Below are 57671 nucleotides of genomic sequence, written 5' to 3' on the forward strand. Positions count from 1 at the left end.
GTGGAAGTGCAGTAATGCATGGAGCTGACCAATACTAATCGGTCGAGGGCTTATCCTATATTTAAAACGCAAATTCAATTCGGATTCAGTTTTCAGGCATCAAGCCTGTAACCAATAAGCTGCATGTCCTTTCTGAGGGCTGATATTTTCTCGCAGCGATTTCGAGAAGCGGAAGCTTCGAAAAATCATGTTTGGTGGCGATAGCGGAGGGGTTCCACGCGTACCCATCCCGAACACGACCGTTAAGCCCTCCAGCGCCGATGGTACTTGGACCGAAGGGTCCTGGGAGAGTAGGACGTTGCCAAGCAGATGAAGCCATTGTTGATAATATCAGCAGTGGCTTTTTTCTTTTTTTATTGTGTAAGTGTTTAAGGCTAGTAATAACATTAGAATAGGTTACTGTGGAATGACATTTTTGTTACCGACGCCGCGGTAGATACAAGTATAATAGAAAAGTGCTAATAGTTAGCAGATATTTAATACGAAGGAACTACTCATAAATTCTAACTTTGAATTTTCTTGTGTCTTTAGATGCATTGTAGAGGTAGGGAGGATTTAAGGCATGAAACATTTAAAAATATTTAAGTTAATAATGATTTCTTGTATTTTAACTTTAATACTGGCAAGTTGCGGGGCCAAGGAACCTAAGTGGGATACTTTTGAGGGTGCACTGAATGAGAAAAGCTTCCCTGTCCCCCATGAGGCCAACTCACCAGACCAGACTACTACTAACGTTGCTATGGATTATGTACGTTATTCTTTACCTGGATTAAAGGAGAAGAATGGTATTCCGGATCCTTATATGGAGGCTATTAAAGCCTGGGGATGGACAGAACAAGAAGATGATGATAGTGATTCTTCAGGTGTTTTTCTGAAGGAAGGGTTAACGGTTCATTTAACAGTGCATGATGATTATTTTGTAGTGATGATCCCCAAAGAAAAGAAGACCTCCATTAAAGGTCTTAAGACAAAATAAAGAATCGCCATCCTTTAGGGATGGCGGTTTATTTTTTAATACATGTAAATTGCATGAGCTATACTACTGAACTTTATTGAGAGTAATAGGATACATCGGTCGGATTGAATTTCAACATGCCTCCCTGACCCTGTCGATTCAGTCTGAATAGAGTATAAAGGCGAGGCAGCAGGAGCCATAAGTGGCAAGTGATCAGTGATACTGTAAATGCCGGTGGTGACCAAAAAATAAAGAGTGCTGCGATACAAAGGCCGATATAGAAGTTATGTAGCTGTACTTTACGGAATATACGATAACTAATGTGTTGATCAGGCATAAACCCCAGCCAAGGCAGTTTAAATGAGACAGACCATCTTTTTGAAATGGGATGTCCTGAGATTAAAAGAACTGAGCGTGAAATAACATATTGGACCCAGAAGGCTACAGGCGCTGCTATGATTATGTAGAGAATGCTCCACCAGGAAAGAAATACGGTTTCGAGCACAAGGACTAATAGGGGAAGCGTAATATAAATAGGCAGTAGGCGTGCCGTTAGATTGATTTTTTTAATTAGTTTATATTGATAGAATGTAGCTGCACCTTTGGTAGTGGGTTCCATAGATAATAGTCTAACCTCCTCGTGAATTCGTATGTTCTTAATATCGGCGATTGGCTGTAATTTATTAAACTGGGGCGGAAATTCACCGATATAACGGCAACGGAATATATATAATGCACGATACGAAGGATATGAAAAAACTATGAAAAGGTTTAAAATGATAGAAGGTGTATCATACTGTTCTTAAAAGAGTCAAGGTGGGATGGTTATGGAACAGCAAACCGGGCAAGCTTGTATTATTTGTGGACAGGTGAAAGAGGAAGGTATTGTGATTGTCTCGCATTTTATTTGTGAGGAATGTGAGGCTGAGATGATACGTACCGAGGCTGAGGATGCCAAGTACCGTTTTTTTATCGGCCGCATGAAGAAGATTGGATTGCAAAAGAACGCTTAAGTAGAGTAACTCTGTTAAATGATGCGGTTAAGAGAGCGGTCTGGATGAAAGATACGATGGCTGCATTAGTGATATTCAATATACGGCTTCCTCGTTCTTCAGGCGGGAGGAGCCATTTTGTTGTCCATGGGGCTGCTTTTGCACTGAAGCATAGGCGTTTATCAATATTTACGTTAAAATAGAAGGAACCCTATGGGAAGGAATTTAATATGAATAAACTACAACGTTGTAGGGCGCCTATATACGAAATGCTGGAACAATATAGAATTATGGGTAATAGATCATATCATGTGCCAGGTCATAAAAATGGAGAGGCATATGATGGCGTTGAAGGCGCTGGCTTTTTAGATGAGGTAATGAAGTATGATGTTACGGAAATTTCCGGAACGGATGATCTTCATCATCCTGAGGGAGTTATCAAGGAAGCGCAAGAGTTGGCAGCAGATTGCTTTGGAGCAGAGGAAAGCTTTTTTCTGGTTGGTGGGAGTACAACCGGCAATCTGGCTCTTATTCTAACCGCTTGTCCCGAGCCTGGAATGATTATGATTCTTCAACGAAATGTGCATAAGTCAATCATTCATGGACTGATGTTGGCGGGAGTGCGTGCTGTTTTTCTGGAGCCGCTGATTGACCCTCTTAGCGGCTTAGCAGTGGCGCCGGCGGCAGAAGCTGTTAAGGCTGCACTTGCAGCCTATCCTGAAGCCGCAGCAGTACTTGTTACCATGCCGAATTATTACGGCATGGGCAGTGATCTTGCGCCCCTCGCGCGTATTTGTCACGACAGCGGTGTGCCGCTGCTTGTGGATGAGGCGCACGGGGCGCATTATGGGCAGCACCCGGCGCTGCCAGCCGGGGCGCTTGCTTGTGGCGCGGACGGTGTTGTGCAGTCCACGCACAAGATGCTCACAGCGATGACCATGGGCGCTATGCTGCATGTTCAAGGGCCGCGGCTCGACCGCGCCCTGCTCCGGCAGCGGCTCGCCATGGTGCAGAGCTCCAGTCCATCATATCCTATGATGGCGTCGCTGGATCTTGCCCGGCGGCTGCTGCACAGCCGGGGCAAGGATGCCTTCACGGCGGGGCTGGCCGCCGTGAACGTCCTGCGGCGCGGGCTCGCGCAGCTGCCGCGCTACGGGATGGTGCAGCCGGCAGAGCCGCTGCACCCGAATACGCCGCCTGATTCTATGGCGGCGTACGTGACACAGGACCCCTTCAAAGTCGTCATTTATGACGCCACCGGGGTCCTGAGCGGCTTCGAGCTGCAGCGCAGGCTCGAGACAAAGGGCTGCGTGCCGGAGATGAGCGATGACCGGCACGTAGTGCTGCTCTTCAGCCTTGGATCGAAGGCTGAAGATGCAGATCAATTGCTGCAGGCGTTGCGGGAAATAGATTCGGTGGAATCTTCCGAATCACCGCACACTCTTGGCATACTAGAATCTCGAAATATTTCCACGTGGAACAATTTCGATTCTTTACAAATCTCACAACCCGTTTCCTTCTCATTGAAGCCGGTGTCAGCGAATGAGATTGAAAGCATTGATCTTGGACATTGCGTGGGTAGAGTAGCAGCGGAGATGGTTATTCCATATCCGCCGGGCATTCCGATCTTATATCCGGGTGAAGTGATCACAGATCAGATCCAAAGAAGACTGGCTGGTTTAGCCAAAGGAGGCGCCAAATTTCAGGCTTGTACTGATCCGGTCTTGCAGCGCATTGAGGTATACAACATTCAGAAGGGCGGAGAAGCATAAGTGGGAAAAGAAGGTTTCTTCATAACATTAGAAGGGGGCGACGGTTCCGGAAAAACAACGGTACTAGGTAGAGTAGCAGCCTATTTACAGAACCGGTCCATGCCTTATCGAATTACACGCGAGCCGGGTGGTGTTGAGATTGCTGAGAAGATTCGCTCCATTATTCTAGATCCTGCCCATACAGCTATGGATACGCGTACAGAGGCATTGCTATACGCTGCATCAAGAAGCCAACATCTAGCCGAAGTCGTTGAGCCAGCTCTTAGAGAAGGGCTTACTGTTCTCTGCGATCGCTTTGTAGACAGCAGCCTTGTTTATCAAGGACATGCGAGAGGACTCGGAATAGAAGAGGTATGGAGTATTAATCGTTTTGCGATCGGGGACCGTATGCCGGATTTAACTTTTTATCTGGATGTAGACCCAGAGATAGGGTTGTCACGGATTGCCGCGAATCAAGAACGGGAAGTAAATCGTCTGGATCTGGAGAGTCTTTCATTTCATCAGAAGGTTCGTGAAGGCTATCAATTATTAGTTGATACAAATCCGGGCAGAATAGTAGTTCTGGATGCTAATCGTCCTATTCATATGGTAGAACAAGATATCGTGAGAACTCTTGAAGAGAGAGTATTAAAGGGTTTTTAGGGTGTTTTGTCTAATATAATAAGAGAAGTGACAGATAACTTGGCGTGTGTTTATGAAGTAAGGGTTACTACGAGTAACTTTAAGTAGTAATACACGATAAAAGTATTGGGAGGGAATGCGAAGATGAAGTTGATCATTGCAATTATCCAGGATAAAGACAGTAACCGGTTGTCCAGTGAGCTAGTCAAAGCCAATTTCCGTGCTACTAAACTTGCAAGTACAGGAGGCTTCTTACGGGCAGGGAATACGACATTTATGATCGGGGTAGAAGACAGTCAGATTGAATCCGTATTGACCGTAATCCGTAACAGCTGTAAAGTGCGTGAGCAGTTAGTCACTCCGGTAACGCCGATGAGTGGAACAACGGATTCGTATTTGCCACTTCCTGTTGAGGTACAAGTGGGTGGAGCTACTGTATTCGTACTTCCTGTAGATCGTTTTGAACATTATTAAGTATAATATAGATTAGCAAGCCATTTACAAAAAGGGCGGTAGATAACCTTTGAAGATCAATCCGGGGTATAGGCCCTTGAAGAGTGAGATGATAAATGCAGAAGGGGCTAACAAACCCGTTCAGCAAAAAACGTTCTCTGATGTTTTTCAGCAGCAAAGTGAACAGAAAACCAAAGATGAACTAAATCGCCAGATCAAAGAAATACAGTCACAAGGGGATCGTTTATCTAAGTCCATGACGATTCGCGAGCTTACCATTTACCGGATGATGATCAAAAGGTTTTTGGAAGAAACGGCTCGAAGAGGCGTTACTCTGAAAGAAACACGCGGATGGGATCGACGTGGCCGTGGCAAGCGTTACAAGCTCCTTGAGGAAATTGATTCGGCTTTGCTATCTATGGCAGATGATTTGCTGAATAGTGAGCAAGGCCGGATAGATCTTTTGGGACGCGTTGGAGAAATTCGCGGGTTGTTAATCAACCTTTCTTTTTAAAATATAAGAAAGTATAAGTTTCACACTATACTTTATCCTTATATTTCTCGATTAAACGCTTACCGTTCTTATAAGGACGCCGAAGGCGTTTATGCTTGAAAGTTTTGGGAGGAAATTATGCCTTTTCATGATATAGTAGGCCAGGAGAACGCCAAGCGGCTACTCCAAAATGCCTTGCGCAAAGAAGCTGTGAGTCATGCTTATTTATTTACAGGGCCGGCAGGCAGTGGACAAATGAAAACGGCGCTGATGTTTGCCCAAGCTATATTTTGTACCCAGAGCAAGGACGATGCTTGTGGGGAATGCCTGGAGTGCCGTAAAGTAGAGCACGGAAACCACCCTGATTTGTCACTGCTGCAGCCAGATGGAGCAAGTATTAAAATAGATCAAATCCGTGAGCTGCAGCGCGTCTTTTCCTATCGTTCAGAGGGTGTGAATCCGAAAGTTTATATCATAGATGGAGCAGACAAAATGACGGTACAAGCTGCTAATAGTCTGCTGAAATTTCTGGAGGAACCACCAGCTCCGGCTGTTGGAATCTTAATTTCTGATAATAGCCGTTCCTTATTGCCAACGATTCAGTCGCGGACCCAACGGATTCCATTTAGTCCGTTAAATCCGGATATTATGCTCCAAGCTCTGGCAAGTGAGGGCGTTCCCATACCCTTAGCTCGATGTGCAGTATCACTTAGTTCAGGACTTGATGGTTGCAGGAAACTTTTGGAACAGAATTGGTTTGCAGAAATGAGAAATGTAATGTTACAATTAGCTAAGGAGTCCTTAGGCAAGGGCAGCTCCGCTGTAGCAACTGCTGGGCAGAAGCTGTTCAAGACCGGACTCGCTGAACATTTGGATATCTTCTTCAGCATGTTCCATCTGTGGTTTAAAGATATGCTTTACTTCCTGTACCGTAAGCATGAGAGTATCGTTTTCATAGATCAGTTAGACTTTATTTCCAGGCATGCCCGTGAGCGGAGTGCGGAACAATGGGTGGCTTATATGGGATTTGCTGCAGAGAGCACTAAGAAGCTGCGATCCAATGCCAATGCCCAGTTGTGTCTGGAGCAGTTTTTAATCCGACTGGAAAGTTAAAGGATTAGTTATGATATATCCTCCGGATGTCGCTTTACCTGGAAATATCGTTTTAACAGACGAGGAAGGACAAGCATGGATCATCAGGGAGCGGACATGCCCATAGGTTCCTTTTACCGGCAAACAAGGGGGTTAATTTTTGTACAGCGTAGTAGGTGTCCGTTTTAAAAAAGCGGGTAAAATATATTATTTCGATCCACTTGATTTTCCGATTGAACGGGATCAATATGTTATTGTGGAGACAGCACGTGGGGTTGAATATGGTAAAGTTGTTGTAGGCAAAAAAGAGGTGGAAGAATCCGACGTAGTTTTGCCCCTCAAAAAAGTGATGCGTATTGCCGGAGAAACCGATGGACGCGTTGTTGAAGAGAACAAAGCGGCCGCTAAAGAGGCTTTTACCACCTGTTTAAATAAAATACGCGACCATGGTCTCAAAATGAAGCTCGTCGATGTAGAGTTTACTTTTGACCGTAATAAGATTATATTTTACTTTACGGCCGAAGGACGGGTCGACTTTAGAGAATTGGTTAAGGATCTAGCAAGTATCTTCCGGACTCGCATTGAGCTACGGCAAATTGGGGTGCGTGACGAGGCTAAAATGCTAGGTGGACTTGGACCTTGTGGACGAGTGCTTTGTTGTTCATCTTGGTTAGGGGATTTTGAACCCGTATCCATTAAAATGGCCAAGGATCAGAACCTGTCACTTAATCCGACGAAGATTTCAGGACTTTGTGGACGTCTGATGTGTTGTTTGAAATTTGAGCATGACAATTATGAGAGTGTAAAGGAAGAAATGCCAGCGGTCGGCAAGATTGTCGTGACCTCATTGGGTGATGGCAAAGTAGTAGGACTTAATGCCGGAAGCCGTACGGTTCATGTACAGTTGTTTGAAGTGGGCAAAGTTAAGGAACTTCCAATGGATGATGTTGTCGTCAAGTAAACCATTATAAGGTTACTTTCGGGGTGGAAACTTGGAGAAGAAAAATATATTTGCACACATGCAGGATATGGAAGCACAGATGGAAACGATGCGCGCCAATCTTGGAGAATGGAAACAGACGGTAAAAGAACTGATGGAAGCTAATCAGAGGTTAACTCTGGAGAATGAACAGCTTCGCAAAATTTTAAAGCGGGATGCACCTTTGGATCCTACCGTAGATTCTGCGGAGGCGGAAGCTCTTTTAGCTGCCGGAGAGGGAACAGAAGAGGTTGTCGGGGAAGGTTATGACAACTTGGCCCGGCTTTACCATGAAGGCTTTCACATCTGTAATGTTTATTTTGGACATTTACGCACGGAAGGTGATTGTCTGTTCTGTCTTTCTTTTCTTAATAAATGAGGATATCCAGCCGTAGGAGATTGATCCTACGGTTTTTTTGAATTTTAGCTGAATGAAGATAGTTTTGTTTCGATGATTATTCACAGATGTCTATGCTCAACAAAACAAAGCGTATGCTTACGAAGCAAGTTTTGTCTCGATGATTTATTCAATGAAGCTTAGCTCAACAAAACTTTTAGGAGATTATTACATGACGAATTCTTTTAACGATATATCTGTTCCTTTGTTACCGACGGAGCGGGTGGATGATTTACTAACGCATGACTTGCGAATTATTCAAAGTGACGAAGTATTTAGCTTTTCTATGGATGCTGTACTGCTTGCTCGTTTCGCCAGCGTTCCGCCACGTGGTAGAGTCCTGGATCTTTGTACCGGAAATGGTGTAATACCTATTTTGATGACGACCCGAACAAAAGCTTCTATAGAAGGGATTGAAATTCAGCCCCGTTTAGCGGATATGGCTCGGCGTAGCGTGGCTCTAAATGGGCTACAGGACCAGGTTGTGATCCATGAAGGCGATTTACGTGAGTTATATAAAGTTGCAGGGCATGGCGTATATGATGCGATAACAGTGAATCCTCCTTATATGCCGCTTAACGGCAGTGACCTCAAGCTGAACACTCATCAGGCTATGGCTCGTCATGAAATTGGATGTACACTGGAGGAGGTCATTCAAGCCTGTGTGAGACTGGTTCGCACCGGAGGAAAGGTAAGTATGGTTCACAAGCCACAACGCTTGGTGGATATTATTAGTCTTATGAGGAAATATAGGCTCGAGCCTAAGATTATTCGCTTTGTACATCCACGTGCGCATCTGGAGGCTAATATGGTATTAATCGAAGCGATTCGTGATGGCAAGCCGGAGGCTCGTTTACATCCACCACTCATTGTATATAATGAGGACAATCAATACTGTCCAGAAATTATGGACATCTACTATGGTGCTAAAGAGGGTAAATCATGACGATATCATGCCAAAGCAGTTTTCAAAACAATAACAATACACATAAGCAGGAGTCAACAGGTTCACTCTTTCTGGTAGCAACACCGATTGGTAATTTAGAGGATATGACCTATCGTGCTGTTCGCACATTGCAGGAATGCGATATTATAGCAGCTGAGGATACAAGACAGACTCGGAAATTGTTGAGTCATTTTGAAATTACACCTTCTATGCTGTTCAGTTATCATGAGCATAATAAGGCTGCCAGTGGACCTGAACTTATCCGCTATATAATAGAAGGAAAAAATTTGGCTCTCGTCAGCGATGCCGGTTTACCAGCCATTTCTGACCCTGGTGCAGACCTTGTAGCCCTTGCTATAGGTCACGGTATACCAGTCATTCCTATACCCGGAGCTAACGCAGCTTTGTCAGCATTAATTGCCTCTGGTCTGCCTACGACTACGTTCACTTTTATCGGCTTCTTACCTCGAGAACGTAAGGATATCCGTGCGGTATTAAGTCCACTTCGTTCGGCGCAAGGGACTATACTGTTCTACGAATCTCCACATCGCGTGGTCAAGACACTGGCTCATCTCCATGAAGCATTCGGCAATCGACGAATTGTACTTGCTCGTGAACTGACGAAAAGATATGAGGAGTTTTTACGTGGGACGATTGAGGAATGTACGGATTGGCTCGCTGAACATCCCCCACTTGGTGAGTATGTCATCGTCGTTGAAGGGGAGAGCAAAGAAGATGCTGAAATGGCGGAATCGGCTTGGTGGCGCCAGTTAAGTATTGAAGAACATGTTGCTCATTACGAAGCGGCAGATATGCCGCGTAAAGAAGCTATGAAAAAAGCAGCCTCTGATCGTGGTGTGTCAAAGCGGGATATTTATAATACACTTCTGGATAAAGCTGAGCAGTAAGTGTTATAGACGGACTGGTGAAAATGATCCGTTTCACGGAAACACAGGAAATATATGTGAAGATAATACAATTATATTGTTTAATGGTAAAAAGCGTTTAAGTTAACTGTAAGGCGCGAAGGTTTTACGAAGCTGACGATGATCTAGCCTGAAGGTGGTTCCCAAAAGGAAGCCCATTATAGAACATATTATGGTAAAAACTCGTTTTACTTTGTGCTCTCACCACATTTGAAATCCTCATCAGGTGTCCTGGAGGGAGTAAGTCCTTCTAGACACCCTTTGGGGCGGGAAACACAGGTGATTGCAGAAAAAAAATACCTCCCGCGGTCACGGGAGGTCAAGGAGATATGAAAAGGTTAGAATTAACAATTTGATTAGTTCTATTATATACTATTTATTTTAGTTTGTCACAGGGGTAGGGATAGTAGAAATGCATTCATGACAAACTATTTTTCCTTTGAAGTAAGTTACGTTCTCTGCGTTGCCGCAGAAAATGCAGGCAGGCTCATATTTCTTAAGCATAATGCGCTCACCATCAACGTAAATTTCAAGTGCGTCTTTTTCACCAATGCCAAGAGTACGGCGCAATTCAATGGGAATAACTACCCGTCCAAGTTCGTCTACTTTTCTTACAATTCCTGTTGATTTCATCATAACAATCGTTACTCCTCTCAATGTTCCAAAAACGTCATTATTCGACATTGTTCACTGTTTTATGATATTCATAATACCAACGATTCCCAAAACAGTCAACCTTTTTTCATCTGTCAATTAAGAACTTTTTCACAAAAACTTTGAATTCCCTATAACATTCACGAATTCTAAAATTGTCGATTTACCAAGACTGAAAATGTCACCATTCGACAAAGTACGACATAATTACTTATTATATACTTATATTGGTTAAAATCATATTAAATTTAAAAAAGGAGTTGATCTCATGAAGCAGCCGCTCACAGAGGAAAAGGTTTTCAAAGATCCGGTTCACAATTACATCCATGTGCAGGATACAATTATTTGGCGACTAATAAATACAAAGGAATTTCAGCGTTTGCGCCGAATTCGCCAGTTGGGTACCTCGTATCTCACTTTTCATGGCGCAGAGCATAGTCGGTTTTCTCATTCCCTAGGGGTGTACGAAATTACACGTAGAATTATTTCACAATTTGAACGAAGCGGGTATAAGGATTGGATTCCTGAAGAAAGTCTGCTCACCTTGTGTGCGGCGTTGCTGCATGATCTGGGGCATGGTCCATTTTCTCATTCCATAGAAGAAGCTTTTGAAATGAATCATGAGGATTGGACTTGTCGCATTATTCTGGAGGACACAGAGATTACTGAGATCTTGCGTGATGTGGAGGAGGATTTTCCTCGTAAAGTAGCTTCTGTAATCGCTAAAACTTATGAGCACGAGATTGTTGTGAATCTGGTTTCAAGTCCACTAGATGCTGATCGTATGGATTATTTGCTGCGTGATGCGTACTATACAGGTGTAAACTATGGAACGATCGACATTGATCGGATATTAAGAATGCTACGTCCTTATAATGGTCGGGTTGTTGTAAAAGAATCGGGAATGCATGCCATTGAAGATTATTTAATGTCGCGTTATCAAATGTACTGGCAAGTATATTTTCATCCGGTGACACGTAGCTCTGAGATTATTTTGCGACAAATTTTCCGTAGAGCTAAGGAGCTTTTCCAAGAGGGGTACAATTTTAGTTTTATGATTAACCCACTGGAGGATTTGTTCCGTGGTGAGGTGACAGTGAAGCAATATTTAATGCTAGATGAAGCACTGGTACAGACGGCTTTTATGCAGTGGACACTTGAACAAGATGAGCTATTAAGCGACTTGTGTACCCGATTTATTCATCGTAAACTGTATAAATATGTTGAGATGGAGAATCTCGATTCAGATATGATTACTGAAATCCGCAGCAGCTTTGCGGCAGCGGGACTTCACCCAGAGTATGACTTGGAGATTGATTTTCCGACAGATCTGCCCTATGATGTGTTCCGTCCGGGAGAAGCTTTCGACAATAAGCAAATTTTGCTGCTTGATCGGCATGATCAATTGCGGGAAATTTCAGAGGTGTCGGATATTGTACGCTCTATTAGTGGCATTCACCGTGGCAGACATCATCTATATTTCCCTCAGGATAAGTTGAGAGAAGCGCTTACGCGATTGCCTTCTTCTATAGCAGAGATTTTTGCAAAATAATACAAAAAAATATAGGTTTTTTGACAAGAAGAAACGAAGTTTTCGTCTTTTAAAGACCATAACCGTTTCTCGTAGAAATATAAGGCATAACGAGTCGTGAAACTTATACTGTCTTATATTTAAAAAAGAATAAGGAGTGAGAGTTAAAATGTATCTGTTTGACACACATACGCATCTGGATGCCCCTCAATTCGACGAGGATCGCGAAGAAGTTATCGCTCGTGCTGTAGAGGCAGGAGTTAGTAAGATGATTAATATCGGATTTAACCGGGAGACAATTCCCTCAACGATGAAGCTGGCGGAATCTTATGATTATATTTATGCGGCAGTGGGGTGGCATCCCCAGGATGCGATTGATATGAAAGAAGGAGATCTCGATTGGATCGCTTCTTTATGCAGTCATAAAAAAGTAGTGGCTATCGGGGAAATTGGACTGGATTATTACTGGGATACTTCTCCCAAGGATGTGCAACATGAGGTTTTTCGCAAGCAAATTGGACTAGCCCGTGAACTGAATATGCCGATTTGTATTCATGACCGTGATGCACATGAAGATGTTGTACGGATTTTACGGGAGGAAAAGGCAAATGAGGTTGGAGGCGTGATGCACTCATTCTCAGGAAGCTGGGAAACAGCTAAAATGTGCTTGAATCTTGGTTTTCATTTATCCTTTGGAGGACCCATAACGTTCAAAAATGCAAGAGTGCCAAAAGAAGTGCTTGCACAGACCCCACTAGACCGATTATTGATCGAAACGGATGCTCCATATTTGACTCCACACCCCTTCCGCGGGAAACGAAATGAGAGCGCTCATGTGAAGCTGGTAGCAGAGGCAGCAGCTGAAATTAAAGGGTTAACATGGGAAGAATTGGCTAAAATAACGTATGCGAACGCACTGGAACGATTTGGGATTGAGTGAAAACGGGAGCAAAACAGGCGAAAAATAGAGAATCGCCGATATATTAAACTTTTTTAATATAAAAACGGCTGAATATTACAATATTTTAACCATATTTTTGCGTAAACGTGGTTGAATCGTCCTTTACAACATGCATCAAAACAGGATATCATCTTTTCAGTGATGTGAGCTGTGTTATAGTGACAGCCATTGATTCATGGATCGTCTCGCTGAGTCTCCGTATGGAGAACGGGGGAACCAATATTGTATCTGCCGCATGCCTGTATTTTAAATACGGCTTAGACGTGCCGCGGGACAGTATTCGATTTCTTCACGTGGTCTTTGGGGTGAATTTAAGGGCAACCGCCATGAGCGGGTGACCTGAAATAGGGCGTCTCTCTTTCGTCCGAACCCGACAGCTAACCCCGTAAGCGCAAGTAAGAGAGGCAACCTCGTGCACAAGCATTCTCTATTCTGACATTGGAGAAGCCACGAAAGAGTCCTCAGTTGAACTCTTTTTAGGCTTTTTTATTTTTGAATAAATAGAATGTTGCCCACATACTGTTATATAACAGGGGTGGGAGTAGCTGTGCCGAGCAGGCGATCCATGAGCAGGAGACGCTAAGTTATTACGTGCGTATCCTGTGACAATCTCAAATAGTTTCGTCAAAGGAATTCAGTCCTCATGATATACAATTGACGACGGGGCTATGTAAGGAGGATGGAGAGAATGGGCGTATTCCAACCAGAAGTATCCCATGATTCGCAGTCATCCAGCAGGTCTTTCGCATTACGGTGGGAGCAAGTAAATACTCGCGTACTTTTACTTGCAGGCGTGATTTCAGTCGCTATCGCGCTACTTATTCTGCTGTACGTACACGGTCAAAGTAACAAACAATTATTTTTAGTAATAGACGGACAGACACAGACGCTTGAAACGCGAGAAGCGCTTCTTGGTGATGTGCTGGAGAAAGAGCAAATTTCGCTGCAGCCGCATGATGAACTATCTTTAGGTCTGAGTGATGAAATAAAAGACGGTGACCGTGTCGTTATTAATCGTGCGCAGAAAATTAGCCTTACTGCGGACGGCGCAACAAAAACGTTATATACGACCGAGGATACAATTGGTAAAGCAATTGACAAAATGGGCATTACCCTAGAAGGTCAGGATAAGATTTTCCCTTCGTTAGACACCACCATTTCTGCAAACATGGAGGTTAAGATTGTTCGCATCAACAAACAGGCCGTACAGCGAACAACTAATTTACCCTTCAGAGTCATCAAGACAGCAGACCCCTCCCTTACTGTGGGAACAGTTAGAGTGGCACAGGCAGGCAAACCAGGCGTCATGATTCAGCATATTGAAAAGATCTACCAAGACGGAGAACTGGCCTCTATGCGCATGATTGGTAAGGAAGTACAAACGGTAACGAAAGATAAGATTATTGCCGTTGGTACCAAAGCACTTCCTAAGCCGGCTATAGCTAAGACTACAACAACTTCCAAAACAAACACCATTTCAAAAACGGCTAAGGTTAGCGCCAAGACTAATAACGTCACAAGCAAGGCTGGCGTAGACTTTGAGTACAAGAAGATGATTAAGAACGTCTCCATGACAGCTTATTCATCAGAAGAGCCAGGTATAGGTACCAAAACTGCCTCCGGAACACGCGTAACGGAAGGTCGTACAATTGCAGTAGACCCGAATGTAATCCCTATTGGCTGGTGGGTATATATCGAGGGGCTTGGATTCCGCCGAGCAGAAGATACTGGCGGTGCCATTAAAGGCAATAAAGTAGATGTCTATTTCGATTCACTGAGCCATGTGCGTAATTTCGGTCGTAAATCACGTACCGTTTATGTGATAGGACCTGTGAAGCCGGAGTTAAACTAGTACGGAAGCTTTTGCAAATTATTGTTTGATAAGCTATAGTGATGATAACCGTTAAGGAACGCCAGATGATCATTTCGTTGATCGCAGAGCAACCGCTCATCACTTATACATTCTTTAACCAAAAGAAGAGGAGCGAAACCTCTTCTTTTTGCTTTTTTTGGAAGGAGTCAGAGATATGATTAAGGAATTAATTGTCGTTGAAGGTAAGAGTGATACCGTCGCTGTTAAACGCGCTGTTGAGGCAGATACGATCGAAACAGGGGGCTCGGCTGTAGACCGGACCGTAATTGCGAAGATCGCGCTTGCTATGGAGCGTAGAGGGGTGATCATTCTTACTGATCCGGATCACGCGGGTGAACGAATTCGTAAGATTGTGTCCGCAAAAGTGCCGGGCTGCAAGCATGCCTTTATTCCGGAGAAGGACGCAACCCGCAAGGGAGATATCGGTGTAGAGAACGCATCTCCAGAGGCGATTCGCCATGCGCTGCGGAATGTACATACCTCTTTTGAAGGAGCACCTGCTCTAATTGGACTTGATGATCTAATGGCTGCCGGAATGCTTGTACACCCTCGGGCAGCTGAAAGACGTATGGCACTTGGTAATTTGCTTGGAATCGGATATTGTAATGGCAAGCAGCTGTACAAGCGGCTAGCGATGTTTGGAATTACGCGGGAGGAATTTGCCGAAGCTCTCGCCCAAATTGATCAGGGGGGCATTACTTCATGAGTGGTAGAGAGGAAATTTCGACTCCAAAACGGACAAAAGAGATTATTCAACGTTATGGATTCAAGTTCAAGAAGAGCTTAGGACAGAATTTTTTGATTGATCAAAATATATTGGACAAGATTGTAGACGCTGCAGGACTAGATAGCGACTCAGGGGCATTGGAGATCGGTCCTGGGATTGGAGCCCTGACAGAGCGTTTGGCGCTAACAGCTGGTGCGGTAACCGCTGTGGAGATCGACCGTAGGTTGATTCCTATTTTAAGGGACGTTCTTTCCCCTTATCCGCATGTTAAGGTTCGTAATGATGATGTTCTGAATGTAAATCTGCAGGAGTTGTTCAAGGAAGATTTTGCATCCGTGAATAAGGTAAGCGTAGTTGCCAATCTGCCGTATTATGTGACTACTCCGATCCTGATGAAACTGCTCGAAGAGAAGCTTCCGCTTGATAACATCGTTGTAATGATTCAGAAAGAGGTTGCAGAGCGTATGGCTGCTTCTCCGGGAGGGAAGGAATACGGGAGCCTTAGCATTGCCGTGCAGTACTACAGCGAGCCTGAGCTCGTCTGCATTGTGCCGCGTACGGTGTTTATTCCTCAACCTAATGTGGAGTCCGCTGTAATCCGTCTAAAGGTAAGAGAGCGTCCACCAGTAGAAGTTGAGAGTGAGAAGCATTTCTTTGAGGTTGTCCAAGCTTCTTTCACACAGCGTCGCAAGACGATTGCTAATAATCTCAAGGCTCGTTATTTCCCTGAAGAGGGGCGTGAGCGTCTGGAGGCTTTACTTGCAGAAGCTGGTATTGAACCAACCCGCCGTGGAGAAACGTTAAGTCTAGAAGAATATGCTCGTTTGAGCGGAGTTCTGTTGGCTGCTGGAATCGTATAAGCTAAAAACATAGCTACTTATGAACCAACTGAGGCCTTTGCCCATACGATGGGGTAGAGGTGGTGGTTGTAATGAATTTAGGAGACTTGGTCGTTCGTAAATCTTATGGCGGTGATTTGACTTTTCGTGTAGATCATATTGTGCAGGACAGAGCCGTCATTAAAGGCACAGATTTCCGTCTGTTGGCGGATTCTCCTCTGAATGACTTGGTTCAAGTGCCTCCTACCCGAATAACGGAACGAGGACAGCAAGCACAGATTAAAGCGAATGAATCACTGACACAGCTGCGGAAAGACCGACAAGAGCAAAGTCAGCGGAGCGGGAGCGCTCTATCAGATGGGGCATGGGCTCCCTCGCCTAAGGAAGCTGCTTATTTTGAAGTACCAGGGAAAGTATTGCATCTGGACGGCGATTCGGCGTATTTGAATAAGAGCCTTAGCTTATACGAGCAATTGCGGATCCCTGCTGAAGGTCATCATGTTCATGAGTCCGCAATGGCTGACACTTTATACCGGCTGCTGCCCCGCGTGCGTCCAGATATTGTGGTGATTACCGGTCATGACGGGGTGCTGAAGCAACAGCATACTTACGATCTTCACAGTCTGAGCAGCTATAAAAATTCGCAAAACTTCGTAGCTGCCATTAGGGTAGCTAGGGATTATGAGCGAAATTTTGATGCGTTGACTATTGTAGCAGGTGCTTGTCAGTCACATTTCGAAGCACTGCTGGGAGCAGGGGCGAATTTTGCTAGTTCTCCTGGACGGATATTGATCCATGCCTTAGACCCAGTGTATGTAGCGGCAAAATCGTCGTTCACGCCCATTAGGGATACAGTGAATCTGAGTGATGTTTTGAACAACACCATTAGTGGTAATCAGGGAATCGGCGGTATTGAGACCCGTGGCAGCTTTCGTATTGGGATGCCGCGTCTGCAGAACCTGTCAGCACTAAAAGTGACACCTTCCGCAATATAATCGACAGGGATGGATCCTTTTTCAAAGCCAATAGGTAATTTGGAGTGGATCGAATAAAGTAACACGAAGAAAGGGTGAGTGATGAGCTTAACCCTTTTTTTATATAAGAAAGTATAAGTTTCACGCTATACATTAGCATAAACACTAACCGTCCTTATAGGGACGCCAAAGGTGTTTATGCTTGCGTGAATTGGTATTATCTTTAAAGATCGATAATGTTATTTTTATTGCTTTGTGGTAAACCTATTACAGATAACAAGGATATTAGTTCGCCTCGGATTCTCCGCAAAAAAATTCCGTTGACAACCAAATATTCATCATCTATAATTATTTATTTGCTTTGACAAACACCTGGGGAAGTTGTATAATGGACAAGAAAAGAGGTGGTCGTCAGGTAATGGCTAATAACGCGCTGTTAGAAATCAAACGCAGTCTCGAAGCTCACGTCGGTCATAAGATCACGTTGCGTGCAAACGGAGGTCGTCGTAAAACCGTTGAACGCACCGGTGTCCTGGAAGAAACGTACCCTTCTGTATTTATTGTCAAACTGGATCAGGAGCAGCAAACATTCAAGCGAGTCTCCTATAGCTATGCCGATATCCTTACTGAATCTGTGGAAATCACAGTATGTGAAGACGATGGGCAGATGCGGATTATGTATATTAAAGCTTAATGTTTCACGGGCAGCCTCCTTTGGAGGCTGTTTTTTATTTGTACCAGAAACGGTTGTCCTTCATAAAGGACGACCGTTTCTTTTTGGTGGTTAAATATTCAGTGAATGATCCTTGTTCTTAGCAAGCATACTAATTGAGCAATACGATTATCATTTACTTTCATAAGGGAGGAATTCCGTAATGAGCCGCAGAAATCGAGGCATAATGTCGGAAGAACTAAAGACAGAGTTAGCCAAGGAGCTTGGTTTTTACGAAACTGTGGAACGTGAAGGCTGGGGAGGAATAAGGGCGAAGGATGCCGGCAATATGGTAAAAAGAGCGATTCAGCTCGCTGAAGAGGCTGCGCGGAAATCTTAATCCTTAGGGTGTGAACAATTATTTAACGAAAAAGGGTGCGTCCAATTGGCGACACCCTTTTATTATTGGACTTCATTAGAAGTTTTTCATATAATATGTTAAGTTGTTTTTACGGGAAAAGCTGAAGGTGGGTGAACGCCTTGAAAATGTATGAGAAGGCACCAGCGAAAATTAATTTGATGCTGGATGTGCTGCACAAGCGTGCTGACGGTTTTCATGAGGTGGAAATGATTATGACCATGGTGGATCTAGCAGACCGTTTAGAGCTGTCTGAGCTGCCAAGGGATACTATTATAATATCAAGTCAAGCGGGTTATATTCCTTTAGATGAGAAGAACCTGGCCTTTCAAGCGGCTAGGCTTATTAAAGAGCGTTATAACGTGAAGAGTGGTGTACATATCCATCTGGATAAAAGAATACCTGTCGCGGCTGGCCTGGCTGGCGGCAGCAGCGATGCAGCGGCTACGCTACGTGGCCTGAACCGACTGTGGCGCCTAGGCATACCTGCGCAGGAACTACAGGAGCTTGGCGCTGAACTTGGTTCAGATGTTCCTTTCTGCGTTACAGGTGGCACGGCCTTGGCAACAGGTCGCGGCGAGAAGCTGACGCCGATTAAGAATCCTCCGCAATGCTGGGTAGTATTGGCTAAGCCACCTATCAATGTATCGACTGCGGAAGTATACGGACGCGTTCGGAGCAATAATATAGATGTTCATCCTTCGGCTCGAAAGATGCAGGACGCGATCGAAGCTGGAGATTTTGGGGGCGTGTGTAATCATCTGGGAAATGTGCTTGAGGATGTTACCCTAAAGCTGCATCCAGAGGTCCAGCAGCTCAAAGAGGCGATGATTAAGCTCGGAGCAGACGGAGTGTTAATGTCCGGCAGCGGTCCTACAGTGTTCGGTTTAGTGTCCAAGCAGTCTAAAGTAGCAAGAATTTATAATGGACTGCGAGGGTTCTGCAAGGAAGTCTATGCAGTGAGATCACTCAATTAATATGCTTCTCTTGTGTAAACCCGTACAAAAGTGATATATTTTTCATAAAATATTCGGTTTTGGCGAGGAGCATTCCGTGAAGAAATTAAAAAGAAGCCAACGTTTGGTAGACATGACTCAGTTTTTACTTGAGCGGCCACATGACCTACTGCCGCTGTCTATATTTGCCGATCGGTATGGAGCGGCTAAGTCCTCCATCAGTGAAGATTTGGCGATCATAAAAGAAGTATTTGAAGGTGAGGGCATTGGAGAGCTTCAGACCTTAGCCGGTGCAGCAGGTGGAGTACGTTATATTCCTGTGATGCCTAAAGAAATGGCGCTCTCTTTTGTTAAACGTTTATGTGTGCAGCTGGAACAGACAGATCGGATATTGCCTGGTGGTTATTTGTATATGTCGGACCTGCTTGGACTGCCATCTTTGATGGAGCAAGCAGGGAAGATCATCGCAACGGCCTTTTATGGATCGGAAATCGATGTGGTGATGACAGTAGAAACTAAAGGGATTCCGCTAGCCTATGCAACGGCAGCACAGCTTGGCTTGCCAGTAGTGCTGGTACGACGTGACCATCAGGTTACAGAAGGCTCAGCAGTAAGTATTAATTATGTATCTGGTTCACATAAGAGCATCCACACCATGTCTTTATCTAGACGAGCACTCAAGGAGAAATCACGGGTACTCATTGTAGATGACTTCATGAAGGCAGGCGGAACCGTTCGAGGGATGGTTGATTTACTCGGTGAGTTCAATGCCGAGGTTGCTGGAGTGGGTGTATTGGTTGAATCAGGCGCAGTAGAGACGGAAGAGCGTCTGTTACATGACTATGTTTCTTTAGTGAAGCTAAGCGAGGTAGACTCGAAGGAACGGCGGATTTCCGCGCATCCGGGTAACTACTTTTCCTCTTGATGGATTGACGTTTCTACCTTTTCAAAAAGCGTGGAAATTGTCGAAAACGTAAGAGATATTAAGAAAATCACCCGATGCGTGTCGAAAACAACAGATCCTAAAAAATATATTTCTTTTTTAGGTATTTTATGGAATCAAAAAGAAGGAATTCGCTTTGCTGTGTGGAATTATACACCAAGTCTCTGATGGAAAAAGGTGGTGAACACACACATGCAAATTACGGATGTCAGACTCCGCCGCGTTAACTCTGAGGGGAGAATGAAAGCAATCGCATCCATTACAATCGATAACGAGTTTGTTGTTCATGACATTCGCGTCATCGATGGTAATAACGGGATGTTTGTTGCAATGCCCAGCAAGCGTACACCGGATGGCGAATTCCGCGATATCGCTCACCCGATCTCTTCGGGAACACGCGAGAAGATTCAATCCGCGGTTCTGGCCGAGTACGATCGCGCCGCTACTGAAGAAGAAGAAGTTATTGAAGAGGGAGCTTAGGCTACCTCGGAAGACGGCTACCTTTTGGGTGGCGTAGGATCCGCCGTTTTTGATAAGATCAAACCGAATATACTTCATGACTAAGCAGCTTGATCTTGCAAGAAAAGCTAGCGCTAGTGAAGGATTTGACGACATCTTCGAAAGGCAGCGATAAATGCTTTTCTAACATGGGGTTTATAGAAAAGAGAACCATGACTTCATGGTTCTCTTTTCTTTTTGCCCGGAATGAGATATATTCAGTAGTGAGTTCAAGAGTAGGAGGTTGGCATTCTTGAAAAGAATGGCTGTAGTTCTTGCCGCAGGTCAAGGCAAGCGAATGAAATCTAAATTATATAAGGTGCTGCACCCCGTTTGCGGTAAGCCAATGGTAGGGCACGTGCTTGATACAGTAGAAGCGACCGGATGCCAGCGCACCGTTGTTGTTGTTGGGCATGGCGCAGAGAAGGTTAAGGCCTATGTAGGGCAAGGTGCGGAATACGTGCTGCAGGAAACTCAGCTCGGTACTGGTCATGCTGTCAAACAGGCTAAGGATTTGCTCGGTGGTGAAGAGGGCACGACGGTTGTTGCTTATGGTGACACTCCGCTTATTACATCGGAGACGCTGATAGGATTGATGGCTCTGCATGAGGAGCGTCAGGCAGCAGCGACTGTATTAACCGCAGTAATGGATGATCCCTCTGGATTAGGACGGATTATACGCAGTGAAGATGGCGGCTTAATGAAGATTGTAGAACAAAAAGATTGTAATGCCGAACAGGCAGCTATTCATGAAATTAACACAGGAATTTATTGCTTTGATAACATCAAGTTATTTTCAGCTTTAGAGAAAGTTACTAACAGCAATAATCAACAAGAATATTATTTGACAGATGTTATCAGTATTATGCGTGAGCAAGGTGATCTTGTTCTAGCATTCCAAACTGAGGATGCTAATGAGTCTATTGGTGTAAATGACCGTCTAGCTTTGTCAGAAGCGGAAGGTATTATGCGTCAACGTATCAACCGCAAACATATGCTGGGTGGCGTAACCATAATCGATCCTGCCTCTACTTATATCGGAGCAGATGTAGTCATTGGGTCAGATACTATGATCTATCCAGGAACCATTTTGAAGGGGAAAACTGTAATCGGTGAGAACTGTGTGATCGGACCCGCAAGCGAAATCGAAGATTGTCAGATCATGGACGACGCAACGATTAAGCAGTCCGTATTGAATCAAGCACAAGTTGGCGCACGGACTACCGTTGGGCCTTTTGCCTATTTGCGTCCAGGTTCTATACTTGGAGAAGAAGTGAAGGTTGGAGATTTCGTCGAGATCAAGAATGCTACGATTGGTGACGGTTCTAAGGTGTCACATCTTAGCTATATTGGTGACGCATCTGTGGGTAAGAATGTAAACGTCGGTTGCGGTGCGATTACTGTTAACTACGACGGGTATAATAAATTTACGACAACAATTGAAGACGATGCCTTTATTGGCAGTAACGTTAACCTTATTGCACCGGTTTCTGTGGGCAAAGGGGCTTTTGTTGTAGCTGGTTCGACCATTACACGTTCCGTTTCAGAGAACGATCTGGCTGTTGCCAGAGTAAGGCAAGAGAACAAACCGGGATATGCAGAGAAGATCCGTTCCCGTGCAAAAGCGAAGAAAGACCACTCGAGTCCATCGTAAAGCGTTGCTAAGAAGCGCCGGACGGACTTGTATTTCCGCGCCGGCGCCTTTGGAAAGCTAAATTCCGTCACGGAGGGTTTAAATTTTATGACTTATTGTGATTCCAAATTAAAGATTTTCACCTGTAACTCCAACCCTAAGCTAGCTAGTCAAATCGCTGATTACATCGGAATTCCGATGGGTGAATCGCACACTACAAGTTTTAGTGATGGAGAAATTCAGGTCAAACTGTCAGAGAGCGTTCGGGGTTGTCATGTGTATATTGTTCAATCTACCTGCGGCCCAGTTAATGATAACCTAATGGAGCTTTTAGTTATGGTGGATGCACTCAAACGCGCCTCCGCAAAAAGCATCAATGTGGTTATTCCTTACTATGGTTACGCTCGTCAAGATCGTAAGGCTCGTTCCCGTGACCCTATTACGGCCAAGCTGGTAGCGAATTTGATTGAAAAAGCCGGCGCTCACCGTGTAATTACGATGGACCTACATGCCATGCAGATTCAGGGATTCTTTGATATTCCAGTGGATCACTTGCTGGGAGTGCCAATCTTGGCTCAGTATTTCCGTTCCAAACAAATCGAGAACCCTGTTGTTGTATCGCCAGACCATGGCGGTGTAGTACGTGCAAGAAAGCTTGCTGATTTCCTGAATGCTCCGCTTGCAATTATAGACAAGCGTCGCCCAGAGCCGAATGTCAGCGAAGTTATGAACATTATCGGTAATATCGAAGGCAAAACAGCTATTCTGATTGATGATATTATCGATACTGCCGGAACCATCGTACTTGGTGCTAATGCTTTGATGGAAGGCGGCGTGAAGGAAGTATACGCATGCTGTACACACCCAGTATTGTCCGGTCCTGCACATGAACGTCTGGAGAATTCTCCAATTAAAGAGATTATCGTGACGGATACGATTCCAATTCGCAGTGCGAACCCAACTTCTAAGCTCAAAGTGTTGTCCGTGGCTCCACTTATGGGTGAGGCAATTATCCGCGTCCATGAAGAGTTGTCGATTAGTAAATTGTTTGAGATTGAATAAATATAATCAATAATAGCAAGCAAAAACGCCTTCGGCGTCCCAAAAGGACGGTAAGCGTTTATGCGAGAAATATAAGGATAATGTATAGCGTGAAACTTATACATTCTTATATTTTACAAAGGGTTACACCTCCGTTCTCGGAGATGTAACCCTTATCGGCGTGATGCAGGTGGAGGCGCTGGCTTCAATACCCAGCTCGGGAGACAAAGGTGAATAAGCTGCGGTTATAGAGAGTTCCTTGCAGCTCCACAAAGCCTTCGTCCACTGCTGTCAATACACCGATGTCAATGTGCAAGTCGCCTCTGTATATTTCCACAGGCACAGCATATTGGATGTGGTACTGGAAATCGCGCTGATGTGTTAAGATTCTACCTTGATGTAGCATAGGTTATCACCTGTCTTCGGAGTATAATTTCGCTCTGGTTGCTTAAGAGTATGTAGATAAGATCTATTGTACCAAAAACGGACTTCTCTTGCCGGAGAGCCCGAATGGAAAGGAAAGGTTCGATAATGAAATGGATTGTCGGATTGGGAAATCCGGGAACACAATATGCGAAAACAAGGCATAATGTTGGCTTTATGGCATTGGATGAGCTTGCAGCACAGAACGGAATTTCTTTCAACCAAAGCAAATGCAAATCCGTGATCGGTGAAGGCGTTATTGGGGGAGTCAAAACCGTATTGATTAAACCGATGACCTTTATGAATTTGTCCGGTGAGGCCGTTCGCGCTTATATGGATTATTATAAAGTTAAACTAGAAGATATGATCGTCGTCTACGATGATCTGGATACCGAAATTGGGAAAATACGATTGCGTTATCAAGGAAGTGCTGGTGGACATAACGGAATTAAATCCATCATTCAGCATGTAGGTACACAAAGCTTTAATCGGGTGAGAATGGGTATTTCTCGTCCTGAACCAGGTTTTGCGATAGTCGATTATGTTCTGTCTTCTTTTCCAAAAAAGGAAGGGGATCCTCTGAAGCAAATGATCCTTAATACTTGTGATGCACTGGAGTTTAGCTTGCACAATTCATTCGAACAGACGATGGCGAAATTCAATGGTTGATCTGTAAACTCTGTTTGTAATTAAGGCTAAAGATGATGTTCGCCGGACATACTGAAGGTATATAGTACCTTCAGGAGGCATATAGATGGCAATAAACTATGTATGTAGGCACTGCAAGACATCTCTAGGCAGCATTAATAGAAGTGATGTTACAGAAATGCAGTTGGGCCTTCATTCCTTGACCCCTGCGGAGCGCAGAGATATAATAGCGTATAATTCAGAAGGTGAGATCACGGTAAAGGTGACTTGCGACTATTGCAAGGAGGCTTTAGAGAACAATCCGGAGCTTAGCCTGCTGACAAGTCCGCTTCAGTAGGTGATAGCGCCTGTCTCTATCGTCATCCGCAAGCCTTGGCGTTACAGCTGAGGCTTCTTTTCGATTCCAATCATAACAGGTGACGGTGGCGTAGACTTCCGTTAGCCTGTTTAGTAAGAGAGGTGCGCCTGTTGTTACAAGGTATTATAGAAGCTTTTTCCAAGGATCCCGATTTCCAGTCTATCACCCAGGGTGTTGCTGCAGGTATGAAAGAGCAGCTCATATCGGGGCTTACAGGTTCTGCTAGACAGATTATGCTTGCAGCACTGCATGAAGAGACGGCTCGTCCCTTGCTTGTGGTGACTCATAATATGTTTTCGGCTCAGAAGATGGCCGATGATTTACAGGAAGCGCTTTCCCCGGAACGAGTTCTTCTCTATCCTGCTAATGAACTTGTGGCTGCGGAAGCGGCTGTCTCAAGCCCAGAGACACTAGCTCAGCGTATTGATGTACTGACCAAATGTGCTCAGGGCTTCCGTGGTATTGTTGTAGTTCCCTACTCGGGAGTGCGCAGACTGCTCCCTGCACCAGAGGTTATGGCAGAGGCACAGGTTACGGTTTCTCAGGATGGAACGCTTGCTCTAGATGAATTCTTGATGTCCATGATCGAAATGGGTTATGAAAGAGTAGAGCGGGTTGAGAATCGCGGTGAACTGAGCGTAAGAGGTGGAATTATTGATTTTTATCCTATGACTTCTCCTTTGGCATATCGGGTTGAGTTATTTGATGATGAGGTTGATTCCATCAGAACTTTTGATCCAGTGGATCAGCGTTCTATTGATAAAGTACGAAGTGTGAAGATTACACCGGCTAAAGAGATCATAGCGAACAGGTTTCGCCAGGAATCTGCTTCTGCTGAAGCATCTGTTCTGCTGGAACGACAGCTCGAGAAAATGGCGGATCGGCAGGCTAAGTTGCGTCTAAAAGAAGAAATTGGACGCGAGCTAGAAATGCTGCGTGAAGGAACCTATTTCCCTGAAATCTATAAATATATCAGTCTTCTATACCCTGAACGCTCTCACTTATTTGATTACATGGCCCAGGATACGATCCTTATACTCGATGAGCCGACAAGACTGCTTGAAACGGCGAAACAGCTCGAAAGAGATGAGTCGGAATGGAGTCTGCATTTGATGCAAAACGGCAAAACATTGCCGGATCTGGATCTTTCAGTCGAGACAGATGTTGTGATGTACAAACGTCCGTTCCAAAGCCTTTTTATGTCGATCTTTTTGCGTCAGGTCCCGCATATCCAACCACAGAACATTCTTGGATTTATCAGTCGTGGGATGCAGGATTTCCATGGTCAGATGAATGTGCTCAAATCGGAAATGGAACGTTGGCAGAAGTCCGGTGTAAAGGTAATGATGCTTGCGAGTAGTGAAGAGCGAATTGAGCGTGTGCGCAGAGTCCTTTATGACTACGGCATTGATGAGCCAACGATCGTACAAGGAAATCTGGGTTCAGGCTTTGAGCTGCCCTCTATTCATTTAGCCGTTATTACTGAAGGAGAGATGTTCTCTCAGAAGCAGCGGAAGGCACGGAAGATCTCTAAAGGGATAGATAATGCTGAACGGATCAAGAGTTATACGGAGCTGAAAATTGGCGATTATGTCGTTCACCAGAACCATGGTATCGGTAAGTATATGGGGATCGGCACGCTGGAGGTCAGCGGTATTCATCGCGACTACATGCATATTTTATATGCGGGTGGCGATAAGCTCTCGGTTCCAATTGAGCAAATTGACTTGATTCAGAAATATGTCGGTTCAGAAGATAAAGAGCCGAAAGTATATAAATTAGGCGGTAATGAATGGACACGGGTGACTAATAAGGTCCGCTCTTCCGTTCAGGATATTGCTGATGATCTAATCAAACTGTATGCCGAACGCCAAAGTGCAGCTGGGTATGGTTTTGAGAAGGACACACAGGAACAGCGTGAATTTGAAGAGATGTTCCCTTATGATGAGACTCGGGATCAGCTTCGAGCGATTGAAGAGATTAAGAAGGATATGGAACAGAACCGTCCAATGGACCGACTCCTCTGTGGAGATGTTGGTTATGGTAAGACGGAGGTAGCTATACGAGCAGCCTTTAAATCTGCGATTGAAGGTAAACAGGTGGCTGTGCTTGTACCGACAACGATTCTAGCTCAGCAGCATTATGAGACCTTCCGGGAACGTTTCGCTAATTATCCGCTTAATATTCAAGTCCTAAGTCGTTTTCGTAGCCGTAAGGAGCAGAATGAGACGATTAAAGGCGTCCGGGCGGGAACGGTTGACGTGGTTATTGGTACCCACCGTTTGTTGTCTCAGGATCTTGTATTCAAGGACCTCGGTTTATTGATTGTTGATGAAGAACAGCGATTTGGCGTGACTCATAAAGAGAAGCTTAAGAAGTTAAAAACGAATGTAGATGTTCTTACCCTGACAGCAACTCCAATTCCTCGTACATTGCATATGTCGATGCTGGGAGTGCGTGATTTGTCTGTCATTGAGACGCCACCGGAGAACCGTTTCCCCGTGCAGACTTATGTTGTTGAGCATAGTCAGACGCTTACGCGGGAAGCTGTAGAGCGTGAATTGGCTCGTGGCGGTCAAGTCTACTATCTCTATAATCGTGTGCAGGGCATTCAAGAAATGGCCGCTCAAATTTCTATGCTTGTTCCTGAGGCTAGGGTAGGCATTGGACATGGCCAAATGTCGGAAGCGGAGCTGGAGAAGACAATCCTTGATTTTCTTGATGGAGAATACGATGTGCTGGTCAGCACAAGTATTATTGAGACGGGTGTAGATATTCCTAACGTAAATACACTTATTGTGCATGATGCGGATAAGATGGGCTTGTCTCAGCTCTATCAATTACGTGGACGTGTAGGCCGGTCCAACCGGATTGCGTACGCCTATTTCACCTATCAGCGGGACAAGGTTCTGACTGAAGTGGCAGAGAAGCGGCTGCAATCTATTAAGGAATTTACGGAACTGGGTTCTGGTTTCAAAATAGCGATGCGGGATTTATCTATTCGTGGTGCCGGTAACTTACTTGGTGCAGAACAGCATGGATTCATTGCGTCTGTGGGATTTGATCTATACTCACAAATGCTGGCAGAGGAAATCCGCAAACGTAAGGTTACTGTGCTTGGAGAGGAAGATACCTCGCTCAAAGAGGGGAATACCGTCATTGATTTGTCGATTGACGCATATCTGCCGTCCGAGTATATTTACGACAGTATCCAGAAAATTGAAATCTACAAAAAAGTTGCTGCAGTAACATCCTTCGATGATGCTTCTGAGCTTGAGGATGAGCTCTTAGATCGGTTCGGAGAACTGCCTGAAGCAGTTGTTAATCTACTAACTGTGGCTCGTCTAAAAGTGTATGGAAAAATGTATGGCATTGATTCCATGATCAGACGTGGTGATGATGTTACCCTCAATTTCTATGAGGGGAGTCTTGGCGCTCTGGATACGGCGAAACTCGCCAAAGTTGGAAATAGCTTCGAAAGACGTGTACAATTCGATAGAGATGCTAAAGCCAGTATCCGAGTGAAATCGAAAGACTTAAGTGATAAACAGCTGCTTGACTTGCTTGAACAGTTCCTTAAGGAAGCTAAACAGTCTTTTAAATCGAAGGGAGAACTACAAAATGTCGTTAAATAAAAAAAAATCATGGAAAGTACTGCTCGTTTCATTGGTAGCAGCGGTTTCCTTTTCTATGCTAGCAGCATGCGGTAGTAGTGCTGATGATAGTAAGGCAGTTGCGACTTATAAAGGTGGAACAATCACAGAGAAGGAATTTGCTATGGATCAAAAAATCATGAAATTCCTCTCCCCACAGCAAGCGCAATATTTAGAGATTGAGGCTTTTAAGGAGTCTATTTTGAAGCAGGAAGTGGGCTTTGAATACTTGGCTTCCAAAGCAACAGATGAAGCAAAGAAGCAGGCGAAGAAAGAGGCAGATAGCCAAATCGCAGACTTGAAGAAAACTCTGGGTGACACTTATAAGAAAACGCTAAAAGACGCTGACGTTACTGAGGGCGATATCCATAGTTATATGGAGCGTGTACTGACGGTTTATCAGGATATGCTGCTTAAAGTGACGGACGATCAGGTTGTCAAGGAATTTGAAGCTACAAAAGGTGACTTTACGGTAGCGACTTTGCGTCATGTGCTAATCGGTCTGACAGATTCAGCTAACAAAGAGCGTACTAACGAAGAAGCGCTGAAAATCGCGAAAGAAGTTAAGGCAAAGCTGGACGGCGGAGCTGATTTTGCAGCAATCACTAAAGAATACTCTGACGATACAAAAACAAAGGAAACGGGCGGGGAATATAAAGATACAGCTGTAGGCACGTATGTAGCTGAGTTTAAGAAGGTTGCTCAAACCCTGCCTTTGAATACCATTAGTGATCCTGTAGAGACTTCTTTCGGTTACCACATTATCAAGGTGGAGTCCCGCACAGACAAAACCTTTGACCAGTTAACGGATGAACAAAAAGAAGGCATTAAGAGCTCCATTGTGTCCAAGAATCTTGAAGCATTCATGGAGAAAGATTTGGAAGGCATTATTGAGAGCATCAATCTGCCGAAGAGCTCTGCTGCCGCAGATGAAACTGGAACTAAAAATAGCGGAGCAGAAGCCACTACAGCGCCAAGCGCATCCCCAAGTGCTACAAAAGCTGCTGAATAAACATCGGTAAAAATGGACAAGCTTACCTTAGAAAAAGCCATCCTCACTTAATGTGAAGATGGCTTTTTATAAATATAAGGTAGTATAAGTTTCACACTATACTTTTTCCTTATATTTCTCGCTTAAGCGCTTACCGTCCTTATTAAGGACGCCGAAGGCGTTTATGCTTGTTCTAAGAAGCATCTACAGAACAACCTTTATCTTGATACAGATATTAATACATGTCAGCTTATGTATAAGGATCTGGGAAGAGATGAATACTATGGTCAGATATTACGATAAATCACTGGGATTATCCTTTCCCATAATGGACAGTAGTAAGACCATACTTCTTAAGAAAGCGGGGCACATGTGAAATGAAAGCTACTGGAATTGTTCGGCGTATTGATGATCTCGGACGAGTGGTTATTCCCAAAGAAATTAGACGTACTCTACGGATTAGAGAGGGCGACCCGCTGGAAATTTTCGTCGATCGGGACGGTGAAGTCATACTCAAGAAATATTCCCCGATTGGCGAGCTCGGTGACTTTGCAAAAGAGTATGCGGAGTCCTTGTTCGAAGGTACTGGGCATATTACGATGATTGCTGATCGTGATACCTTTATTGCACTGGCTGGGGGCTCCAAGAAAGACTATTTGGAAAAACAAGTAGGAATTCTTTTGGAGAAGGTCATGGATAGTCGTAAAACTTTACTGGAAACCAACGAAGGCAGTTATGAAATCGCTAAAGATCATCCGGATTTGGTGTCCTCATATGTAGCCTCACCGATCATTTCCGGTGGAGATCCTATTGGTTGTGTAGTGATGGTAAGCAAGGATGATTCGGCGAAAATGTCGACAATGGAAGTGAAAATGGCCGAAACCGCTGCCGCATTCCTTGGCAAGCAAATGGAGCAGTAATCGTAATGTAGACCCCGCTTTCCTTTTGGTAACATATACAAAGGGCAAACGGGGTTTTGTCGTTCTTACAAAACCGTTTCTACTTGTGGGTATACATACGTTATAATATAGAAATTCATCCCATTAAAGTTGTAGAAGCAGGTACTTTATGAAATCTAACACACAAACATCACGGCTCTTGCAAGGGGCATTTATTCTAAGTGCCGCAGCGATTATTTCAAAGCTTATAGGAACACTTCAAAAGATCCCGCTACAAAATCTAGGCGGAGATGCGGTATTTGGTATATACAACACAGTTTATCCCTTGTATACGATGTTGTTAACGATAGCGATGCTGGGTCTGCCAGCGGCCATATCCAAATTTGTCGCTGAAGCTTCTGCCGGAAGGCGGGATGACGAGGGTCGGCGGATTCTGCTGTTATCTGCGGTAATAACGGGCATCAGCGGTTTGGTTATCGGAGCAATCACCTATGCAGGTGCACCGATTATAGCTGAGTGGGTCGGCAACTCGCATGTGATGCCCGCTTTGCGGACAAGTGCTTGGGGACTAGCGGTCGTTCCAATCATGTCAGCTCTTCGGGGTTACTTTCAGGGTCTTCATAATATGGTTCCGACGGCTGTGTCACAAATTGTAGAGCAGTCCGTACGTGTTACGGTAATGATTGTACTGCTCTTATACCTGACCTCACTGGGTGCAGGCGCTGAGAGCATTGCTGCTGGCGCATTGCTCGGATCAGCCGGGGGAGGGGCAGCAGGGCTTGTGATTATGCTGCTATTTTTGCGACGTCATCGGCGGGCGTTAAGACAAGGGGCCCCTTTAGATGCTGCCGCTTCTGTCGAAAGTCAGGATTTAAAGCTACCCAATGCAGACAATGAGGGGCGTTCAAATCAACGGATTATGGGCGTTAAAGCAGGGGCCTTGCTGGCTTATGGAATTCCCGTGATGCTTGGCGCGCTGGCAATGCCTCTTATCGGTCTTGTAGATGTATTCACTGTACCCCGCTTGCTATCCTCTGTAGGGAGCGAAGTGGAGGCGATGACACAGTTTGGTGTATACAATCGTGGTTTGCCACTAGTGCAGATTGTAACGATGATTGCCACTTCTTTGTCTGTCGTGTTCATTCCAGCCTTGGCAGAGGCGAAGTACAAGGGAGACACGAAGCTGATCGAGAACCGTTGCAGCTTGTCGCTGCGTTGGTTCTGGCTGCTAGGTCTAGCGGCCTCAGCGGGCCTAGCAGTGCTTGCTGAGCCGATTAATATGGCTCTTTACGGCGATACCGCTGGCAGCAGCACTATGACTTGGCTGGCCTTAACCGCTGTTGGCGGCACGGTCAGCATCATCTCGGCTGCGCTCCTGCAGGGCCTCGGCTACGTGCGTGCCCCGGCCCTGCATCTTTTGGCCGCCGCGCTGCTCAAGGCGGCCCTGAACCTGCTGCTGGTTCCGCAGCAGGGCATTACCGGCGCGGCCATCGCTGGCGTGGCCGCGCATTCGTTCGCAGCAGCGCTCAACGTGCTGCTGCTCTACCGCCAGGGCCATCTGCGGCTTCGCCTCGCAGATGCCCTGGCACGGCCCGCGCTGCTCACAGCGGGCCTGGCTCTTGCCGCCGCAGCCGCCAGCTGGGGCGTGGGCGCTGCGGCTACGGCCGCTGGCATCGGCGGCGGGCGCACCGCCAGCTTGGCGCAGAGCCTGCTCGGGGTGCTCGCAGGCTGCGTTGTCTTTGCCGTAGGGGCTATAGCCCTGCGGCTCCTTAGCGAGAGCGAGCTTCGCCAGCTTCCGGGCTTCGGCCCGTCCTTGGCGGACAAGCTCAAGAAGCTACGCTTATTCCCTTAGTCAATTTTTCATCACAATATAAAATACGGTCTGCCTAGAAGTAGACAGCCGCTTAAGAGGAGGAACAGACATGAGTGCAACATTAACAGTCGTCGGTCTGGGTTCAGGCAACCCTGATCGATTGACGCTAGGGATTATTAAGAAATTGAAGGCAGCATCTGTTGTCTACGTGCGCACAAAAGAGCATCCAGTCATGGCTGCACTCTCTGAGCTTGAAATAGCTTCACAGTCCTTTGATGGATTGTATGAATCTTTATCCTCGTTTCCTGAGGTTTATGCAGCGATTACTTCAAAACTGATTGAAGAGGCTCGGTCAGCACCTGAGGGTACGGATATTGTCTATGCGGTTCCGGGTCATCCTATGGTTGCGGAATCAGCGGTTTCACAGCTGCGTGAGCGGTGTCCTGAGGAAGGCATTGAACTGCAAATATTAGGCGGAGAGAGCTTTCTTGACGAGGCGTTTGTTCGACTGGGGTTTGACCCCATCGAAGGATTTCAGCTATTAGATGCTTCTGGTATTCGCAGCGCTCAGCTTCAGCCTGAACTGCATACCCTGATTGGCCAGGTGTACGATAGCTTTACAGCCTCGGAGACAAAATTATGTCTGATGGAGCTGTACCCGCCTGAATATGAAGTTGTTGTGGGTCATGCACTCGGTGTGGAGAACGAGGAAAGCATTGTAAGAGTCCCGCTATACGAACTGGATCGACTCGACGGTTATGGCAACCTGTCACTGGTTTATGTACCTGCGAATCGTGACGAGAATCTAAGAAATCGTACCTTTGCCCGTCTGCATGAGATTGTCGATATTCTTCGAAGCCCGGAAGGTTGTCCATGGGATCGGGAGCAGACACATGAATCCCTGCGCAAAAATTTAATCGAAGAAACCTATGAAGTCCTTGAAACGATTGATGAGGATGACCCTGACCATATGAAAGAGGAGCTGGGCGACCTTTTGCTTCAAATTATGCTTCATTCTCAAATGGAAGAGGAGCTTGGAACGTTTAACGTGTATGACGTCATTGAAGGGCTGAATGATAAGCTTATCTTCCGTCACCCCCACGTATTTGGGGATACCAATGCGAATGATGCCGAAGAAGCGCTGAAGAATTGGGAGGGTATGAAGGCAGAAGAGAAGCGGCGTAAGGGTGTGAAGCCAGAAGAATTATCCGTTCTTAGTGGTGTTCCGCGTGACCTGCCTGCCCTTATGAAGGCATATAAGCTTCAGAAAAAAGCATCTAAGGTGGGCTTTGACTGGGATAACGCAAAGGATTGCATCGCCAAGATTCGTGAGGAGATCGATGAGCTGCAGGAGGCGATTGACACAGATGCAGCGCCAGATGATCAGATTTTGGAACTTGGAGATTTGTTGTTCGCGGTTACGAATGTCGCTCGTTTTATCGGTGCAGATCCGGAAGAGGCATTAACCCGGACAAATCGCAAATTTGTACGCCGGTTCCAATATATTGAGCAAAGCTTGCAGCGCAAGGGAAAGAGCGTAAAGGATAGTAGTTTGGAAGAGATGGAAGAACTGTGGCAAGAAGCTAAGGCTGAAGAGCGAAAAGTCTAGCAATTCACAGCCCCATTACGGTATATGGACTCCAAAATGGGGCAATGCTGTGGATATAGCTTTTTATTTTCTGATTTAGAATGTGGTCAGTAGTTTAATAGTGCTATAGAATAGATTCTGCGACGATTTTTGAGAAATAACTGTTTCTTTTTTAAAAAAACGACGAATCGTGGCAGGATTTTAAGCTGACATCAAGAATAACATAAAGACGAAATGGCGATTCGCCCCACATTATGGTGGTGATTCTCGTTTCATTTATTTTTTCGTATCCTAGGAGGAACTTTAAATTATGAACAAGACAGATTTGGTAAACAACATTTCCGAGAAAAACGGATTGGCAAAAAAAGATGTAGAAGCAGTATTGAACGGGTTCTTGGGTGAGATTACAGAAGCTTTGGCAAAAGGTGATAAAGTCCAACTGATCGGTTTCGGAACTTTCGAAACTCGCAAACGTGCAGGACGCACTGGTCGCAACCCGCAAACGGGCACAACGATTGAAATTCCAGAATCGACTGTACCGGCTTTCAAAGCTGGTAACAAGCTTAAAGAAGCCGTTAACTAAATGCGTCTTGACAAATTCCTGAAAGTATCCCGTTTAATTAAGCGCCGTACAGTGGCCAAGGATGTGTCCGAACAAGGTCGGGTGCTGATTAACGGGCGGGAATCTAAACCTAGTAGTGCAGTTAAGATCGGTGACGAGATTACTGTACAATTTGGACAAAAGCTTGTAACGGTCAAAGTAGAAAAACTGGTCGAAACGACTCGCAAGGACGAGGCCGCTGGTATGTATACTCTAGTTCGGGAAGAGCCTGTTGCCAAAAGCAGCGGACTGGACTGGTAAGAGTACTCTCTTATATTTTAAAAGAAGAAGGCATGACTTTACATTCTGTAGAGTTGTGCTTTCTTTTTTTTCTTTTTGTCTCTCTTATTTTTAGAGGGACGGGATGTTCTATAACTTCTACTTCTGCCATAGATTAGAGGTAAGAAGGAGGGGTACATGCTATGATCGAGCCAGGAAAGGTAAACAAACAGCATGATCTGCACATGCGCAGTCGGAAGCAGTTAGAGTTGACGGGCGTGCAAAATGTGGAGAGCTTCGACAGCGAGGAATTTTTGCTTCGTACAGAACTCGGCCATCTCACCATTCGCGGGAATCATTTACATATCAAAAATTTAAGTCTGGAGAACGGAATGTTGTCCTTAGAGGGCAATGTACATTCCCTGATTTATCTCGATCCCGGATCGCAGGGCAAAAACAAAGGTCTACTAGGTAAGCTATTTAAATGAATCCTGCAGTCCAGTGGGTGACGCTGTTCTACATGATCATGGCCGGGTTGGCAATGGGACTGGCCTATGACAGCTACCGGGTGCTGTCGTTGAAGTTGAATTTTCCCAAATGGCTGAATGCCATGCTAGATCTACTGTATTGGCTTTGGGCAGCCTTGCTCGTATTTCGTATGCTGTATGCCGGAAATCAAGGACAATTGCGGTTTTATGTCTTTCTAGGTTTGTTTCTAGGAGTATGGATCTATTTTTTAATCTTCAGTGTTACGGTGCGGCGTTTTGTGTTAAGGTTAATTCAATCGGTTCAGTATATGTTCAGGTTGCTATGGAGACTTGTGGAGATCCTGATAGGTAGACCTCTTCGCTGGCTTTGGCGTTTTATTTTAGGACTGCTAAAGCTACTAGGTCGTATTCTATGGTTTATTCTTAAGCTTCTGCTGCGTCTGACCAAACCAATTTGGGTATTACCTGTAAGGTGGATCTCTCCACAGTTATCGCGGCTAACACATAGCGCCAGGATTGTGAAAATCACTGAATGGATTACCAAATGGCGGAAACGCTGACCTTGAATTAGGGGGTACGTTGCATGAACAGATTTACTGCGGAAGAGAAAAGTAACCATAGCAAAAATTCGGCCGCAGGTGCGAAGAGAAGAAGATTTATGTGGATTGTCTTTGTGGCAGTATTTTTTGGTTGGGCGGGTTATACTTACTTCGATCAAAGCGCAGTCATTGCGGACAAGGGCAAGGAACTTGCCAAGAAACAGGAGACTAGTGAGGATGTCATGGCATCTTTAACTCAATTAAAATATGAATTATCCAGACTTAATGATGACGAGTATATTGGCCAATTAGCACGTAAATGGTACAATATCTATCCTCAAGGGGAAACTCCTATTCGAACAGAGCAATCAGAGCAATAATAGCGACTAAAAGAGGCTTTTACTCTGTTGCCTTGCTTTGCTCTTTACTGTATAATCAAATCACCGCAGACAGGATGACCTTAATATTCGTCTGTATATTTTTAAGGGAGGATCATTTTATTCTATGGCAATTGAAGTGGGCACCAAGTTAGAAGGCAAAGTGACAGGCATCACGCATTTCGGAGCATTTGTGGATCTGTCAGGAGGTGTCACAGGTCTCGTTCACATCTCGGAAATCGCCGATAATTATGTCAAGGATGTTAACGATCATCTGAAGATTAGTGATGTAGTAACAGTCAAGGTGATCAACGTCGATAAGGACGGCAAGATCGGACTTTCCATTAAGCAGGCTGTTGACAAGCCAGCATCGGAAGTACGTCCGCCTAGAGCTCCAAGACCAGAACGTCCTAGCGGCGGAGACCGTTTCGGCGGTGGAGGCGGCAGTGGTGGAGGCGGCGGTGGATTCAATCGTGAACGGGGTGGGCGTCCATTTAAGCCTGCAGCCGGTAAACCTTCATTCGAGGATAAAATGTCGCGATTCCTGAAAGACAGCGAAGAACGGATATCTTCGATTAAGAAGAACACAGAAGGAAAGCGTGGAGGCCGTGGAGCTAAACGCGTATAATCCAATAACCTGTACATCATAAATAACCGCAGGGGCATTTCGCCCTTGCGGTTTTTTTGTCATGTCATATAAAATTGCCGACAGCATCCATGCCATTCTCACATAACTCTAGGGCAATCGCTGACGAATGACCGCTGCGTCACCGCGTGAAACTGCGTTGTAAACAATCTTGAAACTAATCAACCTAACGCCCCGCAAGGGATAGGACAGCTTTTTTAAAGATCGTTGTCGCAGGCTTTTTTGTCGGAAATTTCTTGTGAGTATCCCTCCATTTCTGACAAACTTTCTCAAATCACCGGCTATATAATGAGTACCATAAATTCTTAAACGGGTGGTGCAGGGGAATGAGTAAAAGCAACGTGGTAAATTTGCCAGAGTGGACAAGAGTGGGAAGTGAAGACAAGAAGCAGAGACAAGCCTTACGTACACGTATTACAGCTTGGGGTCAGAAGCAGCGTTATGTTCAGCTAATAGCAGCGAAGAAATGGATGCTTTTGCTCAGTTTCATGGGGTTTCTGCTGGGTAGAGCCATGATTTTGGACGAACTATCTCCTTTTGCTGTCGCGTACTTTGCCGTCATTGTGTTTATGCGTCGCGACTCTATTCTACCTGTAGCTGCAGCCATTATAGCCGGAAGTCTCTTTACTCCATTCCCTGGAGCTTTGGTTACTACTGCTGAGCTGATTATTTTCTTTCTAGTTTATAAAGGGTTGGAAAGTTATGAGCGAATAGACTTGTCCTATGCACCACTTATGGTGTTCGTGTCTTCGTTTATGGTTGGCTTGTTCCAGATCGTTATTGGACCTTCTCTTTCTTGGTATCCGCTGATGATGACAACACTAGATGCTCTACTAGGCTTTGTGCTTACACTGGTGTTCATTCAAGCGCTGCCTCTACTAACCTATAAGCAAAAGAGTAGAGCGCTCAGGAACGAAGAGATTCTGTGCCTTATTATCTTACTTGCCTCAGTAATGACGGGTCTTGTGGGTTGGACCCTAAATGGTTGGTCTTTGGAGCATATATTGTCACGTTATTTAATTCTACTCTTCGCCATGGCAGGAGGGGCTCCTCTTGGTGCTGCTGTTGGAGTGGTGACCGGATTGATTCTCAGTTTGGCGGATATTAGTGCCATCTATCAGATGAGCCTGCTTGCTTTTTCCGGAATGCTAGCGGGAATGATGCAGGGTGGCCGAAAAGGTGCAGTATCTATCGGGATGTTGCTAGGGTCCACGATCCTTTCCGTCTATTTTACGGGTCCGGGTGATATGATGGCCTCAACATGGGAGACATGCGTAGCGGTAGTGCTATTTCTTATAACGCCTAAGGCGATGATATCTGCCATTGCTAAATATGTTCCGGGCACATCAGACCATAGCCGATCTCAACATGAATATGCGCGAAGGGTAAGGGATCTAACAGCAGAACGGGTAACGCAATTCTCACAGGTGTTCCAGCAGCTGTCGAGTAGTTTCGGGCAGATTCCACGTGCCGGAGAAGTAGGAAAGTCAGACCGTGAGATGGAGGATTTCATGAGTACAGTGACAGAAGGAGCCTGCGCAGGATGCATTCGGCGTTCCCACTGCTGGGATGCGAAATTCTATCAGACGTATAGATATATGACAGATATGATGACTACTGTTGAGGAATGCCCTGATATTACGGCAGCTCAGCTACCTCCGGAATGGAGCCGGATTTGTGGAAAAACCGGCGAAGTGCTTGAAGTCATGAAAGGGCAATATGATCTTTACCAACATGATATGCGATGGAAAAGACAAATATACGATAGTCGTCAATTTGTTGCCGAGCAGTTATCGGGCGTGTCACAGGTTATGGAGGACCTAGCGCGTGAAATAAAACGTGAGGGACAGGCCATGTATCGTCAGGAAGCTCAAATCCGTGAGACATTGGAGAAATTAGGGCTGTCTATCCATGGCATCGAAATCTTAAGTCTGGATCCTGGGCGTGTAGAAATAGAGGTGGTGCATGCCTATACTCGTGGTTTTGATGAATGCCGTAAAATGATTGCTCCGCTTCTTTCTGACATTCTAGATGAGAATATTGCTGTCATGAGCGAGACGGCAGTCCATCCTCGGGAAGGATTGTCGATGGTTACCTTCGGTTCAGCCAAAGCCTTTGAGGTAAACACAGGGGTGGCCGTTGTTTCTAAAGGTGGAGATATGTTATCTGGAGACAGCTTTAGCACTGTAGAGCTTGGTAATGGGACCTTTGCGGTATCCATCAGCGATGGAATGGGAAATGGTGAGCGGGCGAGGATGGAGAGCAGTGCTGCACTCGGTATGTTAGAAAAGCTACTGCAATCCGGTATGGATGAGAAGCTGGCTGTAAAGTCTGTGAACTCTATTCTCTTATTACGTTCTCCCGATGAGTTCTATGCTACCGTTGACATGGCTTTAATCGATCAGTATTCCGCACAGACCACCTTTATGAAGATTGCTTCCGCACCGAGTTTTATCCGGAGGGGCAGTGAGGTCATTCCAATAACCTCTAGCAATCTGCCTATAGGAATCATTAAAGATATTGATGTGGATCTGATTAGCATGCAGCTTCGGGCGGGTGATATTTTGATTATGATGACCGATGGTATTTATGATGCGCCTGGATATGCCGTTAATAAGGAGATATGGATGAAACGGTTGATCCAAGAGCTTGAGGGGGATGATCCTCAAGATTTGGCGGATAGCCTGTTAGATAAGGTAATCCGTTATCAGGGCAATGAGATTCATGATGATATGACGATTGTCGTCAGTCGTGTAGATCATTTCCATCCGGAATGGTCCAGCCTGCATATGCCTGGTGTCGGCCGAATGGAGCGTCCTCGTACGGTAAGTTAGATGGTGGGCACGCGCGAAGCGTCGTGATGTTTGTAAATGTTTGTAGCACGTACGAAGTATCGTGTTGCCAGCAAGCTATCGAGGCGAGTCTATTAAGTAACTCGCCCCCTATTACTCCCGTTTCAACTGGTCGGCTGACTTGGGACGGAATCTTTAGATCTAAACTGTTTACAGAAAGTGAAAGGACGGAACGGAGAGAATGTTGGAGCTGTAGAAGCGGAGCGTTCGCCTTTATTCTTTGATTTCAACCGCAGAGGACGGTTTTAATAGAGAAATCAAAGAATAACAGCGATCGAAAGCCCAACAATTCTCGCAGTTCCCCTATTCACTATCCCCCAGACAGTTCAGATCATAGATTCCTCCCACCGAAATACGACGTTTGAAATCTCTTAATCTGGATATGCTAGAAACAGAGGTTCCAAACAAGGGGGAGTGGAGAGTTATGAAGCAGATTTTGCTCATTACTGACGGTTGTTCAAATGTAGGGGAAAGTCCGGTGATGGCAGCGGCGCATGCGCTGCAGGAGGGAATCACCGTAAATGTAGTCGGTGTGGTTGATTATGGAACGATTGGGGAGCTTGGGAGTAGGGAAATAGCTGACATCGCTAAGGCCGGTGGGGGTCTTAGCCGTATAGTTGGAACACCGCAGCTGGCGCAGACGATCCAGATGATGACACGAAAGACCGTGGTTCAGACAATCCAGCAAGCGGTTAATAAAGAAGTAAAAAAGATACTGGGTGAAGGGTCGCTTGAACAGCTACCACCTGTTCAGCGCTCGCAGGTCGTTACAGTTGTAGATGAACTAACAGAAACATCGCCGCTACGCATTGCGCTCCTTATCGATGCCAGTGCTAGTATGAAGCCTAAACTGGGTGCTGTGGAAGATGCGATTCGCGATTTGGCGCTCAGTTTGGAAGCTAGAGAAGGAAAGAGTGAGATTGCCGTGTTTCATTTTCCTGGAAATAACAGCAGTGAGGATGCTAGGCTTGATTTAGATTGGACCAAGGATATGTCAGGTATTCGTACGCTATTCTCCAAATTACACATGAGAGGCGCAACACCGACAGGTCCAGCTATTTTCAAGGTGCTTGAACATTATCGTTATGATACACTGGATGAACATCGTGGACGCCGAGTGGATGACCACGACGAAAGAGAAGGGATGATTGGTGGGTATGTCGTCTAATCCGTCCTATCCTACTGGCACCTTAATTACCGGCAAATGGCGTGGAAACCGTTATGTCGTGGAGCGGATGCTGGGAAGGGGCGCGAACGGAACCGTATATCTTGTGCAAAGAGAAGGCAGACGGGAATGGTACGCGCTTAAAATCGGATACGATACACTTGAGCTGCAATCGGAGATCAATGTACTGACGTCGCTGCAATCGCGTCGAAAGCGCAATGAACACCGTGCTCGGCGTGAATCACCATTATCTTCTTATTTTTTGGAATCGGATGATTTTGCGAATGGAAATAACGTACCCTTTTATGTCATGCGGTATGTTGAAGGCAAGCCTTTGCATCATTTTCTATCGAAGAATGGACCGGAATGGTTAGGCTTGGTGGGGCTTGGCTTACTCGATAAGCTACGCACATTGCATGAATGCGGTTTTGTGTTTGGAGATTTAAAGCCGGAGAATGTAATGGTGTCCAATTACGGTGAAGTGGAGCTGATCGATTTTGGAGGCGCAAGCCCTAAAGGCCGCAGTGTGAAGCAATTTACCGAATGGCATGACCGTGGCTTTTGGAATGCAGGCAGCCGCACGAGTGATGAGGGTTATGATCTATTCGCATTTGCTGTGCTGTGCCTCCGCCTTTTGAATGAAGAGGGGCTCAAGAAAGCCGCGCTGCAGTTGCCGCAGACAAGAAGTGTAGACGAACTGTTTAAGCTGGCTAGAAATCTACCCGACAAGAAACTATCCTCTTGGATTTGTTTGGCGTTAAAAGGAGGTTTCTCCGGTTCCGCAGATGCTACAGAGGTCTGGCGCAACCATATTTACAATTCGCGTAGAAAGCGACCTGATAGTATGGACACCCCACGCTGGCTCAAAAATGCTTTTGCATTATCCTTATTCGTGCTGGCCTTTACGATTTATTGGGTATTTCGGTTTTGAACTTATACATATAGTTGAGAGAAGGGGGGCCGCATATGGAGCAAATGAATGGACTGGTGGAGTCAGTATTGGAGTCAGCAGCCGAGCATGAGCTGTGGGCACCCCATGACACCATTGTAGTCGCAGTTTCCGGCGGCCCGGATTCTGTGGCTCTTTTGCATGTTTTGCATGAAATATCTTTAAACGTTATGCCGCTTACCTTAATATGTGCTCATGTGAATCACGGATTTAGACCGGAGTCGAAGGAAGAGGCAGAGCTAGTACGCGGTATGGCTGAACAAATGGGACTTCCCTTTGAGTTAGCCGAATTTGATATTCCCTCTTTGGTCAAAGCGAGTGGGCTTGGTCCTGAGGGGACAGCACGCGAGAAGCGATATGAATTTCTGATTGATACCGCACACCGGTATGGGGCGCGCTCCGTTGCTCTGGCTCATCATGCGGATGATCAGGCAGAAACGGTGATTATGCGTCTATTGCGAGGAAGCGGTTTAGCGGGACTGTCAGGTATCAAGTGGAAAAGAACAGAAAAAAAGGTGGAACTCATTCGTCCATTCCTACGTATTAACAAAACGGCTCTTCTTGGGTTATGTCAGAATGAAGGCTTCACCTACGCCGAGGATGCCACTAATCTGCTGACGAAATACAAACGGAATGCTATTCGATTGGAAGTTCTCCCTTTTCTGGAAAGGTATAATGGCAAAGTGAGGCAGTCACTTGTACAGCTTGCGGAAATTGCGGGAGCTGAGGATGAATATATGGAGGCATCTGCGGTAAAATGCTTTGAGGAGCTGGTTTCGGAAGGGGAAGGGAAATATACCTTTAACAGAGCTTCATTTGCGGCCATACCCTCCGCTTTACAACGGCGTTTGATTAAACTAATATTAAATTATCTGTCGGCGGATCTATCTGCCCTTGATTTCTCCAAGATTGAATCTGTACGTCGGGGAACGCTGCAGAGCTATCCCACCACCTGGAGTTTGGATTTAGGTGGAGGTCTGACTTGTGTGCGGCAATATGATATCATCTTGTTCTCGTCCAAGCCCGCGCAGCAACAGGCAAGCTATACATATCGTCTGTTTTTACCGGACTCCGAGCTTAAGCTGGAGGAAATAGGTAAGGTGATGTTGATGGCGGTGCTGGAGAGAGAAAACTTTTTTGTACAGGGGGAGGATTATGGGAAGATGTCGGCTTGGTTTGACCGTGATGAACTGGTCTTTCCATTAACGATTCGTTCCCGATTGCCTGGAGATACCATAAGAGTCATGGGATTAAACGGAAGCAAAAAGGTAAAAGATATTTATATTGATGATAAAATACCTGCTGCTGAACGCTCAATGATTCCCCTCGTTTGTGATGGTTTGGGCAATATCGTCTGGATTCCGGGCGTAAGACGCTCGATGCATGCCGCAGTAGGGCGGCACACGACCTCGGTACTTCTATTGTCTCTAGCAGAGCTGGATGACCATGAAGAAACGTAATGGTCGAAGTAAGTCTTTCATAGTATAACTTAGGAGGTTTCGCAAGTTGCAAAATGATATTCAAGAAGTCTTGATCACCGAAGAGGAACTTCAGCAGAAAATTAAGGAACTCGGTCGAACACTGAGCGAAGAATACGCAGGACGTACCCCTTTGGTCATTTGTGTACTAAAAGGCGCGTTTATATTTATGGCAGATCTGGTTAAAGCCATTACAGTACCTGTTGAGATGGATTTCATGGCAGTGTCCAGCTATGGAGCATCCACCAAGTCTTCCGGTGTTGTCAAAATTATTAAGGATTTGGATGTATCGGTAGAAGGCCGCGATATCTTGATCGTTGAAGATATTATTGACAGTGGCCTTACGCTCAGCTATTTGATTGAGCTGCTCCGCAACCGCAATGCTGCTTCTATCAATGTGGTTACCTTGTTTGATAAGCCATCAGGTCGTACGGTTAATCTGGAAGCCAGATATACAGGCTTCGTGTTGCCAGACGAATTTGTAGTAGGCTACGGATTGGATTATGCCGAGCGGTATCGGAACCTCCCATATGTTGGAGTACTGAAGCCTGAGATTTATTCCAATTGAACTATTGATTGCCTTGATCATACGGATCGGGCACCCTTGGCTTCCTTTATTTGAGGTGTCCCAAGAGGCTATGGTACAATAACTTGAGTGTTGCGAGAGGAGGTAGGGGATGAATCGGTTCATCCGGAATTCTGGTTTTTATTTGATTTTATTTTTAGTCGTGGTGGGTATTGTCCAGTTTGTGAGCAATGGAAATGAAGCCGCCGATTTCCCTAGATACGACGAGTTACGGCAGGAGATCAAGAGCAACAATGTGAAGGATTTGACGGTTCAGTTTGAGGGTAATGCCTTTTTAGTTACAGGCGAATATAGAGAGTTGCCTGCCGATACTAAATCGAAAAGCTTCTCCACATATATTCCTCCTACAGATGCTGCTATTGATGAACTGATTGAAGCCAGTGATGTTAACGGGATTCAATTAACTCAGAAGAAAATGGAAGGTACCAGCATTTGGCTGACATTCCTTTCTTCCATTATCCCGCTAGTCATTATGTTCATCTTGTTCTTCTTCCTGTTTAACCAGGCGCAAGGTGGCGGCGGTAAAGTCATGAATTTCGGCAAGAGCAAGGCTCGGTTATATAATGAAGAGAAGAAGAAAATCAGCTTTGAGGATGTTGCAGGGGCAGACGAAGAGAAGCAAGAGCTTGTCGAAGTCGTTGAGTTCCTGAAAGATCCGCGCAAATTTGCAGCTGTCGGTGCACGTATCCCTAAAGGCGTACTGCTTGTAGGTCCTCCGGGAACAGGTAAAACATTGCTTGCACGTGCAGTAGCAGGTGAAGCCGGCGTTCCTTTCTTCAGTATTTCCGGTTCTGATTTTGTGGAAATGTTCGTGGGTGTCGGTGCTTCTCGGGTACGTGATTTGTTCGAGAACGCCAAGAAGAACGCGCCATGTATTATCTTCATTGATGAAATTGATGCTGTGGGTCGTCAACGCGGCGCCGGACTCGGCGGCGGACATGACGAACGCGAACAGACACTTAACCAATTGCTGGTTGAGATGGATGGATTCGGTGGTAACGAAGGCATTATTATTGTTGCGGCAACTAACCGCGCTGATATACTTGATCCTGCATTACTTCGTCCAGGACGTTTTGACCGTCAAATTACGGTTGACCGCCCTGACGTAAAAGGTCGTGAAGCTGTACTTAAGGTTCACGCTCGTAACAAGCCGCTTACGAAAGATGTAAGACTGGATGTTGTCGCTAAACGTACTACCGGATTCACGGGTGCTGATCTAGAGAATCTGCTAAATGAGGCAGCGTTGTTAGCTGCACGTCGTAACCGCAAGGATATTTCCATGATTGAAGTGGATGAAGCCATTGACCGTGTTATCGTAGGTACTGAGAAACGTAGTCGTGTTATCAGTGACCGTGAGAAACGCATTGTAGCTTACCATGAAGCAGGTCATACTATAGCTGGTTATTTCCTTGAGCATGCCGATATGGTGCATAAAGTTACAATTATCCCACGCGGACGTGCCGGCGGATATGTTATTATGCTTCCGAAGGAAGATCGGATGATCGTTACCAAGCAGGAGCTTTTGGATAAGGTTACTGGATTACTTGGTGGACGTGTTGCCGAAGAATTGTTTATTGGTGAGATCGGTACGGGCGCATACAGTGACTTCCAACAGGCTACGCGCATCGTGCGTGCCATGATTATGGAGTACGGTATGAGCGATAAGCTTGGACCTATGCAGTTCGGCTCTTCTCAAGGCCAAGTATTCTTGGGTCGTGATATTGGGCATGAGCAGAATTATAGTGATTCCATTGCTTATGAGATTGATCAAGAAATGCAGAACTTTATTACTTCGAGCTACGAACGTTGTAAAGAGCTGTTGCTCAAATACTCTAAAGAAATGCACCTGATTGCTAATACGCTACTTGAGAAGGAAACACTTGAGCTTGATCAGATTAAAGAGCTGATTGAACAAGGATTCCTTTCCGAAGATGGTAAGGCTGAGGGTGGCGAAGGCGTTGCGATTGAAGTTGGTGAACCTGTCATTGATAATATCGGTGATGTGCGTGTCCGCATTCAAGGCAAAACTGAAGATACTGATTCTACGCCTCCGAACTTATCTAAGGAAATTCCGAACAAACCTGAATCTGATGGTAATGACGGATCCGATGATGACAATAAAGGCGGCGGAACTAGCCTTACCTAGGCAGGCTTACTATTCATAAGATGTAAATTTATCCGGAGAGCGTAATTGTTCTCCGGATTTTTTATTTTAATTTTTAGGTAATTTCATGCCTGGAAGCCTGTCTAGTCACATTGACAGGGGCTGGAACGTTGTGTACATTAGTGATTAATATTACTTACTATTAACATCAGCTTATTCATTTTTTCAGATGATGGCTCATGCCATTTGATAACATCGCGCCGGCGGAAAGCCGCGAAGATTTAAGGGGGAGAACAATCGGTGGAAGCTCTGGCACTTGAGCGCAAGCAGGAACAGAATCGAGAACTTCGTATACGTCTTGAACAGCTTAAAAAGGAAAGAAACGCAATCATTTTAGCTCATTATTATCAACGTGATGAAATTCAGGAGGTTGCCGATTTCCGGGGAGACTCTTTTTTACTCGCTCAGAAGGCTGCGGAGACAGATGCAGAGGTTATCGTATTCTGCGGTGTTCATTTCATGGGGGAAAGCGCTAAAATTCTGGCCCCAAACAAAACCGTCCTTATTCCTGATGAACGTGCAGGCTGCCCAATGGCTGATATGGTCAATGTAGACGGTTTGCGTAAGCTTAAAGCACAACATCCAAATGCTAAAGTGGTTACTTATATCAACTCGTCTGCAGAGATTAAAGCGGAAACTGATATCTGTTGTACTTCTGCCAATGCCGTGAAAGTAATCGAATCCCTCGATGCTGAAGAAATTATCTGGGTACCCGATAAGAATCTTGGTCAATACGTACAAGATCAGACCGGCAAAAAACTGATTATTTGGGAAGGCTATTGCAACACTCATGATATGTTGACTGTTAAAGATGTAGTAGAAATGAGAGCGAAATACCCAGAAGCAGAATTTGTAGTTCATCCAGAATGTCGTCCGGAAGTAGTGGCCATGGGTGATTATGTAGGTAGTACCACATCCATTCTCGAGTATTGCCGGAAATCCGACCGTAAGCAATTTATCGTTGGAACTGAGGATGGTACAGGATATCAGCTGCGTAAAGATAGTCCGGATAAAGAATTCCATTTTGCTACAAAATTTCTTGTTTGTCCTAATATGAAGGTTAACAATCTAAAAAAACTGGTGAAATGCCTGGAGACGATGAAGCCACAAATCTATGTACCGCCTGCTGTCGCCGACAAAGCCAGAACTTCCCTAGAGCGCATGCTACAAGTCCGGTAGTATGCGCTACTCTTTCGTTGAAACAGGTGAAAAGCGGTCATGATTCCACAATATTTGGTTGATTTTGATCTTCGGGATATTCCTAAAATAAAGACAGATTGTATTGTTATCGGTTCAGGGATTGCTGGATTGTTCACGGCTATTAAAGCTAGTGAAGATCGGCGTGTCATAATGATCACAAAGAAATCAGTAATGGAAAGTAATACTCGCTATGCACAGGGGGGGATCGCAGCTGTAATAGCTGAGGATGATTCCCCTGCTTACCACCGGCAGGATACCTTAATGGCTGGAGCAGGTCTTTGCTCATCCACAGCTGTCGATGCACTTGTTAATGAAGGGCCAGATAGAGTCCATGAGCTAATTCGTTTAGGCACTCTTTTTGATAAGGAAGATGGGGTACTGGCTTTGACGCAGGAAGGAGCGCATAGCCACCGTCGTATTTTGCATGCTAATGGAGATGCTACAGGGTATGAGATTGTTCGTGCTTTGGCTGAACAGGTAGCTGAACATGAGAACATTGAGGTGTGGGATGATCATTATGTCATTGACCTCATCACTGAAGGTGGAGAATGTGTAGGCGCATTGTTGCAGCGTCCCGGCGGCGGACGGTTATTCCTGCAAGGAGATGCGACTATTTTGTGCTCTGGAGGAGCAGGACAATTATTTAGATACACTACCAACCCTGAAGTAGCTACAGGCGATGGTGTAGCTATTGCTTATCGAGCCGGCGCTCATATACGAGATATGGAATTTATTCAATTTCATCCTACAGCATTGAGTTACCCTGGGGCTCCTAGGTTCCTAATCTCCGAAGCAGTTCGTGGGGAAGGGGCAGTATTGCGCAATATTAATGGAGAGCGGTTCATGGAGCGTTATCATGAGTTACTTGAGCTGGCGCCGCGAGATATTGTAGCTCGGGCTATTGTAAGTGAAATGGAGCTTACTAAGTCAACGTTTGTCTATTTGGATATTACGCATGAATCTCCAGAAATGGTGAAGCATCGTTTCCCTACAATACATGAGACATGTATGGGCTATGGACTGGATATTACAAGTGATTGGATTCCAGTGGCTCCTGCTGCGCATTATATGATGGGGGGGATTAAGACCGATTTGAATGGGGAGAGTACGATCCCTCGATTGTTTGCCTGCGGAGAGGTATCTTCCACAGGTGTACATGGGGCTAATCGATTAGCTAGCAATTCTTTATCGGAGGCAGTTGTTTTTGGACATCGTATTATTGAGCGTATTCGCAAATTATCCCCCCTTGGACGTGACGTTTTATCAGTTAGTAGCAGCGAAGGGCGTGCTGATTCGCCAACTCAAGCTATTGTGGAACGCCGTTTGAAGCTACAAAAGGTAATGGTTCGATACGCTGGATTACGACGTAATGAGGAGACCTTGTCTAAGGGAATAGAAGAGTTGAAACGGCAGCTACCTATCTTTGGATCAGTACTGACTAAACGCGAGGAATACGAGTTCGCTAATATGCTGACCTGCTGTTTGCTCGTGACAGAGTCTGCTCTAGCACGGGAAGAGAGTCGCGGGGCACATTACCGTGAGGATTACCCTCAGCGAAGTGATGATCAGTGGCGTAAGCACCTGCTTCAAATTCGCGATCTGGGAATAGTGGAGGAATTAAGCGATGATGTTTAATGGTTACAATGAAGAACTAGTACAATCCATTAAGGCTTGGCTACGGGAAGATGTTGGTTCCGGGGATGTAACAACACAGATGACGATACCTGTCGGCCATGAATCTAAAGGGATTATTCATGCTAAGGAAGACGGCGTAATTTGTGGTATCCCCATTGCAGAGCTCGTTTTTGAAATTGTTGATCCTACGCTTAGCTTTACAGCCCTTGTAGAAGAAGGTCAAGCAGTGACAAAAGGGACTGTAATTATTGAGGTGGAGGGAAGCACACACGCAATTCTTACAGGTGAACGGCTTGCACTCAACTTGATGCAGCGTCTTTCAGGAGTTGCATCACGTACGGCATCTTTTGTACAGGTGCTCGATGGATTACCGACTCGTCTAGTAGATACACGTAAGACTACACCAGGACATCGTATGCTGGAGAAATATGCAGTCCGTGTTGGTGGAGGCTTTAATCATCGCTTTGGTCTATATGATGCGGTTATGATCAAGGACAATCATATCAAGGGTGCCGGTGGTATTAGGCAGGCTGTAAGTCGTGCTCGGAAGAACATTCCACATACGATGAGCATTGAAGTAGAGACTGAGAATTTAGAGCAAGTCGAAGAGGCACTGGCAGCAGGTGCTGATATTATTATGCTTGATAATATGTCTAACGAGATGATGAAGCAAGCCGTGGCTAGGATTAAAGCCAAAGCTCCACATGTCAAGACAGAGGCCTCCGGCAATGTATCGCTAGAAACGGTTCGTGGAATTGCAGAAACGGGTGTGGATGTGATTTCTGTAGGACGTCTTACGTACTCCTTCTCCAGTCTGGATATTAGTCTAGACCTTAATGCCAAGAAGGAAGGTTCTTCGTCATGATGCTTGCTGTTGATATCGGTAACACCAATATTGTTCTCGGTGTATACAGAAAGCGCGAATTGTTGCATCACTTTCGGCTAAGTACTGCGCGCCAATCGACCGTGGATGAATATGGAGTGATGATACACAATCTTTTTCAGATGTCAGGGATCTCTGTCAAAGATGTGGAAGGTGTAATTATATCCTCGGTAGTTCCACCCCTGGTTAAGACTATCGTGGATATGTGTATAAAGTATATAGGCAAAGATCCGTTACTCGTGGGTCCAGGGATAAAAACGGGGCTTAATCTTCGCTATGAGAATCCGCGTGAGATTGGCGCAGACCGGATTGTTAATGCTGTGGCTGCGATTGAACAATATAAATGTCCGCTTGTTGTCGTTGATTTTGGTACGGCTACGACCTTTGACTGTATCGATGCAGGAGCTAATTATCTCGGAGGAGCGATTGTTCCGGGTCTTGGTATTTCTACAGAGGCCCTATATCAGCGAGCATCGAAGCTGCCACGAATTGAGCTAGAGAAGCCTAAAAAGGTTATCGGACGTAATACGGTTCACGCTATGCAAGCTGGTATTATTTTCGGGTATGCAGGCCAAGTTGAGGGGATCGTTAAGCGCATCAAAATCGAGATGAACGCTCCGGAGCTGAAGGTTATTTCTACTGGAGGCCTCGCTTCGCTAATTGCGGGTGAGACGGATTGTATCGACGAAGTAAATCCTATGTTAACACTAGAAGGATTGCGAATTATTTATGACCGCAACCAATAAAGATAAAGAAGCCTAAAGGGCGAAGAGATAGGAGGGCTATGCACCTAATGGAAAAAAAGAAGGATCGACTAATCCGCGGCACGGCTCTTAATGGTAAAGTGAGAGCGTTTGCTGTCCGTACAACTGAATTGGTTGAAGAACTGAGACGCAGACATGATACGTATCCAACGGCCACAGCCGCAATGGGACGTACAGTTACCGCTGCAGCCATGATGGGCGCTATGCTCAAGGGTAGTGAGAAGCTGAGTATTATGGTTAAAGGGAATGGACCGATCGGACAAATCGTTGCAGAATCCAATGCATTGGGAGAAGTGCGTGGTTATGTGCATAATCCACACATTCATTTACCGAGCAATAGTATGGGGAAACTGGATGTAGCTGGAGCGGTGGGAACTGAAGGGTTCATTGATGTTATAAAAGATTTAGGCATGAAAGAGCCGTACCGAGGTAGTATTCCTATTATCTCCGGGGAGCTTGGCGATGATTTTACTTATTATTTTGCGGTTTCTGAGCAAACTCCAGCTGCGGTTGGCCTAGGTGTATTGGTAGATACCGATGAGTCGGTAATTGTGGCTGGAGGGTTTATTGTTCAGCTTCTTCCTGGTCTGACAGATGCGGAGATTACTGAGATTGAAAAAGCTGTAGGGGCGATGCCTTCTGTAACAGCGCTTCTCGATCAGGGGCTGGAGCCAGAAGAAATGCTGCGCTACCTTTTGCCGGATGCAGTGGTTATGGATGAACTGGATATTAACTTTGCTTGTCAGTGTTCGCGTGAGCGGGTAGAGCAGACATTGGTTAGCTTAGGGCGGGATGAACTGGAGAGATTAATTGCAGAAGATGAACAGGCTGAAGTCGTATGCCATTTTTGCAATGAGGCTTATGTTTTCAATAAGGACGATTTACAGGTCATTTTAGAACAAGCGAATTCGTAGGGCATTGGGATGATGACGAGACAGGAACGTGCACTTCGCAATACGGTTATTATTTTAGCTGTTGCAACTTTAATGCTCGGGGGTCTATTATTCTGGAGTTTGCGCGCCATGGCCCTACTTAAAGGAGATACAACAGACAATGAATCACCGGATGTAGCGACTGCAGGCGGACAACCGATAACGGATCAGCAGTGGATGGATGAGCTCAAAAAAAAGCATGGCCATGAAGTGTTAGTTGGAATGCTCAATCATATTGTTGTGGAGATGGAAGCAAAGGCTCTGGGGATTACCGTGACAGACAATGAGGTTGAGCAAGAACTTGCACGAACTATGGTTGGATACGGATCGGAAGAACAGTATTATGCACAAATGCAGTCTCAGCTCGGGTTATCTCGTCAGGAAGTGTTCGCAGAAACGGCTTATCGTCTGACCTTACAAGCGATAGCCACTGATGGTATTACGATTAAGGAAGCTGATATCGATACTTATTTAGAACAAAATGCTGAGCGGTTCACTCCCAAACGGGAATTGGAACTCTCCATGATTAAGGTTTCAACTTATGATGAAGGCGAGCAAGTAATGGATCGCTTGGAGCAGGGCGAGAATTTTGCTGATTTAGCTAGGGAAGTGTCCATTGATGCAGAGAGTCGGCAGCGAGGTGGCAGCTTGGGCAAGGTAGAGGAAGACGATCCTTTCTGGCCCGAAGGACTGCTTAAGACTGCTGCCAGTTTGGATGCGGGTGATATAGCGGGGCCGATTCAGGCAGAGGATGACTTTGCTATCATTCGACTAGAGAGTATTCACTCTCCAGTAGTTCCGGACCAGAAGGAAATTCGGGCATTGATACGTCAAGAGCTGGCTTTGGAGCAAGCACCCCCTCTACAACAAGTGGAGAGTGATTTGCGCACAAGATATGATGTGGCAATAAATATTGACAACGGCCTGCAAGATTGATAATATGATATTAACGTAAAACCTACCGTTTTAGTCGGAAATAACTAACGGTGATCAAATATCTACACCCCTTTATAGCAGTTATTACTGTGTAAAAGGCACCCACATACAGAAGAGTAAAGTCATAATTTACGTTCTTATATCGCATTTATCATTCTAAGGAGGTTTTTGCTCATGGCTAAAGTCGTTAACAACGTAACAGAATTGATCGGAGGTACTCCGCTCGTTCGTTTGAATCGTCTGGCACAGGAAGGCTCCGCAGATATTTATTTGAAATTAGAATATCAGAATCCGGGATCAAGTGTAAAAGACCGTATCGCAATCAGTATCGTGGAAGAAGCTGAACGTGAAGGTCTACTGAAACCAGGAGGTACAATTGTAGAAGCAACTAGTGGTAACACTGGTATTGGCTTAGCGCTTGTAGCTGCGGCTAAAGGTTATAAAGCAGTGATTGTAATGCCGGAAACAATGAGCTTGGAGCGCCGTAATCTCCTTCGCGCATATGGAGCGGAATTGGTGCTGACCCCGGGATCGGAAGGTATGAATGGTGCGGTTAAGAAAGCAGACGAAATTCTGAAGGAGAACCCAAGCTATTTCCCATCCGAGCAATTCAAGAATAAAGCGAACGTTAAGATCCACCGTGAAACTACTGGACCTGAAATCATTGAAGCTATTGAATCCATTGGCGGTCCACTGGATGCTTTTATTGCAGGTATCGGAACAGGCGGAACGATCACTGGTGCAGGTGAAGTGCTGAAGAGCAAATATCCTGACGTGAAGATCTATGCTGTGGAACCTGCTGCTTCTCCAATCTTGGCAGGAGGCAAACCAGGCCCTCACAAAATTCAGGGTATCGGAGCAAACTTCATTCCTGAAATCCTGAACCAGGACATTTATGATGAGATTATCCATGTTGAGAACGATGAAGCGTTCGAAACTGCACGTCGTGTAGCTAAAGAAGAAGGCGTCTTGTCTGGTATATCTTCCGGTGCAGCAGTATTTGCGGCACTAAAGGTTGCTAAAGACCTCGGCCCTGGCAAAAAGGTAGTTGTCATCATCCCAAGTAATGGTGAACGTTACCTGAGCACACCACTTTACAATTTCGAAGCGTAATTGTTTGCAATAACGTAATTTACAAGAGTCTTCATACCACTTTTCTGGTGGTGATGGAGACTCTTTTCGTTTATCAAAAGGCAAAAGGTCTGTGCACATATGGCGACTTAGATGTGGTAATTTATTAATTTTGAAAAATGCTATGTGTTTTACTGAAAACTCAAGAGTCATAATAATTTCCTATAGCTGGGGGCTTTTCAATAATGCCTTAAGTACAGTATACTGACAGGCAATATACTACTGATGATTAATAATAATTAAATGTTAGACAAAACTAAAGCGAATGCTTACGAAGTGAGTTTTGTCCCGAAGATTAAACCGTAGGATTATGCTAGACAAAACCAAGCATATGCTTACGAAGCAAGTTTTATTGCGATGTAAGTTCAGAGAAGTATTTGCTTCATAAAACTAGGCTTATGCTTACGAAGTAAGTTTTGTCTCGAAGATTAAACCGTAGGATTATGCAAGACAAAACTTTTAGGAGGATGGCTTTGGAAATCATAACGACATGGAATGAGTGGGAACAATGGGCAGCTGAAGACTGGAGCATGTTCCCCTTGATTATAAAATCACCCAAGTGCGCGGGGGAATTGCCCGCGTCCTGGAAGAAGGCCTGGGAACTTGCTTCCGAATACTCCGTAGTGTTGGAGAGTGGCAAGGGTGGCCGCTATACGTACTTAGGTTTAAATCCTCTATCCATATTAAAGGGCAAGGGGGAAAGCGCTGAGGTGTTTAGCCTTTCTCCTGAATCGTTGAGTCATACGGCTGATGAGGGTTCACATGAGATTACAACGCTACTAGGTCAACCACTGGAGTTACTACAGCAATGGATGTCAGGTTTGACCTCGCCAAGCCTAAACGTTCATGGCATTCCTCCATTCACCGGTGGATGTATTGGATTTCTAGGGTACGATGTGGTTCGATCATTGGAGCGCTTACCGTCTCTCGCACAAGATGATCCTGGTTTTCCTGATTATCTCTTTATGAGGATGGATGAGGTATGGATTTATGATCACGAAGAGCATGTGCTTTATTGTGCTGTTCACGTCCCGGTTCCAGTTGAATGTGGGATGGAGGAACTGCAAAACCTTTATCTCGGGGGGATAGAGCAAGCCGGGCGAATGGTAGAGCAGTGGCAGTTGATATCCACAGCTTCAGGATTGAACGAACAAACCGTAGGTAGCATTGAACCTCTTACGGTTTCGTCAGGAGAGTGGCCGGGCATGACCTCGGCCTTCACGCCTGAGAAGTTCCAGCAGGCTGTGCTGGACGTTCAGGAATACATCCGCCAAGGCGATGTATTTCAAGTGAACCTCTCGCTGCGCCAGGAGGCGCAGCTGAAGTCCTCGCCGGAGGATGTTTACGAATGGCTGCGCGAGCTCAATCCGTCCCCGTACATGGGGCTCTTGCGGTCGCCCGGCTTCGCGCTATCCAGCGCTTCACCGGAGCTGCTCGTCAAGCTGCATGGGGACAAAGTGAGCGCACGGCCAATCGCCGGCACCCGGCGCCGAGGCCTGACTCCCGCGGAGGATGCCGCCATGGAGGCGGAGCTTCGCGGGAGCGAAAAAGAGATCGCCGAGCATATCATGCTTGTCGATCTGGAGCGCAACGACATTGGACGTGTCGCTGCATACGGGTCCGTCAGCGTGCCAGAGCTGATGACGGTGGAGCGCTACTCTCATGTGATGCATCTCGTTTCGCAGGTAGAGGGCCAGGTCGCACCGGATAAGGATGCTTATGCTGTAATCGCAGCATTGTTCCCAGGGGGAACGATTACAGGCGCGCCCAAAGTAAGAACCATGGAAATCATTGAAGAACTGGAGCCGGTTCGGCGTGGGCCGTACACAGGATCCATGGGCTTTATTGACTATAACGGAAATATGGAATTAAATATTATTATTAGAACACTGGCTGTAAAGGATGGAGTCGGATATATTCAGACAGGTGCGGGCATCGTGATCGACTCTGATCCGTACCGTGAATTCCGTGAATGCCATAATAAAGCCAAAGCGGTAGTAAAGGCAGTCCTCTGTAGTGAATTACAGCAGGAGTCCCAATCTACCAGCGGCGCCGAAGGGGGAGAAACACTGTGATCTTGGTCATCGATAATTATGATTCCTTTACGTATAACCTCGTACAGTATTTGGGTGAACTTGGGGAAGAGGTTAAAGTACACCGCAATGATGAAATTACCATTGAAGAGATTGAAAAAATGGCTCCCGATCATATTCTAATTTCTCCAGGACCATGTACACCTAATGAAGCGGGGATCAGTTTGGAATTGTTGCATCATTTCAAAGGTATTATTCCGATCTTCGGCGTATGCCTTGGGCATCAGGCGATTGGCCAAGCATTTGGTGGAAATGTTATTCGTGCAGAGCGTTTGATGCATGGAAAGACATCTCCGATTCATCATAAAGGCACTTCGGTTTTTGAAGGTCTGGAGTCTCCTTTTACAGCAACTCGATATCATTCTTTGATTGTAGAGCGCGAGAGTCTGCCGGACTGTCTGGAGATTACAGCGGAGACCGAAGAAGGGGAGATTATGGCACTGCGCCATAAAGAATACCCTATCGAAGGTGTGCAATTCCACCCGGAATCGATTATTACGGATCATGGTCATACGATGCTACGTAATTTCTTGAAACGGAGAGCCGGAGAAACGGCATGAAATATATAGGATTTAACAATGGTGTCATTGATGCACGACAAGCCGTGGTTTCCGCCCTGGATCACGGCTTTTTATACGGTATAGGATTGTTCGAGACCTTTCGGACGTACGGGGGAGTGCCTTTTCTGCTGGAGCGTCATTTGAAGCGTATGGCCGAGGGGTGCAAGGAGCTTGGTATTCCATTTACGCAAGATGTTGAACAGCTGCAGGAGTGGATTCAGCGTGTTATGGACAAAAATGAATTAAAAGAAGCTTATATACGCTATACCGTGACCGCTGGTGAGGATATTCTCGGATTACCTGCGGGCGATTATTGCGAACCCAATCATTTGCTGTACATCAAAGCGCTGCCGAAAGTATCCGAAAAGATATATATCGAAGGCAAAGACCTGCAACTGTTATCCTTACGGCGCAACACTCCAGAGGGAGCAGTGCGATTCAAGTCTCTGCATTATATGAATAATATTTTGGCCAAGCGTGAGCTTAGAGGTTATGCCTCTGCGGCGAAAGGTGCTGAAGGACTGATGTTGACTGCACAAGAGATCATAGCAGAGGGCATTGTCAGCAACATCTTTTTTATAAAAAATAATATTCTTCACACTCCAGATATCTCAACTGGGATTCTACCGGGAATTACCCGGGAAATGGTAATGGAGCTGGCCCGTAGTGCTGGAATTAGGGTAGAAGAGGGCGCATATCATTGGGAGCAGTTGAAAGTAGCCGACGAAGTATTTCTTACCAATTCCGTACAAGAAATTGTTCCAGTCACAACGCTTTGGGAAAAAGAGAAAAGATTTACCGTAGGCGATGGCCTTTGCGGCAGAATGACTTTGGATTTGATTTCATTCTATAGAGAAAGGACGGGAATATCGAAATGAGACCAGCCATATTCAAGCGGACATACCGCTGTGGAAATACAGATTTGCAATTGGGAAATCGAACGCTGATTATGGGCATCCTGAATGTAACCCCGGATTCTTTTTCAGATGGAGGACTTTGGGATGATCCGGACAAAGCGGTAGAACATGCGCTACAAATGGCCGCGGACGGTGCTGATATTATAGATATTGGTGGAGAATCTACCCGTCCTGGTCATAAACCTGTGGGGCTTGAAGAGGAATTAGCTCGTGTATTGCCTGTCATCGAGAGTATTCATCGGGCGGCACCGCATATTCCGTTATCTATAGATACCTACAAAGCTGAAGTGGCACGCCAAGCTATTGCTGCTGGTGCCCATATCATTAATGATATATGGGGCTGTAAGGCTGATCCGGAAATGGCGGCAGTGGCAGCTGCTGCAGACTGTCCCATTATTTTGATGCATAACCGACAGGACCGTGAGTATACGAATCTAAGTGCGGATATGTCGGCAGATCTTAAGGAAAGTATTGATCTTGCTTTAGCCGCAGGAGTGAAGCCAGCCAATATCATCTTGGATCCAGGGATCGGCTTTGCTAAGGATTTTAATGAAAATTTGCAGGCAATGATGCTTTTGGACGGATTGACTGAGTTTGGTTATCCATTATTACTGGCGACTTCACGCAAAAAATTCATTCGAACGGTACTCGATTTGCCCTCTGATGATGTTGTGGAAGGTACCGCAGCTACGGTAGCCTTTGGCATTGCTCAGGGCTGCCAGATCGTACGTGTGCATGATGTGTCCCTAATAAAACGAACGGTCAAGATGTGTGATGCCATGTTGTATGCTGCACCTCCATTGGTGCGTGAATAAAGATATTTTACAAAAAGGGCGGGTTTAAAGATGGATAAAATG

General features: G+C 45.5%; 58 protein-coding genes, 1 rRNA gene and 1 riboswitch (1 of these 60 running past the window's edge). Of the genes, 56 read left to right on the forward strand and 3 right to left on the reverse strand.

Going from position 1 to position 57671, the window contains the following annotated elements; genetic code table 11:
- Positions 1–190 precede the first annotated feature (190 nt).
- A 5S ribosomal RNA gene (rrf, locus tag UQ64_RS00010) occupies positions 191–307 on the forward strand.
- 255 nt (positions 308–562) lie between these two features.
- On the forward strand, positions 563–976 hold the full coding sequence (locus UQ64_RS00015) for a hypothetical protein (RefSeq protein WP_060621405.1): 414 nt from the start codon (positions 563–565) through the stop codon (positions 974–976).
- 73 nt (positions 977–1049) lie between these two features.
- On the opposite strand, the gene UQ64_RS00020 is transcribed toward UQ64_RS00015, so the two are convergent.
- Positions 1050–1574: a hypothetical protein gene (locus tag UQ64_RS00020; protein WP_060621407.1), complete on the reverse strand. Its 525-nt coding sequence runs from the start codon at positions 1572–1574 to the stop codon at positions 1050–1052.
- Between the two features lie 208 nt (positions 1575–1782).
- Here UQ64_RS00020 and UQ64_RS00025 point away from each other — a divergent pair, with 208 nt between their 5' ends.
- The 10 genes from UQ64_RS00025 to rsmI all read left to right on the forward strand — a co-directional run bounded on the left by UQ64_RS00025 (position 1783) and on the right by rsmI (position 9608).
- On the forward strand, positions 1783–1968 hold the full coding sequence (locus UQ64_RS00025) for a sigma factor G inhibitor Gin (protein ID WP_042123074.1): 186 nt from the start codon (positions 1783–1785) through the stop codon (positions 1966–1968).
- 209 nt (positions 1969–2177) lie between these two features.
- Positions 2178–3719, forward strand: a complete 1542-nt coding sequence (locus tag UQ64_RS00030; protein WP_060621411.1) for an aminotransferase class I/II-fold pyridoxal phosphate-dependent enzyme — start codon at positions 2178–2180, stop codon at positions 3717–3719.
- The gene (gene tmk / locus UQ64_RS00035; RefSeq protein WP_060621413.1) at positions 3720–4361 is read left to right on the forward strand and encodes a dTMP kinase; all 642 of its coding nucleotides are present in this window, start codon (positions 3720–3722) and stop codon (positions 4359–4361) included.
- A 123-nt stretch (positions 4362–4484) separates the two neighbouring features.
- Positions 4485–4814 (forward strand): cyclic-di-AMP receptor, encoded by a 330-nt coding sequence (locus tag UQ64_RS00040; RefSeq protein WP_042183817.1) that lies wholly within the window; start codon positions 4485–4487, stop codon positions 4812–4814.
- Positions 4815–4863: 49 nt separating this feature from the next.
- A complete protein-coding gene (locus tag UQ64_RS00045; protein WP_060621415.1) occupies positions 4864–5307 on the forward strand; it encodes a YaaR family protein in 444 nt (147 codons plus the stop codon).
- Between the two features lie 117 nt (positions 5308–5424).
- Positions 5425–6399 carry a DNA polymerase III subunit delta' gene (gene holB, locus UQ64_RS00050; RefSeq protein WP_042123085.1) on the forward strand — a complete coding sequence of 325 codons (975 nt, stop codon included), beginning with the start codon at positions 5425–5427 and terminating at the stop codon, positions 6397–6399.
- A 139-nt stretch (positions 6400–6538) separates the two neighbouring features.
- A complete protein-coding gene (locus UQ64_RS00055; RefSeq protein WP_060621417.1) occupies positions 6539–7339 on the forward strand; it encodes a PSP1 domain-containing protein in 801 nt (266 codons plus the stop codon).
- Between the two features lie 31 nt (positions 7340–7370).
- Complete coding sequence (yabA, locus tag UQ64_RS00060; protein ID WP_042123089.1) at positions 7371–7736, forward strand: DNA replication initiation control protein YabA; 366 nt, start codon at positions 7371–7373, stop codon at positions 7734–7736.
- Between the two features lie 190 nt (positions 7737–7926).
- Positions 7927–8700, forward strand: coding sequence for a tRNA1(Val) (adenine(37)-N6)-methyltransferase (locus UQ64_RS00065; RefSeq protein ID WP_060621419.1), 774 nt, complete (start codon positions 7927–7929; stop codon positions 8698–8700).
- Positions 8697–9608, forward strand: a complete 912-nt coding sequence (gene rsmI, locus UQ64_RS00070; RefSeq protein ID WP_060621422.1) for a 16S rRNA (cytidine(1402)-2'-O)-methyltransferase — start codon at positions 8697–8699, stop codon at positions 9606–9608. The genes UQ64_RS00065 and rsmI overlap by 4 nt, the downstream gene beginning before the upstream one ends.
- A gap of 399 nt (positions 9609–10007) precedes the next feature.
- Here the strand turns inward: rsmI and UQ64_RS00075 are convergent, their stop codons facing one another.
- Positions 10008–10262, reverse strand: coding sequence for an AbrB/MazE/SpoVT family DNA-binding domain-containing protein (locus UQ64_RS00075; RefSeq protein WP_042123095.1), 255 nt, complete (start codon positions 10260–10262; stop codon positions 10008–10010).
- Between the two features lie 286 nt (positions 10263–10548).
- Between UQ64_RS00075 and UQ64_RS00080 the strand changes: the two genes are divergently transcribed.
- The 13 genes from UQ64_RS00080 to UQ64_RS00140 all read left to right on the forward strand — a co-directional run bounded on the left by UQ64_RS00080 (position 10549) and on the right by UQ64_RS00140 (position 23347).
- Positions 10549–11832, forward strand: a complete 1284-nt coding sequence (locus UQ64_RS00080; protein ID WP_060621424.1) for an HD domain-containing protein — start codon at positions 10549–10551, stop codon at positions 11830–11832.
- Positions 11833–11980: 148 nt separating this feature from the next.
- Positions 11981–12751, forward strand: a complete 771-nt coding sequence (locus UQ64_RS00085) for a TatD family hydrolase (protein ID WP_060621425.1) — start codon at positions 11981–11983, stop codon at positions 12749–12751.
- 197 nt (positions 12752–12948) lie between these two features.
- Positions 12949–13179: riboswitch (cyclic di-AMP (ydaO/yuaA leader) on the forward strand.
- A gap of 281 nt (positions 13180–13460) precedes the next feature.
- Complete coding sequence (locus tag UQ64_RS00090) at positions 13461–14624, forward strand: resuscitation-promoting factor (RefSeq protein ID WP_060621426.1); 1164 nt, start codon at positions 13461–13463, stop codon at positions 14622–14624.
- Positions 14625–14799: 175 nt separating this feature from the next.
- Positions 14800–15351 (forward strand): ribonuclease M5, encoded by a 552-nt coding sequence (gene rnmV, locus UQ64_RS00095; protein WP_060621427.1) that lies wholly within the window; start codon positions 14800–14802, stop codon positions 15349–15351.
- Positions 15348–16232, forward strand: a complete 885-nt coding sequence (gene rsmA / locus UQ64_RS00100) for a 16S rRNA (adenine(1518)-N(6)/adenine(1519)-N(6))-dimethyltransferase RsmA (protein ID WP_060621428.1) — start codon at positions 15348–15350, stop codon at positions 16230–16232. The genes rnmV and rsmA overlap by 4 nt, the downstream gene beginning before the upstream one ends.
- A 71-nt stretch (positions 16233–16303) precedes the next feature.
- Positions 16304–17206, forward strand: a complete 903-nt coding sequence (gene yabG / locus UQ64_RS00105) for a sporulation peptidase YabG (protein WP_060621429.1) — start codon at positions 16304–16306, stop codon at positions 17204–17206.
- A gap of 397 nt (positions 17207–17603) precedes the next feature.
- Positions 17604–17879 (forward strand): biofilm formation stimulator Veg, encoded by a 276-nt coding sequence (veg, locus tag UQ64_RS00110; RefSeq protein WP_019914493.1) that lies wholly within the window; start codon positions 17604–17606, stop codon positions 17877–17879.
- Between the two features lie 181 nt (positions 17880–18060).
- The gene (locus UQ64_RS00115) at positions 18061–18237 is read left to right on the forward strand and encodes a small, acid-soluble spore protein, alpha/beta type (protein ID WP_060621430.1); all 177 of its coding nucleotides are present in this window, start codon (positions 18061–18063) and stop codon (positions 18235–18237) included.
- Between the two features lie 140 nt (positions 18238–18377).
- Positions 18378–19232, forward strand: coding sequence for a 4-(cytidine 5'-diphospho)-2-C-methyl-D-erythritol kinase (gene ispE, locus UQ64_RS00120; RefSeq protein WP_060621431.1), 855 nt, complete (start codon positions 18378–18380; stop codon positions 19230–19232).
- Between the two features lie 76 nt (positions 19233–19308).
- Positions 19309–20136, forward strand: a complete 828-nt coding sequence (purR, locus tag UQ64_RS00125) for a pur operon repressor (RefSeq protein WP_042183840.1) — start codon at positions 19309–19311, stop codon at positions 20134–20136.
- 210 nt (positions 20137–20346) lie between these two features.
- Positions 20347–20634: a septation regulator SpoVG gene (spoVG, locus tag UQ64_RS00130; protein WP_020425826.1), complete on the forward strand. Its 288-nt coding sequence runs from the start codon at positions 20347–20349 to the stop codon at positions 20632–20634.
- A gap of 271 nt (positions 20635–20905) precedes the next feature.
- The gene (glmU, locus tag UQ64_RS00135) at positions 20906–22306 is read left to right on the forward strand and encodes a bifunctional UDP-N-acetylglucosamine diphosphorylase/glucosamine-1-phosphate N-acetyltransferase GlmU (RefSeq protein WP_060621433.1); all 1401 of its coding nucleotides are present in this window, start codon (positions 20906–20908) and stop codon (positions 22304–22306) included.
- Positions 22307–22393: 87 nt separating this feature from the next.
- Positions 22394–23347 (forward strand): ribose-phosphate diphosphokinase, encoded by a 954-nt coding sequence (locus UQ64_RS00140; protein ID WP_036678796.1) that lies wholly within the window; start codon positions 22394–22396, stop codon positions 23345–23347.
- A gap of 184 nt (positions 23348–23531) precedes the next feature.
- On the opposite strand, the gene UQ64_RS00145 is transcribed toward UQ64_RS00140, so the two are convergent.
- Complete coding sequence (locus UQ64_RS00145; RefSeq protein ID WP_060621435.1) at positions 23532–23732, reverse strand: hypothetical protein; 201 nt, start codon at positions 23730–23732, stop codon at positions 23532–23534.
- Positions 23733–23857: 125 nt separating this feature from the next.
- Between UQ64_RS00145 and pth the strand changes: the two genes are divergently transcribed.
- The 31 genes from pth to folB form a co-directional block, all read left to right on the forward strand.
- A complete protein-coding gene (gene pth / locus UQ64_RS00150; RefSeq protein ID WP_060621480.1) occupies positions 23858–24418 on the forward strand; it encodes an aminoacyl-tRNA hydrolase in 561 nt (186 codons plus the stop codon).
- Between the two features lie 85 nt (positions 24419–24503).
- On the forward strand, positions 24504–24734 hold the full coding sequence (gene fin / locus UQ64_RS00155) for an anti-sigma-F factor Fin (protein ID WP_036678789.1): 231 nt from the start codon (positions 24504–24506) through the stop codon (positions 24732–24734).
- Positions 24735–24865: 131 nt separating this feature from the next.
- Positions 24866–28390: a transcription-repair coupling factor gene (gene mfd / locus UQ64_RS00160; RefSeq protein WP_060621436.1), complete on the forward strand. Its 3525-nt coding sequence runs from the start codon at positions 24866–24868 to the stop codon at positions 28388–28390.
- Positions 28377–29420, forward strand: a complete 1044-nt coding sequence (locus UQ64_RS00165) for a peptidylprolyl isomerase (protein ID WP_060621439.1) — start codon at positions 28377–28379, stop codon at positions 29418–29420. Before mfd ends, UQ64_RS00165 begins: the two co-directional genes overlap by 14 nt.
- 356 nt (positions 29421–29776) lie before the next feature.
- Positions 29777–30319 carry a stage V sporulation protein T gene (gene spoVT, locus UQ64_RS00170; RefSeq protein WP_060621441.1) on the forward strand — a complete coding sequence of 181 codons (543 nt, stop codon included), beginning with the start codon at positions 29777–29779 and terminating at the stop codon, positions 30317–30319.
- Positions 30320–30467: 148 nt separating this feature from the next.
- Positions 30468–32150 (forward strand): putative polysaccharide biosynthesis protein, encoded by a 1683-nt coding sequence (locus tag UQ64_RS00175; protein WP_060621443.1) that lies wholly within the window; start codon positions 30468–30470, stop codon positions 32148–32150.
- 70 nt (positions 32151–32220) lie between these two features.
- Positions 32221–33720, forward strand: coding sequence for a bifunctional methyltransferase/pyrophosphohydrolase YabN (yabN, locus tag UQ64_RS00180; protein ID WP_060621445.1), 1500 nt, complete (start codon positions 32221–32223; stop codon positions 33718–33720).
- Positions 33721–34009: 289 nt separating this feature from the next.
- Positions 34010–34282, forward strand: coding sequence for an HU family DNA-binding protein (locus UQ64_RS00185; protein WP_036678778.1), 273 nt, complete (start codon positions 34010–34012; stop codon positions 34280–34282).
- Positions 34283–34561 carry an RNA-binding S4 domain-containing protein gene (locus UQ64_RS00190; protein WP_042183857.1) on the forward strand — a complete coding sequence of 93 codons (279 nt, stop codon included), beginning with the start codon at positions 34283–34285 and terminating at the stop codon, positions 34559–34561.
- Positions 34562–34722: 161 nt separating this feature from the next.
- The gene (gene yabP / locus UQ64_RS00195) at positions 34723–35007 is read left to right on the forward strand and encodes a sporulation protein YabP (RefSeq protein ID WP_042123140.1); all 285 of its coding nucleotides are present in this window, start codon (positions 34723–34725) and stop codon (positions 35005–35007) included.
- The gene (yabQ, locus tag UQ64_RS00200) at positions 35004–35567 is read left to right on the forward strand and encodes a spore cortex biosynthesis protein YabQ (protein WP_060621447.1); all 564 of its coding nucleotides are present in this window, start codon (positions 35004–35006) and stop codon (positions 35565–35567) included. The genes yabP and yabQ overlap by 4 nt, the downstream gene beginning before the upstream one ends.
- Before the next feature lie 23 nt (positions 35568–35590).
- A complete protein-coding gene (locus UQ64_RS00205; protein WP_060621449.1) occupies positions 35591–35926 on the forward strand; it encodes an FtsB family cell division protein in 336 nt (111 codons plus the stop codon).
- 124 nt (positions 35927–36050) lie between these two features.
- On the forward strand, positions 36051–36551 hold the full coding sequence (locus UQ64_RS00210) for a S1 domain-containing RNA-binding protein (protein WP_036678766.1): 501 nt from the start codon (positions 36051–36053) through the stop codon (positions 36549–36551).
- A 344-nt stretch (positions 36552–36895) separates the two neighbouring features.
- The gene (spoIIE, locus tag UQ64_RS00215) at positions 36896–39403 is read left to right on the forward strand and encodes a stage II sporulation protein E (protein ID WP_060621451.1); all 2508 of its coding nucleotides are present in this window, start codon (positions 36896–36898) and stop codon (positions 39401–39403) included.
- Positions 39404–39845: 442 nt separating this feature from the next.
- Positions 39846–40589: a vWA domain-containing protein gene (locus UQ64_RS00220; RefSeq protein WP_060621453.1), complete on the forward strand. Its 744-nt coding sequence runs from the start codon at positions 39846–39848 to the stop codon at positions 40587–40589.
- Positions 40579–41517, forward strand: coding sequence for a serine/threonine protein kinase (locus UQ64_RS00225; RefSeq protein ID WP_042131739.1), 939 nt, complete (start codon positions 40579–40581; stop codon positions 41515–41517). The genes UQ64_RS00220 and UQ64_RS00225 overlap by 11 nt, the downstream gene beginning before the upstream one ends.
- A 35-nt stretch (positions 41518–41552) precedes the next feature.
- Positions 41553–42995 (forward strand): tRNA lysidine(34) synthetase TilS, encoded by a 1443-nt coding sequence (tilS, locus tag UQ64_RS00230; RefSeq protein ID WP_060621454.1) that lies wholly within the window; start codon positions 41553–41555, stop codon positions 42993–42995.
- A gap of 46 nt (positions 42996–43041) precedes the next feature.
- Positions 43042–43581 (forward strand): hypoxanthine phosphoribosyltransferase, encoded by a 540-nt coding sequence (hpt, locus tag UQ64_RS00235; RefSeq protein ID WP_060621456.1) that lies wholly within the window; start codon positions 43042–43044, stop codon positions 43579–43581.
- Between the two features lie 109 nt (positions 43582–43690).
- Positions 43691–45745 (forward strand): ATP-dependent zinc metalloprotease FtsH, encoded by a 2055-nt coding sequence (ftsH, locus tag UQ64_RS00240; protein WP_060621458.1) that lies wholly within the window; start codon positions 43691–43693, stop codon positions 45743–45745.
- Between the two features lie 258 nt (positions 45746–46003).
- Entirely contained in the window at positions 46004–46942 is a 939-nt protein-coding gene (gene nadA, locus UQ64_RS00245) for a quinolinate synthase NadA (protein ID WP_042183878.1), read from the forward strand.
- Between the two features lie 39 nt (positions 46943–46981).
- Positions 46982–48598 (forward strand): L-aspartate oxidase, encoded by a 1617-nt coding sequence (nadB, locus tag UQ64_RS00250; RefSeq protein ID WP_060621460.1) that lies wholly within the window; start codon positions 46982–46984, stop codon positions 48596–48598.
- Positions 48588–49463 carry a carboxylating nicotinate-nucleotide diphosphorylase gene (nadC, locus tag UQ64_RS00255; protein ID WP_060621462.1) on the forward strand — a complete coding sequence of 292 codons (876 nt, stop codon included), beginning with the start codon at positions 48588–48590 and terminating at the stop codon, positions 49461–49463. Before nadB ends, nadC begins: the two co-directional genes overlap by 11 nt.
- Positions 49460–50227 (forward strand): type III pantothenate kinase, encoded by a 768-nt coding sequence (locus tag UQ64_RS00260; protein ID WP_060621463.1) that lies wholly within the window; start codon positions 49460–49462, stop codon positions 50225–50227. The genes nadC and UQ64_RS00260 overlap by 4 nt, the downstream gene beginning before the upstream one ends.
- Positions 50228–50274: 47 nt before the next feature.
- Positions 50275–51159: an Hsp33 family molecular chaperone HslO gene (hslO, locus tag UQ64_RS00265; RefSeq protein ID WP_036678742.1), complete on the forward strand. Its 885-nt coding sequence runs from the start codon at positions 50275–50277 to the stop codon at positions 51157–51159.
- A 9-nt stretch (positions 51160–51168) separates the two neighbouring features.
- Complete coding sequence (locus UQ64_RS00270) at positions 51169–52113, forward strand: peptidylprolyl isomerase (RefSeq protein ID WP_082650917.1); 945 nt, start codon at positions 51169–51171, stop codon at positions 52111–52113.
- Between the two features lie 174 nt (positions 52114–52287).
- Positions 52288–53226: a cysteine synthase A gene (gene cysK / locus UQ64_RS00275; RefSeq protein WP_060621465.1), complete on the forward strand. Its 939-nt coding sequence runs from the start codon at positions 52288–52290 to the stop codon at positions 53224–53226.
- Positions 53227–53711: 485 nt separating this feature from the next.
- Positions 53712–55319: an anthranilate synthase component I family protein gene (locus UQ64_RS00280; RefSeq protein ID WP_060621468.1), complete on the forward strand. Its 1608-nt coding sequence runs from the start codon at positions 53712–53714 to the stop codon at positions 55317–55319.
- The gene (gene pabA, locus UQ64_RS00285) at positions 55316–55897 is read left to right on the forward strand and encodes an aminodeoxychorismate/anthranilate synthase component II (RefSeq protein WP_042123170.1); all 582 of its coding nucleotides are present in this window, start codon (positions 55316–55318) and stop codon (positions 55895–55897) included. Before UQ64_RS00280 ends, pabA begins: the two co-directional genes overlap by 4 nt.
- Positions 55894–56775: an aminotransferase class IV gene (locus UQ64_RS00290; protein WP_060621470.1), complete on the forward strand. Its 882-nt coding sequence runs from the start codon at positions 55894–55896 to the stop codon at positions 56773–56775. The genes pabA and UQ64_RS00290 overlap by 4 nt, the downstream gene beginning before the upstream one ends.
- A complete protein-coding gene (gene folP / locus UQ64_RS00295; RefSeq protein WP_060621472.1) occupies positions 56772–57629 on the forward strand; it encodes a dihydropteroate synthase in 858 nt (285 codons plus the stop codon). Before UQ64_RS00290 ends, folP begins: the two co-directional genes overlap by 4 nt.
- A 30-nt stretch (positions 57630–57659) precedes the next feature.
- On the forward strand, positions 57660–57671 hold the 5' portion of the coding sequence (folB, locus tag UQ64_RS00300; protein ID WP_060621474.1) for a dihydroneopterin aldolase. Its footprint extends 351 nt past the window's final position; 12 of the gene's 363 nt are visible here — the first part of the coding sequence; it begins with the start codon at positions 57660–57662; its stop codon lies off the right edge, out of view.

The organism is Paenibacillus etheri (genome assembly GCF_001012825.1).
Lineage (GTDB): Bacteria > Bacillota > Bacilli > Paenibacillales > Paenibacillaceae > Paenibacillus_AQ > Paenibacillus_AQ etheri.

Bases quoted from the DNA above. Each gene is read 5' to 3' on its own strand.
- UQ64_RS00015 (WP_060621405.1), top strand. From the start codon at position 563: ATGAAACATTTAAAAATATTTAAGTTAATAATGATTTCTTGTATTTTA.
- UQ64_RS00020 (WP_060621407.1), bottom strand. From the start codon at position 1,574: ATGGAACCCACTACCAAAGGTGCAGCTACATTCTATCAATATAAACTA.
- UQ64_RS00025 (WP_042123074.1), top strand. From the start codon at position 1,783: ATGGAACAGCAAACCGGGCAAGCTTGTATTATTTGTGGACAGGTGAAA.
- UQ64_RS00030 (WP_060621411.1), top strand. From the start codon at position 2,178: ATGAATAAACTACAACGTTGTAGGGCGCCTATATACGAAATGCTGGAA.
- UQ64_RS00040 (WP_042183817.1), top strand. From the start codon at position 4,485: ATGAAGTTGATCATTGCAATTATCCAGGATAAAGACAGTAACCGGTTG.
- holB (WP_042123085.1), top strand. From the start codon at position 5,425: ATGCCTTTTCATGATATAGTAGGCCAGGAGAACGCCAAGCGGCTACTC.
- UQ64_RS00065 (WP_060621419.1), top strand. From the start codon at position 7,927: ATGACGAATTCTTTTAACGATATATCTGTTCCTTTGTTACCGACGGAG.
- rsmI (WP_060621422.1), top strand. From the start codon at position 8,697: ATGACGATATCATGCCAAAGCAGTTTTCAAAACAATAACAATACACAT.
- UQ64_RS00075 (WP_042123095.1), bottom strand. From the start codon at position 10,262: ATGATGAAATCAACAGGAATTGTAAGAAAAGTAGACGAACTTGGACGG.
- UQ64_RS00080 (WP_060621424.1), top strand. From the start codon at position 10,549: ATGAAGCAGCCGCTCACAGAGGAAAAGGTTTTCAAAGATCCGGTTCAC.
- UQ64_RS00085 (WP_060621425.1), top strand. From the start codon at position 11,981: ATGTATCTGTTTGACACACATACGCATCTGGATGCCCCTCAATTCGAC.
- UQ64_RS00090 (WP_060621426.1), top strand. From the start codon at position 13,461: ATGGGCGTATTCCAACCAGAAGTATCCCATGATTCGCAGTCATCCAGC.
- rnmV (WP_060621427.1), top strand. From the start codon at position 14,800: ATGATTAAGGAATTAATTGTCGTTGAAGGTAAGAGTGATACCGTCGCT.
- rsmA (WP_060621428.1), top strand. From the start codon at position 15,348: ATGAGTGGTAGAGAGGAAATTTCGACTCCAAAACGGACAAAAGAGATT.
- yabG (WP_060621429.1), top strand. From the start codon at position 16,304: ATGAATTTAGGAGACTTGGTCGTTCGTAAATCTTATGGCGGTGATTTG.
- veg (WP_019914493.1), top strand. From the start codon at position 17,604: ATGGCTAATAACGCGCTGTTAGAAATCAAACGCAGTCTCGAAGCTCAC.
- UQ64_RS00115 (WP_060621430.1), top strand. From the start codon at position 18,061: ATGAGCCGCAGAAATCGAGGCATAATGTCGGAAGAACTAAAGACAGAG.
- spoVG (WP_020425826.1), top strand. From the start codon at position 20,347: ATGCAAATTACGGATGTCAGACTCCGCCGCGTTAACTCTGAGGGGAGA.
- UQ64_RS00140 (WP_036678796.1), top strand. From the start codon at position 22,394: ATGACTTATTGTGATTCCAAATTAAAGATTTTCACCTGTAACTCCAAC.
- UQ64_RS00145 (WP_060621435.1), bottom strand. From the start codon at position 23,732: ATGCTACATCAAGGTAGAATCTTAACACATCAGCGCGATTTCCAGTAC.
- pth (WP_060621480.1), top strand. From the start codon at position 23,858: ATGAAATGGATTGTCGGATTGGGAAATCCGGGAACACAATATGCGAAA.
- fin (WP_036678789.1), top strand. From the start codon at position 24,504: ATGGCAATAAACTATGTATGTAGGCACTGCAAGACATCTCTAGGCAGC.
- UQ64_RS00165 (WP_060621439.1), top strand. From the start codon at position 28,377: ATGTCGTTAAATAAAAAAAAATCATGGAAAGTACTGCTCGTTTCATTG.
- spoVT (WP_060621441.1), top strand. From the start codon at position 29,777: ATGAAAGCTACTGGAATTGTTCGGCGTATTGATGATCTCGGACGAGTG.
- UQ64_RS00175 (WP_060621443.1), top strand. From the start codon at position 30,468: ATGAAATCTAACACACAAACATCACGGCTCTTGCAAGGGGCATTTATT.
- yabN (WP_060621445.1), top strand. From the start codon at position 32,221: ATGAGTGCAACATTAACAGTCGTCGGTCTGGGTTCAGGCAACCCTGAT.
- UQ64_RS00185 (WP_036678778.1), top strand. From the start codon at position 34,010: ATGAACAAGACAGATTTGGTAAACAACATTTCCGAGAAAAACGGATTG.
- UQ64_RS00190 (WP_042183857.1), top strand. From the start codon at position 34,283: ATGCGTCTTGACAAATTCCTGAAAGTATCCCGTTTAATTAAGCGCCGT.
- yabP (WP_042123140.1), top strand. From the start codon at position 34,723: ATGATCGAGCCAGGAAAGGTAAACAAACAGCATGATCTGCACATGCGC.
- yabQ (WP_060621447.1), top strand. From the start codon at position 35,004: ATGAATCCTGCAGTCCAGTGGGTGACGCTGTTCTACATGATCATGGCC.
- UQ64_RS00205 (WP_060621449.1), top strand. From the start codon at position 35,591: ATGAACAGATTTACTGCGGAAGAGAAAAGTAACCATAGCAAAAATTCG.
- UQ64_RS00210 (WP_036678766.1), top strand. From the start codon at position 36,051: ATGGCAATTGAAGTGGGCACCAAGTTAGAAGGCAAAGTGACAGGCATC.
- spoIIE (WP_060621451.1), top strand. From the start codon at position 36,896: ATGAGTAAAAGCAACGTGGTAAATTTGCCAGAGTGGACAAGAGTGGGA.
- UQ64_RS00220 (WP_060621453.1), top strand. From the start codon at position 39,846: ATGAAGCAGATTTTGCTCATTACTGACGGTTGTTCAAATGTAGGGGAA.
- UQ64_RS00225 (WP_042131739.1), top strand. From the start codon at position 40,579: ATGTCGTCTAATCCGTCCTATCCTACTGGCACCTTAATTACCGGCAAA.
- tilS (WP_060621454.1), top strand. From the start codon at position 41,553: ATGGAGCAAATGAATGGACTGGTGGAGTCAGTATTGGAGTCAGCAGCC.
- ftsH (WP_060621458.1), top strand. From the start codon at position 43,691: ATGAATCGGTTCATCCGGAATTCTGGTTTTTATTTGATTTTATTTTTA.
- nadB (WP_060621460.1), top strand. From the start codon at position 46,982: ATGATTCCACAATATTTGGTTGATTTTGATCTTCGGGATATTCCTAAA.
- nadC (WP_060621462.1), top strand. From the start codon at position 48,588: ATGATGTTTAATGGTTACAATGAAGAACTAGTACAATCCATTAAGGCT.
- UQ64_RS00260 (WP_060621463.1), top strand. From the start codon at position 49,460: ATGATGCTTGCTGTTGATATCGGTAACACCAATATTGTTCTCGGTGTA.
- hslO (WP_036678742.1), top strand. From the start codon at position 50,275: ATGGAAAAAAAGAAGGATCGACTAATCCGCGGCACGGCTCTTAATGGT.
- UQ64_RS00270 (WP_082650917.1), top strand. From the start codon at position 51,169: ATGATGACGAGACAGGAACGTGCACTTCGCAATACGGTTATTATTTTA.
- cysK (WP_060621465.1), top strand. From the start codon at position 52,288: ATGGCTAAAGTCGTTAACAACGTAACAGAATTGATCGGAGGTACTCCG.
- UQ64_RS00280 (WP_060621468.1), top strand. From the start codon at position 53,712: ATGGCTTTGGAAATCATAACGACATGGAATGAGTGGGAACAATGGGCA.
- UQ64_RS00290 (WP_060621470.1), top strand. From the start codon at position 55,894: ATGAAATATATAGGATTTAACAATGGTGTCATTGATGCACGACAAGCC.
- folP (WP_060621472.1), top strand. From the start codon at position 56,772: ATGAGACCAGCCATATTCAAGCGGACATACCGCTGTGGAAATACAGAT.